The sequence below is a fragment of the Aquimarina agarilytica ZC1 genome (assembly GCF_000255455.1).
Classification (GTDB): domain Bacteria; phylum Bacteroidota; class Bacteroidia; order Flavobacteriales; family Flavobacteriaceae; genus Aquimarina; species Aquimarina agarilytica.
The window spans coordinates 1-57,671 of the sequence record NZ_JH621251.1 but is presented as its reverse complement, the minus strand read 5'-3'; the positions used below and the strand labels follow the sequence as shown (position 1 = coordinate 57,671).

The window sequence follows — 57,671 nt, the reverse complement described above, 5'->3', positions numbered from 1 at the left end:
AACATGCTACAAAACATTTTGAAGGACATGGTATCGAGGTTTCGGGTGAAATTAAAGCGAATCTTGAAAAAATGATAGCGCGTAAGCAAACTGTAGTGGATCAAACATGTGCTGGTGTAGAGTTTTTAATGAAGAAAAATAAAATTGAAGTATTTCAAGGAACAGGTAGTTTTAAGGATGCTACTCATATTAATATCGCTACTGCAGAAGGGGAGACCATTGAAATTGAAGCTAAAAATACAATTATTGCAACAGGTTCAAAGCCTTCAGAATTATCATTTGCATCAATTGATAAAACAAGAATTATAACATCAACCGAAGCCTTGAAGCTGAAAGAAATTCCAAAGCATTTACTAATTATAGGTGGTGGAGTTATAGGGTTGGAACTTGGTCAAGTTTATCGTCGTTTAGGAGCGCAGGTATCTGTGGTAGAATATGCAGATCGCATTATACCTACTATGGATGCGGCATTATCAAAAGAATTAATGAAGGCGATGAAAAAGCAAGGCGTTAAATTCTATTTAAAGCATTGTGTTAAAAATGTTGAGAATACAGGTGATGAAGTAGTGATTACTGCTACAGATAAAAAAGAACAAACAGTAACTTTTAATGCAGATTATTGTTTAGTTTCTGTAGGAAGGAGTCCATATACTAAAGGCTTAAATCTAGAAGGTATTGGTGTTAAAACAACCGAAAAGGGACAAATAGAAACTAATGGTCATTTGCAAACTAATGTGTCAAACATATATGCGATCGGTGATGTGGTTAAAGGAGCTATGCTAGCACACAAAGCGGAAGAAGAAGGTGTACTAGTAGCAGAAGTTTTAGCAGGACAAAAACCGCATATTGATTACAATTTAATACCGGGTGTAGTATACACATGGCCAGAAGTTGCAGCTGTTGGGAAAACAGAAGAGCAATTAAAGGAAGCAGGTATTGCATATAAATCTGGTCAATTTCCATTTAGAGCTTTGGGTAGAGCTAGAGCAAGTAATGATTTAGATGGTTTTGTGAAGATTTTAGCTGATAAAACAACCGATGAAATTTTAGGAGTACATATGGTAGGTGCACGTTGTGCTGATTTAATTGCCGAAGCCGTAACAGCTATGGAATTTAGAGCAAGTGCCGAAGATGTAGCACGAATGAGTCATGCGCACCCTACATTTACAGAGGCTATTAAAGAAGCAGCTTTGGCAGCTACTGAAGATAGAGCCTTGCATGTGTAAAGGATTCTAATATTAGGTAATAAAAAGGCTTCATTTAAAATTTTAAATGAAGCCTTTTTTAAGATAGAATTTTAATAATTGATCAAAGAAATCGCCCAACAAATTAAATTTGTTGGGCGATTTTTTAATGCTATCAAGATAGTGTTCTATTGGAAATTATCTGTTAAAATATTGATAAGGTCAATAACAGCCCATATAAATAAACCTCCAAGTGTAACAATAAAAAGGATATTCCAACCAGCTGGTTTTTTAGCATACCATCTGTGAGCAGCAAAACCACCTAAAAAGAACCAAAAAGCTACAGCTACCCATTTATCGTACCCAGCTGATGCAGCAGGTGATGATAATTCAACTTCATCTTCAATGGTTGATACTTGTGTAGTTGCATTTGCTGTTACTGGAAAACTAGCATAAGAAGCTGTAATCGAAGCAAGAGCAACAAATAAAACGGATAAAAATAATTTAATTTTCATAATAGTTAATTGGTGTTTAATAGTTTAAATTTGGAATCTAAATTAAATTAATTAAATGAAATTCCTACAACTATTTTTGTTTGTTTTTAATTTTTATTTTATTTACGGCCAGTCGATTCCAAAAGAATTTTCTGGTGTAGTTAAAATAAATGATTCGTTATTTATACCTTATAATTTGTCACTTAATCGGATAAATGATACGGAAATTCTAGGGTATTCAATTACTGATAAAGGAGGAGTACATGAAACTAAATCAAATGTAACAGGCTATTTTGATGAAGAAAAAGGAGTGTTGAAATTTAATGAGTTTGATATAGTGTATACCAAATCACCTTATGACCAATTTGATTTTTGTTTTGTGCATTTTGAGGGTAGTATGAAAAAGTTTAAGAGTGCTAAAGCGCTTAAAGGAGCATTTTTTGGGAAGTATGTTAATGGGGCTAAATGTATAGATGGAGAATTACTTTTAGTAGATGAACAAAAAATTGAGAAAATAAAGAAGCGGTTTGATAAACCAAAAGTTAGAAAGTTACTAGAAAAAAGTAAAAAAATAGATACAGTTTCATTAGCACCAATCACAAAGAATGAAACGGTTAATGTATTTGTAAAATCATCAATATTAATGGTATCAATATATGATTCGGGTAAAGAAGACAACGATCAAATAGATTTGTATCTAGATGACAAACTTATTTTAAATGATTACGTAATAACCAGAGAAAAAAAGCAAATTCCAATTCAAATAACTCAAAAGTTTGCACGTCTTAAGGTTGTGGCATTAAATGAAGGAACTTCGCCTCCAAATACGGTTAAAATAGAAGTGCATAGTCCAAATGATTATATTTCTACTAAGACTTCACTGAATAAAGGAGAAATGGCGGTATTATCTTTTGTGAAAAAAGGAAAGAGAGCAAATAAATAAAGAGTTTATTATAAATAATTTTAGTATAACTTGTAATTTTTACGAAAATCATAAATACACATTTAACAAAAAAAATCATCAACTTATAAGTTCAAATTAACATTTGTTGGTGTAATATTAGTTAAATTGTTTACATGAATAATCGTTCGCAAGCATACACAGGTTTTGTATTCAAAAAATATGAAGCTCCGGAGCAAAGTATTTTTGATATTTTATTAGATATTTTCAAGGAATTGATCACGCATACCTCTGGTGATGTGGACGAAGCCTTAGATTGGTTGGCAGAATTGGATGCTGAATATGGAATTACAACTTCAGAATATACATTAAAAGATTTTGAAGAAGACTTGAAAAAGAAAGGTTTTATACGAGAAGAGATAAAACCAAACGGAAAAGGAGGAAAGGCTATAACTGCAAAAACAGAGCGTGCCATCCGACAGCGTGCCTTAAATCAAATTTTTGGGAAGCTTCGCAAGTCTGGAGCAGGAAATCACAAAACCAATAAAATTGGTATGGGTGATGAAACTACTGGTGAATTTAGAAATTATATTTTTGGCGATAGTGTGGAACGTGTTTCAATAACTGAAAGTTTACGAAATGCCCAGATTAATCATGGTATTGAAAATGGGTTTCAGTTAACCGAAGATGATTTGGTGGTACACGAAACTAATCACAAAGCCCAAATGAGTACTGTACTTATGATTGATATTAGTCATAGTATGATATTATATGGAGAAGATCGTATAACACCTGCCAAAAAAGTAGCCATGGCCTTGGCAGAATTAATAACGACAAGATACCCAAAGGATACGTTAGAAATAATAGTTTTTGGAAATGACTCTTGGCGTATTTCTATTCAGGATTTACCTTACTTACAAGTAGGTCCTTATCATACCAATACCGTAGCGGGTTTAGAGTTAGCACTTGATTTACTTCGGCGCAAGCGAAATACAAACAAGCAAATTTTTATGATTACCGACGGAAAGCCAAGTTGTTTACGTTTACCCGATGGGAGGTATTATAAAAATAGTAATGGCTTGGATGAATATATTGTAGGGAGATGTTATGGAATGGCACAGCAGGCTAGGAAGCTGCATATACCTATTACTACTTTTATGATTGCTCAAGACCCTTATTTAATGAAGTTTGTAGAAGGATTTACAAAGGCGAACCAAGGAAAGGCTTTTTATACCGGTTTAAAAGGTTTAGGTGAAATGATTTTCGAAGATTACGAACAAAATAGAAAGAAAAGAATAAAAGGATAGTATTATCTTTTACATATAATAATAGTATATGTTTTTTAAAAATAGCTTATGGAATATACTCAACTAAAAACATTAGGAGATTTAAAGTCTGCAGGATATCAATACAAAACCATAAAAGATGAATTACGTGATAATTTGTCATTTAAAATTCAAAATAATGAAACTATTTTTGAAGGCGTTCATGGGTATGAGCATACAGTAATTCCAGAATTACAACGTGCTATATTATCCAAACATAATATAAATTTATTAGGATTACGTGGACAAGCTAAAACAAGATTAGCCAGACAAATGATTTATTTGTTAGATGAGTATGTGCCTGTAGTTTTTGGTTCTGAAATTAATGATGATCCATTACAACCTATTTCACGCTATGCAAAGGAATTAATTGCAGAAAAAGGGGATGATACACCCATTACTTGGATGCACAGAGATGAGCGTTTTTCCGAAAAATTAGCCACACCAGATGTTACTGTAGCAGATATTATTGGCGATGTGGATCCGATAAAGGCTGCAAATTTGAAATTATCTTATGCCGATGACCGTGTGATCCATTATGGAATGATTCCAAGAGCTAATCGATGCATATTCGTTATTAATGAATTGCCAGATTTACAAGCACGAATTCAAGTAGCGCTGTTTAATATTTTACAAGAGGGAGATGTGCAAATTCGTGGTTTTAAATTGCGTTTTAATTTAGATATGCAGTTTGTATTTACTGCGAATCCAGAAGATTATACAAATAGAGGAAGTATCATAACCCCTTTAAAAGATCGTATTGGCTCACAGATATTAACGCATTATCCAGATAGTATTGAAATTGCTAAAAAAATAACAAAACAAGAGGCACAATCTGACTTACGTCAAAAGGAAACAATTTATGTTCCAGAACTCGCTTTTGAGCTTTTAGAGCAAATTGGTTTTGAAGCCCGAAATAGTGAATATGTTGATGCCAAAAGTGGCGTAAGTGCTCGTATGAGTATTACGGCCTATGAAAATTTGTTAAGTGCAGCGGAACTTAGAATGTTAACCTCCGGGGAAAGCCAAACTAGTGTGCGTTTAGGTGATTTTATGGGAATTATACCTGCAATAAACGGAAAAATAGAATTGGTTTATGAAGGAGAGCAGGAGGGAGCCGCTTCGGTGGCTCAATTGTTAATCCATAGGGCTATTCAGACGTTATTTTCAAATTATTTTCCTAAAATTGAAAAACTTGAGCACAAGGATAAAGCAAGCCCGTATGATAAGTTAGTCGATTGGTTTTATGATGGGACTGGTTTTGAATTAGCAAATGATTTATTAACACCTGAATATGAACAACAATTAGATATGGTACCTCCGTTGGAGGCTTTAATTAAAGAATATTTACCAGAAATTTCAAAAAAAGATAGTTACTTTTTTAAAGAATTTTTACTGTGGGGATTGGTCGAATTTAAAAAGTTGAGCAAGCTTCAAATGGAAAAAGGTTTCGAATTTAAAGATGCTTTTGGAAGTTATATTAGCGGTATATAGTTTAGCAAAAAAACGAAGGTGAAATTTTTTCACCTTCGTTTTTTAACTTTTTAGGTTAAGCTACTACCTCACTTTAAAAGTAATAGGCAATGTATAGGCCATTTTTACTTTAGTGTTTCCATGGCGTGCAGGTTTCATTTTTGGTAATAAACGAGCAACTCTTTTTGCCTCGTTAGCCAATTCTTTATTTTTTGAACGCGCTTTAATATTACTTACCAAACCATTTTCATTAATTTCAAAATAAAGAAAAATAGTTTGTTTTCCAGATAAACCTAAATCTTGGCCTAAACCGTTATTAAATTTTCGTAATACCATACGTTGCACTTTTTCCTGAAAACAAATAGCACGTTCATTATTTGTGCTATATCGATCACATCCAGGGAAAATTGGTAAAAATTCAACTGTATTTGGACGGTAAACACTAGGAGCTTTTACTCCTGTTGTTCCTTTTTTTGTTTGGGTTACTTTAGTTTCAACCCCGGTAGTAGCTAGAGTAGAATTTTTCGGATTAGTATTTTTAGTAGTTTCTTTAATTTTGGATTCTTCCGTTGGTTTTTCTTCTGTGATTATATCAACAACTTTAGGAATTACATACGAAATCGTTTTCGCTTTAGGTACTAATTTAGGTGTCTTTGGACGTGTACTAGCTTCGGCAATAGGATTGTTCGGAACAGCTATTACTGGCCCCATAGTAACAAATGTTTCAGTAGGTGTAGCAGTCGGAACCATAATGTTGGTTACCTTTTTAGAAGGTTCCTTGTAATTAAAAACACCATACATAATATAGCTAAAACTTAATAATGCAATTAATCCAATTTGGAAATCGATAGTCTTGTCTTTTTTAACGTTTACTTCATGCTTTTTATTCATAATTAACAGAATTTATAGTTAGTTGTTAATTGGTAACAAGGAACATACCATAAATAAGAGTTTACGATTTAGTAACATTAACAATTGATATTATTTTGTGAGATTATTAAGAGTTTGTTTTTTTAATATGTTGATTATTTGTGAACTATATGTTTTATGAAGTCATTTAAATTTTTTCAAAAAATTAAAATAAAGATTATTAATATATTTTTAAGTTGCAGTGCTTCTTATTGAAGTATTAATAAAAAATTAAGTTTTAAATAAGATTTTCTCTTTTTATTTATGATATAATGAATATATGGCACTTCTTTTTTTAAGTTAGCACTCTTTAAATTAATTGTTTATACAATTAATAATAGACTTCATCTGTTATTAAGTGTGAATAACATACAAGGGGTAGTCATAATTGATATTAAAATCTTTGAAAAATAGAATAAAGACGCTTTATTACTAAGTGTTAGTTTAACATAATTTAGGGTAGTATCTTATTATTAAAAGTAAGCCTATGCGAATTTCTAACTAAAGTAGGAGTAGAATTGATATCAATATTGAAAATAAAAGATTAATGAAACAAAATTTAATTATAGTAGATGATCATAAAATGTTTTCAGATGGTTTACTAAGTATTTTTGATAGTAAAAAAGAATATAACATTCTATTAACGGCTAAAGATGGAAAGCATATTATAAAATATTTAGAAATCAATACTAATGAAAAAATTGATCTAGTAATCACAGATATTGCCATGCCCGAAGTGGATGGAATTGAGCTGACTAAATACATAAAGAAAAAAGATAGAAATATAAAAATCTTAATTGTTAGTATGCATAATAACGTGGAAATGATTGATACTTTGACTAAGCTTGAAGTTGATGGTTATATTCCAAAAAATGCTGAAAAAAAAGAGTTGCTTAGGGCTGTGGAGTCTATTTTAAAAGGAGAAAAATATTTTTCTAAAGAAATTACTAATGCCTATATAGAGAATAAATTTTTAGAAAGTAAAAAAGAGAAAATAAAATTAACTAAGCGTGAAATTGATGTAATAACACTTATAGCGCAAGAGTTTACTACAAAGGAAATTGCTGATAAGTTGTGTTTGAGCAAACATACTATTGAAAGTTATCGAAAAAATTTAATAGCAAAGTTAAGTGTGAAAAACTTAGCAGGATTAACAAGATATGCTATGAAAATGAAATATATAAAGTAAATTACCCCAATATTTGGATAAAGTCTATTATTTAAATCTATCATTAAAGATTTATTTCCCCCTAGGGCTTGCCTATTTATGTGATAATTTTGAAAAACATTGTGCCTAAATTATTCTCAAGACTATTCTTTTATTACATATCAACCAGATAAGGCATTGATTAATTTTAACCAATTACTGATTTGAATTTTATTATAAAATATCTAGTTCTTTTTCTATTAGTTAGTAGTAGTACTAAAGTGATTTGTCAACATACTGATTTTAAATATGCTGAAATAGAGCATAAATTACGGAATTTTAAAGATCTTGATTCTGTAGATTTTTACAAATTAATATCCCCTATTTTAAAAAGTAAAAAGCACCATATAAAAGCTTTAAACTATTTAGGACGGTATTTTATGGAAAAAGAAGTTTCGGATTCTATAATTTATTATGGTCATAAGATTCAAGAATTAGCTTCAAATAATACAGATTCGACGTCTTATAAAATGCTGAGTGACTCATATAATATGTTAGCAGTAGGCTACGGGGTTAAGGGATTAATAGGCTTAAGAGGGCGTTATCATTTAAAAGGACTTAAACTTTACGAAAAAAAGCTTATCAATGAAAAAATAGCAGTTCATCATATTAGAGGAATGGCTGATTATTACCTAGATATTAAAGAATATGATAAGGCAATTTCTTTATACGAACAAAGTATTAAAATAGATAAGGACAACCATACCGTATTTTTTTCTTATAACAATTTAGGGGTAATATATACGCGAAAGAAACAGTATGAAACAGCATTGAGTTATTTGCGAAAAGCTTGCGAATCCCCTGTGTCACATAAAGCACATGCGTATTGTTATGAGAGTACTAGTGCTTGTTTTTATGAAATGGGGAAAATAGATGAAGCTATTACCTATGGACTAAAAGCTAAAAATATTTTTGGAAGTAATAGTGAGTATTCCAAATTTATGCTTTTAATAAATAATACCTTAGGGAAGTCATATTATAAAAAAGGACAATTTAACGAAGCAATATTGATTGGTGAAAGCACACTCCAAAAAGTTAAGGCAAAAGGCTTTCTTGATATTGAAATTCGAGTTTTGGAAAATTTAAGTAATGTATTTGCATCCCAATCTAATTATGAAGAAGCTCACAAATATATTAATCAGGCATATAAGCTTAAGGATTCATTAAAACAAATACAAAAAAATAGAGTAGACGCAGAGTTGGAAGTAAAGTTTCAAATTTTACAAAAGGAAAATGAAATAGCATTACTTAAAAAAGATAAACAATTAAAGGAAAGTCAACTTATATCGGAACAGAAAAATAAAAGGCTAATGCTAATTGCATTTTTAGTTGTTTTAGTGCCTTGTATTTTTCTTTTAATAATGTATTATCAAAAGTTAAATGCTAAAAATAAATTAAGTAAAAAGCAAGAAGAAATAAATATAGAAAAGGTTAATTCGTTGATCAAAGAACAAGAATTAAAGTTGATAAAAGCATCTTTGGATGTGCAAAATAAAGAGAGAAAACGAATAACTCAGGAATTGCATGATAGTATTGGAGGAAATTTAGCAGCTATTAAATTACAATTTGATTCTAAACAAAGAAGGGGAGATAAATTTGAAATTGCAAAAGCTCAAATTGATGAGACTTATCATTTAATAAGGGAAATTTCTCAGGACTTAATGCCTAAGGAGTGTAATGAAAATAAGTTTACTGATTTGATTGAGGATTATATTAAAAATATTGGGAATAAGCATGATATTGATGTTGTTTTTAATGTGTTTCCCGAAGAGCAAGTGAATAGTATTTCGAAAAAATTGAAGCTTGAAATTTTTAGAATTATTCAAGAATTATTTAGTAATACGCTTAAATATGCGAATGCCACCACGGTAGATTTACAAATTAATAGATTAGATAATGACCTTCAACTTTTATTTGAAGATGATGGAGTAGGGTTTGAACTTCATACAATCAAAGAAGGACTTGGTTTGCAGAGTGTGAGAGACAGATTAAAAAAGATCAATGGAGATCTTAAAATTGATTCTGTTAAAAATAGAGGGACTATATTAAATATTGAAATAAAAGGAATTTAAGTGGTATGAAATTGACTAATGACGTTAAAAAATATATAGATAAAAGTGTGTTGTGTTGGTTAGCAACGGTATCCAGTGAGGGAATTCCCAATGTGTCTCCTAAAGAAGTTTTTCAGTATTATGGAAATGATAAAATTATTATAGCCAATATTGCTTCACCTCAGTCTAAAAAGAATATAAAATATAATGAAAATGTATGTGTAAGTTTTATTGATATTTTAATTCAAAAAGGCTTTCAATTAAAAGGGAAGGCAAGAGTAATTGATAAAATGTCTACTGAATTTGAAGAAATGAAGACTATACTATTAAAAATAACTAATGGAGACTTTCCTTTTTCTACCATATTTGAAGTTACTGCAATTTCTGTAAAACCGATTATTGCTCCAAAATATATTTTGTACCCCGAAACAACCGAAAAAGAACAAGTTAAAAGTGCGAAGCAAGCTTATGGATTTAATGAATAGTATGTAATGACTTTTTCATAAACAACATATTAATACCTACCTTTGTATTCAATGAATAAAAAGGTCAATTATATAAATTTAGGGACAAAAGATTATAAGGAATCTTGGGATCAACAGGAAACAATTTTTAATGAAATTGTAGCATTAAAATTGAAAAAGTCGCGAGAAAATTTAGCTATAGATACGCCTAATTATTTGTTGTTTGTTGAGCATCCACATGTGTTTACATTAGGAAAAAGTGGTGAAATTTCTAATTTATTAACTCCAGCAGAAACTTTAAAAAAACAAGGAGTTTCATTTTATAAAATTAATAGAGGAGGAGATATTACTTACCATGGCCCAGGACAAATTGTTGGGTACCCCATTTTAGATCTAGATAATTTTTTTACAGATATTCATAAATATTTACGTTTTTTAGAGGAAACGGTGATTTTGACTTTAGCCGAATATGGAATTAAAGCCACACGTAGTGATGGAGAAACAGGAGTATGGTTAGATGTAGGAACGCCATTTGCCCGTAAAATTTGTGCTATGGGTGTACGTGCAAGTCGTTGGGTAACCATGCACGGCTTTGCATTTAATATAAATACAGATTTGGGCTATTTTGATCATATCATTCCTTGCGGAATAAGAGGAAAAGGAGTAACCTCCTTACAAGCCGAGTTAGGAAAAGCAATCCCAATAACTGAAGTTCAAGAAAAACTATTGAAACACTTCAAAACATTATTTGAAGTAATATATGTAGAAGAAAGGCAGTATCTACTAAAGAAAAAGGCCGACTAAATACTTTTAGACGGCCTTTTTTGAATTATAGTTATTGTGGATTGATTGTTCAATAGGAACAATCAGTTTGTATAAAACAATTAATATCTATCTCTACGTTTTCTGCGGTCTCTTCCGCCTCCACTATTTTCATTTCGGTCTTTACGATCTTTATTATCACGATTTCCTTTATAGTTGTCTTTGCGATCTCCTCCGCTATTTCTACGATCACCACGGAATCCACCACGACCACCGCCGCCGTTTCTACGCCCGCCGCCTCTACGATCACCGCGACCTCTTCCGCCACCGCGACCTTCAGAAATTTCAATATTTACTTTTCTGCCATCAATAACAATGTTTTCAAAAGCAGCTAAAACAGCATCTTTTTGCTCGTTAGGGGTGTTAAAGAAAGAGAATTTTTCTTTAACATCAACACGACTTATGGTATCACCACCTAGATTTAAAGTTTCCTTTAATAGGTCTTTTAAGTTCATCCAGTTATAGCCATCTTTTTCTCCGATGTTAATAAAGAAACGAGTGCTCTTGCCATCACCATAATCGCCTCCTTTGCTATTTGGATCAACAGCTTGAATATCCCTTGATTTTTTATAGTAGTTATGGAAGCGAGTAAATTCAACAGTTACCAATTTTTTGATTAATTCTTCTTTAGATAAGTGTTCTAAATGTGAATTAATTTCTGGTAAATATTCATCAACTTCGTCATTGATTTCTGTAGTTTCAATTTTCTCCGCAAGGTTAAATAATTGAATTTTACAAATTTCTTTTCCAGTAGGAACCGTTTTTTGCTCAAATGTAGTTTGTAAAGTACGTTCTAAGCTTTTAATTTTTCGAACATCACTTTTTGTTGTAATTACAATCGAAACCCCTTCTTTACCAGCTCTACCTGTACGTCCACTTCGGTGATTGTAAGTTTCATTTTCATCAGGTAATTGATAATTAATTACGTGAGTAATATCATTTACATCAATACCACGAGCAGCTACATCGGTTGCAACTAGCATTTGTATTTGACGATTACGGAAACTTTTCATTACCAAGTCACGTTGATTTTGACTTAAATCTCCATGTAAGGCAGCAGCGCTATAGCCATCTTCAATTAGTTTTTCGGCAATAGATTGTGTGTCTCTTTTGGTTCTGCAAAAAATAACTGCAAATATGGAAGGATTAGCATCGGCCAATCGTTTTAAAGCAGGGTAACGGTCACGTGCACTAACAACGTAGTATTCATGCGTTACGTTTTTGTTTGATGAGTTTTTTGAACCTACAGTTATTTCAACTGGGTTGCTCATAAACTTTTTGGCAATTGTAGCAACTTCTCTAGGCATAGTTGCAGAAAACAACCAAGTAGATTTTTCATCGGGAGTATGAGATAAAATTTTTGTGATATCTTCATAAAATCCCATGTTAAGCATTTCATCAGCTTCATCAAGTACACAGTACCCAATTTGAGAAATATCAACTAGCCCACGGTTAATCATATCTTGCATACGACCTGGTGTAGCAACAATAATTTGTGCTCCACGTTTAATATCGCGTGCTTGGTCATGGATACTAGCTCCACCATAAACAGCTACAGAATTTAATTTAGAAATAAATTTACTGTAGTTTTTAATTTCTTGTGCAATTTGTAAACACAATTCACGTGTTGGTGATAAAATTAAACCTTGAGTTTTTTTACTACTAGGGTCAATTTTTTCAATTAGAGGAAAACCAAATGCTGCGGTTTTTCCGGTACCTGTTTGTGCTAATGCCACAATATCGGTATCCTGCTCCAAAAGAATTGGGATTGCTTTTGCTTGAACTTCACTGGGTTCTACGAAGCCCATGGCATCAATAGCCTGTAGCAATGCTTCTCCTAACCCTAATGTTTTAAATGTACTCATATATTATTTTAAATAAGCTGCAAAAGTACGATTATTATTTGGGTTAATGTAGGAATAAGATTTTTTAGTGTAATAAGTTGTTTTTTAGTCTGTTGATGTGGTGTTTTATAGTGTTTTGAATAGGGTTTTTTAAGTATATCGTTTTCGGGTGGAGCTGCTTTTTTACAGTTTAAGGAAAAAAATGTTTTATAACCCCCGCCGTTCCATAGCGAAAAGTAACGCTACAGCTAGGCTTAGGCTAGTAGTAACAGTATTGCAGGCAAAGAGAATAAAATAAAACAAAAGCTATCTAAGGAATTGGGTTAGCTTTTGTAGTTGTAAACATAAATTTACTCAACAATTTCAATTTCAAACAAGCTATTCCAAAATTTACCCGTAACATACAATTGATTTGTTTCCGGTTTAAATGCAATACCGTTTAGTACATAATCAGCATCATTTGGATCCACATTCACTTCTTTTAACAAGCCTTTTAAATTAATAATCCCTTCAATAGCACCATTTTTGGGATTAATAATAGCAATACTAGGTTTTTGGTAAGTATTGGCATATATTTTTCCGTTAACCCATTCCAATTCATTAAACTTAGATTTTATTGCCGTGTTAGTGGCTACTTCAATAAAACCTTCTTCGGCAAGTGTTTCTTTATTTAGTTTCCAAATTTTAGTAGTACCATCACTCTTATAAATATATTGATCACTATGACATAAACCCCAACCTTGCTTACTCTTATTATAAGCAAATGAACCTAATTCTTTAAAGGTTTCAATATCATAGGTAAAACCAATATCCTCGCGCCAGGTAAGTTGGTGTATTTTATTACCAATAATAGTTAGACCTTCGGCAAAATAATTGTCTTTTAAGGCGTGCTCTTTAATAGTTTTTCCTGTTTTTAAGTTTTTTTGCAATAGTTTGGAATGCTTGTAATGTCCAGCACTTTCATATAAATTATCTCCTTTAAATTCCAAGCCTTGTGTGTAATGCTCTTTATTATGAGGATAGGTATTTATAATATTATACCCGTATATTTTAGGTGCTTTATTATTTAAAATAATTACTTTTTGTGTGTGTTTTTCTTCACTTCCGTTAGAAAAAACTGATGCACTAACTTTATGATTACCGAGTAGGTGTGTGCTTAATTTTATTTCAAAGGGAGCATTTCCTTTTAAAGTAATTGAGTTATGTTGGAATTTATATTTTACAGAATCAATAGTGGTATTAGCTTTACTTTTAGGGATTATTTTTAGGGTCTCACCAAGTTTAAAAGTACCTTTTTGAGTAGCCTCTAGTGAAAATTTAGGGGCATTTGCTTTTTTATCGCTTCCGCAAGAAGTAATAAATAAAGTCAATAAACTAATTTTGAATATATTGAAAGTGTTCATTTGTTCTATTTTATATCAAACGAATATATTTATTTTAATTCACATTATTAGGTATTAATAGATTTAGCTTAACTCGTGTTTTTAGATATAAAGTGATCACGAATCTTTATGGGATACTAATAATTATAAATCTATTTTACCTTCTAATTTAAAGAACGATAATAGTAGCTTAGTATATCATTATTGGCATAAAAAAAATAAAAATCAATGATTTTATTCTTTAGGTATACTGGTTAGGAGGGTATTAAATTATTCTGTAAAACTTTTTATAATAATAGTTTTAAAATCTAAAAAGCATCGTATATTTGCACCCGGCAAGTCCTACACAACTAGCTCCTGTTGAATCCCCCAGGGTGGGAACGCAGCAAGGGTAGACGGTCGTAGCAGTGTGATGTAGGTAGCTTGCCTTTTTTTGTGCCTTTTTCTCAGGTGTTTTCTTATCAAGTAAAAGGTTAAAGGCTAGTTTTTTACGTGTTTTTTAGTATAATAACCAACTTTATAAATCACTTATAAAAATCAAAATTTCAATAAAAGTCTAAATTTATTTAATGCTGAAGATTGGAATGTTTGTGAATTGTAAAAATCAAATTATCTTTCGTTTAAATCATTTTATTTATGTCATTGGCTAAAAAAGTAGTTTTAATTACTGGAGGGTCTTCGGGTATTGGTAAGGCTATAGGAATTCATTTAACAAAAAAAGGCTATACTGTTTATGGAACTACACGTAATGTGTCTAAATATCCAGATTTTACTCATTTCCCATTATTAGAATTGGATGTAACCAAAGCAGGGACTATTAAAAAAGCTGTTCAAGAATTACTGAGTAAAGAAGACGGTATAGATGTATTGGTAAATAATGCAGGAGTTGGAATAACAGGACCTGTAGAAGAAATCCCCGAACAAGAAATTAGTTCTCATTTTGAAACTAATTATTTTGGAGCTATCAAGGTAATGAAAGGCGTACTGCCACAAATGAGAAAGCAACAATCGGGATTAATTATTAACGTAACATCCATTGCAGGTTATATGGGCTTACCTTTTAGAGGAGTATATAGTGCATCCAAAGCTGCTTTGGAGGTAACCACCGAAGCAATGCGTATGGAAACTAAAGCCTTTGGTATAAAAATTACCAATTTGGCACCGGGGGATTTTGCTACAAATATTGCGGGTGGTAGGTATCATGCACCGGTAATAAAAGGTTCGGATTATCAAAAAAACTATCAATTATCCTTAGATTTAATGGACGCGCATGTGGATGAGGGTGGGGATCCCAAAGCAGTAGGTATAATGGTCGAAAAGATTATTTTAACACCAAATCCACGGATACATTATAAAGTAGGGGCTTTTATGCAGAAATTTTCGGTTTTTTTAAAACGAATTTTACCAGATAAAACCTATGAAAAATTACTACTAAACCATTATAAATTGTAATTTTGTGTCACTTCGCGAAAGCGTAGTAATTACCTTATTAATAACATTCAAATAGATAATAATGAAATTTTTTATTGATACAGCAAATCTTGATCAAATTAAAGAAGCACAAGATTTAGGAGTTTTAGACGGTGTGACAACAAATCCATCATTAATGGCTAAAGAAGGCATTACTGGTGAAGCTAATATTTTGAATCACTATAAAAAAATCTGTGAGATTGTTGATGGAGATGTTTCTGCTGAAGTAATTGCTACAGATTACGAAGGAATGATTAAACAAGGGGAGGAGCTAGCTGCTTTAAACCCACAGATTGTAGTTAAATTGCCATTAATTGAAGATGGAATTAAGGCATGTAAATATTTTTCAGACAAAGGAATCAAAACTAATGTAACTTTAGTGTTTTCTGTAGGACAAGCTATTTTAGCGGCAAAAGCTGGAGCAACTTACGTATCTCCATTTTTAGGTCGTTTAGATGATATTTCAACCGATGGAATGAATTTAATTGACGAAATTAGATTAGTGTATGATAACTATGGTTTTGGAACTGAAATTTTAGCAGCTTCGGTACGTAATACAATGCATATTGTAAACTGTGCTAAGTTAGGATCAGATGTAATGACAGGTCCATTAAGTGCTATCAAAGGTTTATTAAAGCACCCATTAACTGATATTGGTTTGGCTAAATTTTTAGAAGATTACGCTAAAGGAAACTAATATAAATAGATACAATTTATATACAAAAGACCGTCCAGTTCTAGGACGGTCTTTTTGTTTATAAAAAAAGCCAACAAATAGATGTTGGCTTTCGGTGTAATTAGGTAAGTAACTTGTCTAATTTTTACTCTTCATCCTAATTCCATTTTCATCAATTTGTAGGTTAAATTCCTCATCATCACTATTAAAATTGATGTCAATTCTTCCGTCACCATGATCATCATCATGATCCTCTTCTCCCCAATGCTGTTCATCACAATCTAGGCAGTTGATACGATTTGTGTCAATTTTTAAATATTGATTTTCTTTATTTTTAATAGGGATATTATTATTATGACTATTCCAAGTATTAAAATCATAGGTATTTCCATCGGCATATAAGGTTATGCCTACCGGTAATAACAAGGTGACGTTTACTTTTTGATTTCGAAATTGATTTTTTATTTCCGACAAGGCAAAAGAGTCTAAAAATAAGGTGTTACCCGAAAGTTGATAATTGTATTGTAGTTTTTCGGCACGTTGTCTGGCGTTTTCATAACTATTCCCTTGTGCTTTTTTAGTAATTTTTAAGCTAGCAGTTTTCTCAGGAGTAGACTTTATGTTAATTTTTATGTCTTGAAATACAAGTACCTGTTCATTATTGTCATTGGTGCGAATGCTAAATCCGTTGGAGTGATCAAATTCATTCACATACCTGTCATCACCTAACATTTTTATAGTTAGGGTATCACTACTATTTAAATATAAATTTTCGGTATTAGTAACGCGAGCATCGAAAGCACGTTCGGTAGCTTGTTTTACTCCTAAAAAGATAAGTCCCCCTAGCGAAATAAACCATAAGGCAACTAAGCTTATTTTGGCAGGCTTACCAATTGATTTTAAATTTTTTACTATTATTTTAAGTCCAAGGATAAATAGAAAAAAGAAAGGAATACCAACAGCAAATAGACTAAGTACTGAAATTAACCAAAAGGGAGCTCCAATATTTACTACATCCACATAATCAATCCAAGGGGCATCAAAAACATTAAAAGTAGTTAGTCCAAACAGCGCTAAAAATAAACTGATGATGACCACACCAGATAAAAAGAGTAAAAATAACCCAATACCTTTGCCAAAGAGTTTTACACAAAATCTTAAAATTTCGGATAAGCCTTCAAAAAAATTTGAAGAAGTGGATTTAACTTTGTTTCCATATTTTTTATAGTCGGCATTTTTTACATGATCGGATACGTTTTCAAAGCCTTCTTTAATTTTTTTTTCAATGTTACTTATATTCACGGCCTCTCCTCGCATAGCTAATTGATCGGCGGTACTGTTGGCTTTTGGAACAAAAATCCAAAGAGCTATATAAATCAAAATAAAAGTACCACTAGAACCAAGAGTTAAAAGTACCCATATAAGTCTAATCCATATATGATCTATACCAAAATAATAGCCTAAACCAGATGATACCCCACCTGCGTATGCATTTAGCGGATCTCTAAAAAGTTGTTTATTACTTTTTTGATGTGTGTTGGTTTGTTGATTTTCTTCGTATGATTCTTCACCCACATTATAATCTTCAGGCTGACCCATAATTTCGATGATTTCATCTACTTCGGTAGTACCAATGACTTGTCTTTCGTTTTGAATGCGCTCATTAAAAAGTTCGGCTATTCGTGCCTCAATGTCCGATAGGATTTCGTCACTACCTTGCTCGCTGGCAAAAGAACGCTTAACAGCCTCCAAATAGTTTTGAAGTTTTAGATAAGCATCTTCGTCAATATGAAAGAATATACCAGCAAGATTGATGTTTATAGTCTTGTTCATTTTAGTCGTTTTTTGTTGAGTTGGTTACTAGGTTAACAGCTTGTTGTAGTTCGTTCCAAGTGGAATTTAATTCGTTTAAAAATAATTTACCAGTTTCGGTAAGTTCATAATATTTACGAGGTGGCCCCGAGGTAGATTCTTCCCAACGGTAATTGAGTAATCCTGCATTTTTAAGTCGAGTAAGTAGGGGGTATATAGTACCTTCTACTACTAACATTTTAGCATCTTTTAGTGTTTCCAGAATTTCTGCAACATAGGCATCCTTATTGTTTAATATGGATAAAATACAGTATTCCAACACTCCTTTACGCATTTGCGCTTTTGTGTTTTCAATCTTCATATGAAGGTTTTATGATCAATATTAATTTTAAACAACAGGAAATAGAGTATAACCTATTATTTTCTTATGCAAATATATATCTAAAAGAAGGTACTATGCAAAACAAAGTACTATATTTTTAATTTTTTTAACATTTATTATATTAAAAATAGGAGTGATTTTTTTTAAAATTTGAGCTTGAAATAGGTGTAGGTTTTTGTTTTTAATCGTTTGTTAGTTAGTGTTTTATGTTTTTATTTTGATAGAAAAAAGATGAAGTGTTTTTGTAGTTGAATTAAATAAAAAGGCTTTTTTTTAACTTTTTCTTCTTTTTATTGGAAGACAAACGAGTAAGTTTGGTCTGATTTTTGAAAAAAAAGATGTTGAACTAATTAACAAGTTCGATTAATAAAACTAAATAACTTTAATTATTATGAGAAAAGCAATACTAGGTTTAGTGACAATTTTTGCAATTAATGTGTCATATGCTCAAGAACAACCTATTGAAACAAAAGCTTTAGATACAGTTAAATCCGTTGGAACTTTGAGGCAAATCCCATTAAAAGTGGACGAAAAAATCATCGAAGAAATTAAAAATATTGAATTAGAAAGTGGAGTTGAACAACTTGAAAATGTTAAGAATGAGGAGTTAAAAGCGGCTAAATTAAAAGAAGAAGAGTTAAAAGCAAAAAAAATAGAAGAAGAAGAAAAAGTAAGGCTAGCGAAGGAGAAAGAGGAGCTGGAAGTTGAAAAAAAAGCTGCGGAAAAACTTGAAGTTGAAAAAATAGAAGAAAAGAAGCTTAAGGAAGAAGAAAATTTAAAAAAGAAATATGAGAAAGCAGAAAAGAAAAAGGCGAAAGAGCTAGCTAAAGCAGAAAAACTTAAGAAAAAAAGGGAGGCTATAGCAAAATCAATTGCAGCTAAAGAAAATGTAGGCGCTAAATTAGAGGCTAAATTAAAAAAAGTTCAATCAAAATTAAAAAGCCAAAAACATAAATTATCAGACCTTAAAATAAAAAAGCAAGAATTAAAAATAGAGCAGATAAAAGAGAGTATAAGAAAGAATGAATTGAAATTAAATAAGTTGATGAAAAAAAATTAGTATTTCAAATACAACTTTGTTTAAAATGAAAAAGTGGGATTAATTTAATTAGTCTCACTTTTTTTATTTGAGATAGTGTTTAATAAAATTAGATTTATTAAATATCACTAATTATCACATGTTTGTTTATTTTTGCAGCAAATTAAAAAAGTACTCTATGTTATCAGTTTCAAATTTATCCGTACAGTTCGGGAAACGCGTATTGTTTGATGAAGTTAATACACAATTTTCGCAAGGAAATTGTTACGGAATTATTGGTGCCAACGGAGCAGGAAAATCTACATTTTTAAAAATTTTAACGGGTAAGTTAGAAGCTACATCTGGACATGTTCACTTAGAACCAGGTAAACGTATGTCTGTGCTAGAGCAAAATCATTATGCCTATGATGAATATACTGTTTTAGAAACTGTAGTAATGGGAAATAAAGATTTGTATAAAGTAAAATCTGAAATGGACGCCCTTTATGCCGATTATGATGATAAAAATGCTGATCGAATAGGGGAGTTGCAAGTGCAATTTGAAGAAATGAATGGTTGGAATGCCGATAGTGATGCGGCGCAGATGTTATCAAATCTTGGAATAAAGGATGACTTACATTATACCATGATGGCTGATTTGGATGGTAAACAACGTGTTCGTGTTTTGATAGCCCAATGTTTGTTTGGAAATCCAGATGTGCTTATAATGGATGAGCCGACCAATGATTTGGATTATGAAACTATCACCTGGTTAGAAAACTTTTTAGCAAATTTTGAAAATACGGTGATTGTAGTATCTCACGACCGTCACTTTTTAGATGCTGTATGTACACATATTTCTGATATTGATTTTGGAAAAATAAATCACTACAGCGGGAACTATACTTTTTGGTATGAGTCTTCACAATTAGCTGCAAAGCAGCGTGCACAACAGAATAAAAAAGCAGAAGAGAAAAAGAAAGAATTACAAGAGTTTATTGCACGTTTTAGTGCCAATGTTGCTAAGTCTAAACAAGCAACATCTCGTAAAAAAATGATTGAAAAGTTAAATGTAGCTGATATTAAACCTTCGAGTAGACGATATCCTGCTATTATTTTTGATCGTGAACGCGAAGCAGGAGATCAAATTTTAAATATTGAAGGTTTAGCAGCAAGCCAAGATGGGGAGGTGTTATTTAAAAATATCGATCTTAATTTGGCAAAAGGAGATAAAGTTGTTATTTATTCAAAAGATTCAAGAGCGGCTACCGCTTTTTACGAAATTATTAATGGAAAACTAAAAGCTGATGCTGGTGAGTTTGCTTGGGGAGTTACTACCACACAAGCCTATTTACCACTAGATAATAGTGAATATTTTGATAATGAATTAACACTTGTAGATTGGTTGCGCCAATGGGCTAAAACGGAAGAAGAACGTGAAGAGGTTCATATCCGTGGATTCCTTGGAAAAATGATTTTTAGTGGAGAGGATGCTTTTAAAACATCAAATGTATTATCTGGAGGGGAAAAAGTACGTTGTATGCTTTCGCGAATGATGATGACCAGAGCTAATGTATTAATGTTAGATGAACCAACAAATCACTTAGATTTGGAATCTATTACAGCATTCAACAATTCATTAACAAATTTTAAAGGAACGGTGCTTTTAACAACACATGATCATGAATTTGCTCAAACTGTTGGTACTAGAGTAGTGGAACTAACACCTAATGGAGTAATCGATCGTTATGCTACTTTTGATGAGTATATGAATGATCCAAAAATAAAAGAGATGAGACAGAAAATGTATAATTAATAAAATCAGTTATACATACTCAATAAGTATTAAAAGGTTATAATTTGATTTTATAACCTTTTTTTGTGCTTAAATTCAAGTATAAAGTTATACGATTTTTGGATAAATATTTCGCATATATCTTGTTTCTTTTTTACAATTCATACGTTAAAAAATTGAAACAATAACTAAGGCTATTTTTCTCTCCCTTCAAGCATCAACGGGCTCATCACTATAGTGCAGTCCTGTCTTTAACTAGTAAAAAATAATTCAACATATGCATACGAAATATTTATCCGCAAATCGTAAAACATTTTTAGTAGGAATGCTAACGTTAAAAACTGTGTAAATAAAAAAGACTGCCTTTTCAGACAGCCTCTTTTTCTTTTTTTATATTAAAGTTTTACTCTTTTAGTGTGGTAAGGTAACTATTTGAATATTTTTAGACCAACCAGCTCCATTTACTATTAAGAAATAGTTTTCGGAAACTTTAAAATTACAATGTTCTCCTAAGTTTATAGAAATTTCATTACAGCCTTTGTTAAGAAGTATTTCTTTTAAAGGTCCAATTATATTACCATCCATTTTATAAAAGGCATAACTAACAGTTTGTGTTTCTTGGATAGAAATATTTACAGTTAAATCACCTGTAGCCGAAATTGGATTAGGGAATGCAGTAACCTGGTATACCTCTTTAGTACAAGGATCAATTTTTTCACTTACGTTTACAGTAATATCATAATTAGCAGAACAATTTCCTTTAGTTATAGTAACAGTGTAGGTAGTTGTTTCGGTAGGAGTAACTATTTTAGTACTATTAGTATCCCCGTCATTCCATAAATATGTATCTCCTCCTGTAGCTTCAAGTGTTGTAGATTCTCCTTCTTCAATAGTTGTATTTGGAGTAAGGGTGATATCTTTTAATGAATCTTCAACTAAAATTTCAACTACTTGTCTAATAGCGTCACATCCATTTTTAGTGGCATTAAGGAATATCCAAGCATCTTTGGTAGGACTAACAGTAATAGATTGGGTAGTTTCTCCAGTAGACCAAGCATAGGTGTCAGCTTCCGTAGCTGTAATAACTACTTCTTCACCCAAGCAAATAATAATATCTATAGGACCATCAATAGTAACATCTGCTACATTTACGTTAACAGTAGCTTCTGCAGTAGCAGTACACCCTTGTTGGTTAGTCAATGTTACAGAATAGTTAGTTGTTTTATTAGGGCTTACTTCAATAGAAGGAGTAGTTTCTCCAGTAGACCAAAGTACGCTTCCTTCACCAATAGCAGTTAGTGTAGTAGAGTCTCCTTTACAAATTTCTTGATTTTCAACAGTTACAGTTGGGTTGCTTACTAAAATTTCAACTACTTGTCTAATAGCGTCACATCCATTTTTAGTGGCATTAAGGAATATCCAAGCATCTTTGGTAGGACTAACAGTAATAGATTGCGTAGTTTCTCCAGTAGACCAAGCATAGGTGTCAGCTTCCGTAGCTGTAATAACTACTTCTTCACCCAAACAAATATTAATATCTATAGGACCATCAATAGTAACATCAGCTACATTTACGTTAACAGTAGCTTCAGCAGTAGCAGTACACCCTTGTTGGTTAGTCAATGTTACAGAATAGTTAGTTGTTTTATTAGGGCTTACTTCAATAGAAGGAGTAGTTTCTCCAGTAGACCAAAGTACGCTTCCTTCACCAATAGCAGTTAGTGTAGTAAAGTCTCCTTTACAAATTTCTTGATTTTCAACAGTTACAGTTGGGTTGCTTACTAAAATTTCAACTACTTGTCTAATAGCGTCACATCCATTTTTAGTGGCATTAAGGAATATCCAAGCATCTTTGGTAGGACTAACAGTAATAGATTGGGTAGTTTCTCCAGTAGACCAAGCATAGGTGTCAGCTTCCGTAGCTGTAATAACTACTTCTTCACCCAAGCAAATAGTAATATCTATAGGGCCATCAATAGTAACATCAGCTACATTTACGTTAACAGTAGCTTCTGCAGTAGCAGTACATCCTTGTTGATTAGTCAATGTTACAGAATAGTTAGTTGTTTTATTAGGGTTTACTTCAATAGAAGGAGTAGTTTCTCCAGTGGACCATACTACATTTCCTTCACCAATAGCAGTTAAAGTAGTGGTGTCACCTAAACAAATTTCTTGATTTTCAACAGTTACAGTTGGATTACTTACATCAATAATAACTTCTTCACTAAGGGAGCAATTTCCTTTTGTCGCTGTTACTGAGTAAGTGGTTGTTTGATTAGGGGTCACTTCAATTGTTTTTGTAGTTTCTCCTGTAGACCATAAAATATTTCCTTCACTAATTGCTGTAAGACTTGTAGTTTGACCTAAACAAATGCTTTGATTTTGAACAAAAATGGGATCAAGAGTAATTTTTTCGTTTTTTATAACATATGTTCCTAATGATACAGGACAGTTATTATCTCCCCATTTAGTGATTACTGTGTATTCCCCTTCGGTTAAATTATCAAAAGTATATGAACCTAATTTATCTGATACCGATATAAAATTAGCTCCATTGTCAATTGAAAATTGTAGGTGCGTACGATTTGAAAAACCTTTAAAATTTAATGTTATTTTTCCTTTTTCAGAAATACAATCAATATTTGTTACTTTTACTTCAGCATCTGGAATTTCTCTAGCGTGAATATCGACTACATTTGAATAAAGATATTTATGGCTATTTTTTGCTTTTGCAGCTCTTCGGTACCATTTTGATCCTACATGAGCAAATTCTGGTAAATAATGAATGTTATTAGCACCATGAATATTTTGCCACTGCCCTTCCATATCAGTTTTTACTTGCCATTGATAAATTGGAGTATTACCCTTTTTTGTTTGTGCAGTTGTTCCAATAAATTTATTAGGTTGAAAGGCTCCACAAAAGGCTTGGGTGCTTTTTATTTTTCCAGCATTAGTAATAACATCAAATGAGGTATATGGGGTTTGTATTATTTTAATTGAGAACTTTTCCCATGGACCAATATGTTTACGATTACAGGTCAAAGGTTTTTTTCCATTTTCAGAAGAAACAAATCTTCCATTGGTTCCTTTTAATGCATAATTACCATCTCTTAATTTTATAATACGGAATTTTTCCCACCATCCTATAAATTTTCTGTTGGCAGTCATGAATTTTTTTCCATTTTCGGAGGAAATGTATCGACCATTATTTCCTTTTAGAGCAATCATTCCATTGCCAGCATTTACTATTTTAAATTTTTCCCAATGACCGATTTTGTTTCTATTGCTTGTAATAGGTTTTACTCCATTTTCTGAAGAAATATACCTACTATTGTTAGATTTTAATGCAATAACCGCATGAATTGGTATTTTGTGAAATGTTTTAGAACTTTCGGGGTTTTCACTTTTAGCATTAGCAGAAAAAGAAGTGAAAGAATGAAATAAGAGTAATGTTAGAATTATTCGAACTACTCTGTAGGGCTTAAAAATTGATTTTTTAACGTTGTTTAGTTTCATAAATAAAAAAATATAGTGTATTAAAATTGGTTTTGTAAATGTTTTTTTTGTGATTATTAGTTATTTACGCAAGCGAATTTACTTACAAAAAGCAGTTATTTCTAAAATAAAAGTTAAAAAAACACCAAAAAACGTTAAAGAGTTTAAAAAAATCTTTTAAATGTGCATTTTAGTTTGTATTTTATAAAATTAATCTCTTCTAATTCTACATATTTAAAAATTTTCGATACTTATACTCATCCTTTCAAAAGAAATTGATTTGTTTTTTTGGTCAGTTTCACATGTTTCAAGTGGTATAATTGCTTTAAGGTATTTTTATGTCCACAATAAAAAAAATAGTTCAACTATTTGGTTATAAGTGTAATTTGTTTTTTATTTGCAGTGTACTAGTAATCTAATACACTAAGAAAAATGATCACATTTAAAGATTATCACTTTTATTATAAAAAAGATAAGCCTTTGTTTCGGCAGTTTAATTTTGAATTAGATAAGGGGAAGGTTTATGGTTTGTTTGGCGAGAATGGGAGTGGAAAAACCACTTTGTTAAATGCTATATGCGGACTTAATTTTCCTAAAAAGGGAGCGCTTCTGGTAAATAATTTTAAACCGAAGGAGCGTCGCCCACAATTTTTAAAGGATGTGTTTTTTGTGCCCGATAGTATAAAGCTACCCAAAGTTAAAAAGAATTATTTCTTAGCCATTTATTCCGTGTATTATCCTAATTTTTCTCATGCAGACTTTAATCATTATTTAAAAGCTTTTGCAATTGCCGACAATGAAAAGCCTTATGAGTTATCATTTGGGCAACAAAAAAAGTTTTATTTGGCTTTTGCATTGGCCTGTAATACTAGCTTGATATTAATGGATGAGCCTACAAATGGGTTAGATATTCCTTCTAAAAATCAATTCAGAAAAATTTTAGCTTCGTTTATGAATGATGAAAAAACCATTATTATTTCGACACACCAAGCAAGGGATTTAGAACAAGTAATTGATCATATTTTAGTGCTTACTAAAAATGAATTATTAGTAAATCAAAGTGTATATGAAATTACTGATAAAGTAGCTTTTAATTTTTATTCGAGTAAGCCAGTGTATATGGATCATGTAGTTATGTGTGAAGAAACCATTGGGGGTTATAAAGTAATGGAAAAAAATACCGAGCAAGTTCAGACAGAGTTGGATATTGAGCAGCTAGTCAATGCTTGCTTTTTAGCGCCGGATATGATTAAAAAAAGTTTAAAAAATTAAAAGAAAGAAAATGAACAATATATTTAATTTAAAAAGATTTTTAAATCTTTTTAGGCAACTGTATTACGAAAAAGGGAAAAGTTTGTTATTAGGCTTCGGATTGTTGGTATTGATAAGTTCTTTTATTATGAGTACCGCGGTATTTGAACCTGAAGTTTATTTTGTGTTCAGGTGGGCAGTATTAGGTTTGGTGGTTTTTGGAGGGGTACATTTATTTGCCTATATATTGTTTAAACAAACTTTTAAAGATGATGAAAAAATCGCTTCATTATTAACGCTACCAAACTCAAATTTTGAAAAATGGTTTTTTCAAAGTATTTGTGTAGTTATAGTAAGCTTTAGTGTACTGTTATTAACCTTTAAAGGTTTGGAAATAGCATTATTTTATGTGTTAGAAAATTACAGTATAGATAAGTATTTATTATTACCTGAAACGTATTTACCCATAGAACATTATAAGAATGAAGTGTTAGTTTTTTTAATTATAACATATGTATCCTGCATTTATTATATGTTTGATTTGAGTCAAGGAAGTATAAATAAAAGAATTAAAATTTGGATTTACCCTACTATTTTTTTTGCTTTAAATTTTTTGTTAAAATACCTTTTCTTTAAAGATATTCTAGCAAAAAGTTCATGGTTTCAATATCCGTTTACAGATTTTTTCTTTAAAAATGAGTCTGAAAAGTATGAAGATTATTTAGTGACTACTGGTTTAAGTCCAACAGAAATTGTGACCTATATACTATTGCCAATACTGTTACTATCATTAGCTATTTATTATTTCAAATTAAAAGAGAAAGAGGTATGAGTGCGCCATTCAAAAAAAACACCTCTATTTATTTGCAAATAGCCGAAAGTATTTGTGATAAAATTCTTTTAAAGGAATATTTAGAAGAAGAAAAAATTCCAAGCATACGTGATATGGCTGTTAAATTAGAAGTTAATCCAAATACAGTGCAACGGTCTTATGAATGGTTGCAACAAAATGAAATTATTTTTACTAAAAGGGGATTAGGCTATTTTGTTTCAGAAAAAGCAACAACTAAAGTTATGGAAATAAAAAGAAATCAATTTGTAGAACATGTATTACCTAATGTGTTTAAAAATATGGAATTATTACAAATTGATATGAATCAATTTGAAGAGCGATTTACAAATTATTTAAAGAATAAAGCGAATGAAAATAAGTAACCTATTAATACTGATTTTGACGGCATTTATTTGTGCTGCTTTGCTATATGAAAAAGTAGTATTGAAATCTGCATACGAAAAAATAGACAAGAGTTCTCGTTTTGGACAATATGACTATACAAATGAATATGACCATTTTTCACACGTAGTAGTTAATGGGAATAATCAAGGCTTGGTAAGTTTTTATCAAAAAGGAACTAGCTTAATGAAATATAAAGATAACATGAAAGGGAAGTTTATATCAAGAATAACTAATGATACGCTTTATTTAGATTTTGATAAAAGTCTGACTGCAAATTTAATAAAACTTAATCGTTATAAGCGAATAGTTGTTTTTTATGATACACTTAAGTCAATAAAATTTACAAATTCTAATATTTATATTCATGCAAATGAATTAAAAACATTAAAGGCTAATGGCAAGGGGGTAAGTGATTTTTGTTTACACGGAAATAAAGTAGATAGTTTAATTTACCATACTTCGGATAAAAACACATCGCATTTTAATTATGGAGAGCCTTCGCATATTGACAATCTAATAATTAAGGCAAGTGGTGATAGTAGAACTTTTTTGAAAAATATTATAAGCAAAAAAGATGTTATCACTAAATCAGGTAATGCCTTTGTTAATTACAATAAATAATTTAAAAACTCACAAATCATGAAAAAACTCATTTTAACATCAATTACATTTTTAAGTCTTATAGTTTCTGGTCATGCGCAAAGCCATGTTTGGGAAGTAAGTAAGGGGGACAATAAATTATATTTGGGAGGAACGATTCATGCGTTACGATCGACAGACTTTCCGCTTCCTAAAGCCTATGATCAAGCTTTTGAAAAAGCAGACGCTTTGGTTTTTGAAACGGATATGGATGCGCTAAAAGATCCAGAGGTTGTTCAAAAAATGATGACCCAGGGTGTTTATGCAGACGGAAGTACACTTGAAACTAAATTAAAACCCGAAACTTATGCCGAGTTCAAAAAAGTTTGTGAAACCATGAACATACCCGTAGGCATGGTGCATACATTTAAGCCCTTTATGGCTGTAACTATGATTAGCATGCAAAAGTTAATGCAATTAGGTTTCCAACCCGGAGGAATTGATCAATTTTATTTTGATAAAGCAACTACAGCTCAAAAGAAAAAATTATATTTTGAAACTCCAGATGAGCAAATTACAGCATTATTAACTTCTGGCGAAGGTAATGAAGATGCTTTGATATTGAAATCATGTGACGATTTAAAAAATCTAGAAACCATGATTAATGGAATGATTGAAGCATTAAAGAGTGGAAATACAACAGTTTTAACAAAAGAAGCTTTAAGAACTCAAAAAGAATATCCAAGCGTATACAAAACCTTGTTAAAAGATCGTAATGACAAGTGGTTGGCAAAAATTCCAAGCTATGTAGATTCAAAAGAAGTGGAACTTATATTGGTCGGCGCGTTACATTTATATGGTAACGATGGATTATTGGAACAATTAAAAAAACAAGGCTACCAAGTAACAGCGCTTAATTAAAGCTTTTTTATTTTTCTTATTTACAGAAGGAGCAAAAACAATAAAAAAAACATTCTTAACTAAATTGTAAATCAATATATTATGAAAAAAGTAATTATTGGACTGGGATTGCTATGTGTATTTCAAGTAGGGAATGCTCAGGAAACAACGAAAGAATTACCGGGTAAACCAGCATTAGTTTCTTCAGAAGAAACTTTAGCAAAATTAGCTGCTGCCGAAAAAGGAGATTACAAGTATACAGTAGAAGATTATTTTAAAAAACCAGCGCAAAGTGAATTTCAACTTTCTCCAAATGGAAATTATTTGTCATACCGTCAACGTGATACTAATGGAAAAAGACATGTGTTTATAAAAGACATTAATACCAAAAAGACAACTTTAGTACTAAAGGAAACCGAAGATTTGATTCGTTACTATGGTTGGGCAAATAATAATCGTTTGTTATACATTAAAGATAATGCAGGGGATGAGAATCATCATTTGTATGCTGTAGATATTAATGGGGAGAATGATAAAGAATTAACACCATTTAAAGGTGTGAAAGTGTTATTTCAAAATGAATTACCAGATCAGGAGGATTATGTGATCATTTTAATGAATAAAACGAATCCACAAATATTTGAACCTTTTAAAATTAATATAAAAACTGGCGCATTAGAAAAATTGTTCGAAAATACGGATATGTTTAACCCCGTTGATGAATATTATTTTGATAAAAATGGAGATTTAAAAGCCTATTCCCGAAAAGAACAAGTAACAGAAAAAGTATTGTATTATCGTAGTTCAAAAGATGAAGCATTCGAAAAAGTAATTCAAACTAATTGGAATCAAAACTTTTATATGCTTGATTTTGATCATACAGGGAAGTATCCTAATGGTGCTTATATGATTTCGACATTGGAAACTGATACCAATGAGGTGGTGTTATATGATTTAAAAGAAAAAAAGGTAATCAAAAAAATGTTTCATAATGCAACTTTTGATGTAAGCTCTTGGAGGTATTCTAAAAAAAGAAACTATGAAATTGATTTTTTTTATTATAATGGTGAAAAACAAGTGTATGTTCCGGTAAGTGAGACCTATAAAAAAATGCATCAACGTTTTACTTTGGAATTTCCAGATAAAGAATATCAAATTACAAGTGTTACTAAAAATGAAGATAAATACTTGCTTTATATAACAAGTGATAAGTTATATGGCACGTATTATTTTTACGATCAACAAAAAGACACTATTGAAGAATTGTTCAATTTAATGCCACAGCTAAAACCAGTTGAGATGGCAGAAATGAGACCTATAAAATTTAAAAGTCGTGATGGTCTGGATATATATGGATACCTAACCATACCAAAAGAGATTGAGAATAAAAAAGTTCCTCTAATAATAAACCCACATGGAGGACCATATGGTCCAAGAGATTTATGGCGATTTAATCCAGAGACTCAATTATTTGCAAGTAGAGGATATGCAACACTTCAAATTAATTATCGCGGTTCTGGAGGTTATGGTAAAAAGTTTTTTACGGCAGGTTTTAAACAAATTGGAAGGAAAATGTTGGATGATTTGGAGGATGGAGTTGCCTATGCTAAAAGTTTAGGGTTTATTGATGAAACCAAAGTCGCTATTTATGGAGGAAGTTATGGTGGTTGGGCAGCACTTGGTGGTTTGGTAAAAACACCAGATTTATATACATGCGCTGTGGACTATGTAGGGGTTTCAAATTTGTTCACAGTTTTTAAATCGTTTCCAGTGTATTGGAAACCCTATTTAAAACAGATGTATGAAATGATGTATGATCCAGAAAACCCAGAAGAAGTTGAAATAATGAAAGCAATATCACCGGCCTTAAATGCAGATAAAATAACAAAACCTTTATTTGTAGTACAGGGGTCAAATGACCCAAGAGTGAATATAGATGAATCGGATCAAATAGTTGAAAATTTACGAAAACGAAATTTTGATGTGCCCTATATGGTAAAATATAACGAAGGACATGGCTTTAGTCATGAGGAGAATCAAATTCATTTTTATAAGACCATGATGGGTTTTTTTGCGCAGAATTTGAAGTAATATAGGTGTCATTTCTATTTAAAAAATAAAACCAAGATTTACTCTTGGTTTTATTTTTAGTAATGTAGGTAAGCGCACTTGTAGTTATTCGTTGTTGATTATAAATACATATAGGATTTTGTTTTAGTTCTTAATAATTTGTAGGAAAAAATAGGTGGATTATAGTATACTATTAAAAAAAATAAGATGTTATTTTGTATAGTTATTGGTTGTAAGTGATTATTTGATAAATGGAGTTTAAAATCTTTTTTTATTAAGAAAGGTTAATTAAAAAACTTGAAACGTAATTTTAAATAGAATTTTTAGTTTATAATCATTTAGTTTAATTAACATAATGCCAAAAACTACTGTAGTTTTTTTGTTTTGAGATTGTTGATATATGTTGAATAATAGAGTCCTTTTTGTAATAGTTATTTTTTTTAACCTTTTATTAGATCAAGGGGAAATAATTGCGCAGAATGAGGATCAAAATGAGGTGAGTTTAGAGTCTGATGATGCGTTTATATTTGGAGCTGTTCAAAAAGTAAACTATAACCCAGTAAATTCGGGTACTTGGGAATTAACATCTAATGGAGATAGAATTTGGAGATTTGAGGTAAAACGTGATGGAGCTACCTCATTAAATTTAGTATTTGATAAATTGTATATACCCAAAGGAGGGATACTTACTTTGAGTACTCCTAATCAAAAAGAGATAATTACATATACACATAAGGAAAGTCCAAGGTTAGAAAAGTTGGGTACATGGCTTTTAAAAGGAGATCAAATACTACTTGAATATTTTGAGCCCAAAGCTATAAAGGGTGGCACTAAAATTAATATATGTCAAGTTGTTAATGGTTTTAAAAAGTTAGCTTCAACAAGTTCAAAGGCAAAAGCAGTCAGAGTAGATGAGTGCGATATTGATGCCATGTGTGATAGTGATAGTGAGGAAATTAATACGTTAAAAGAAAGACTAATTCATTCTGTGGTATTAATTAATACGGGATTTAGCTTTTGTACGGGTACTTTAATAAATAATACACGTGGAGATCGTAAATTATACTTATTAACAGCAAATCATTGCATAGGGAGTACAGATCCAGCTTTTTGGTCATTCAGATTTAATTTTTTTAATGATGCTCAAGTTTGTGCCGATCCAGATTTTGAGACATTTTCAGAGTTTCAGGTTATTAATGGAGCCAAAATTTTAGCTCGAAATGCTAAAACTGATGTTGCTTTATTAGAATTGAATGGTACAGTGGATCCCGATTGGAATTTAGAGTGGGCTGGTTGGAATAATAAAAATGAAATCCCAGAGTTGAGCTTTGGATTGCATCATCCAGCTGGAAACCCTACTAAATTAGCGGTGGATTATCATGACTTAATTTCTGAGGAAATAGAGTTTAGAGAGGAACAAACAAAAGTATGGACATTAGATCCTGATTTTGGTGGATGGGATTTAGGTATTACCACCCAAGGGTCTTCGGGCTCTGCTTTGTTTAATGAGAAAGGAGAAATCATAGGTCAATTGCTTGGAGGGAATGCCAGGTGTTTGGAAAGTTTTGATAATGATAGACAGGATCATTACGGCAGGCTTACTGAATCCTGGGACATTAGTTCAAATCCTGCAGAATCCTTAAAGACATGGTTAGATCCAGATAATACCAATGCAGAAACATTAGGAATGCTTTCAAAGGAAAAACCATTCAATAGTGATTCTATTAAAATATTCCCCAATCCAATAGCTGATAAAACATTGTTTTTAGATCAGTTTATTCAAGGCGGATTTAAAATATATAATATGCAAGGAGTTAATCTTCTTCAAAAAGAACACATTTTTTTTACAAGTATTGATATATCTTCATTAGCAATAGGGCATTATTTAATAGAATTTTTTGACGAGAAAGGACAGAAAGCGGTAAAGCGTTTTGTGAAAATAAATTAGTTCTTTTTTTACTACATCACATTTAATGTCCAAAAAATATCCAACTAGATTTTAACACATCAAGTTGGTATCAATTCAAGGATAAATTTTAGTTTACTTTTCCTCCCACTATGCAGGTTCTATAATGAATACTGTCAGCCTTAGTCTAGCCCAATTAGCGTTGACGTAAGTTGCTATAACTACAAAAAACCACTTTTTTGGATAAAGTGCAATGCTTGTAAGTATTGAAAAATTGACAATTTTTTTTGTATTGGGTTAAATTTAAAAAAAATCTCGATGAACACCTCTTTTTCTGTTTTATAGAGGTTTCATTTTTTTGTGTGTACTAACAATCTTACATCACAAAAAAAACGTATGCCTAATACCTATTTTAGCAACATTGAAAACTAATTATACAAGTTAATTAAGCTCATATATGAAAAAGACTAAACACATTAACAAAATTAAATTCTTATCCATTGCAGTAATGGGTGTAGGCTTTGTGGGTTCTGCCCAAAAAGATTGGGATAATATTCCAGTACCTGCAAATGCTGGCGAAGGTCAGCAGTGGGAATTACAAGAGGATACCTCAGATGATTTCAATTATAAATTTGATGCGGTTAACCGAAGAACAAATTTCGGAGATGGAAAGTGGTATAATTTTTATCACAATCAATGGGATGGTCCAGGGACAACTTATTGGAAAAACAACCATGTTTCTGTAGAAGATGGAAGTCTTAAATTAACTGCATCGAGATGGAACAAGAATAATCAATCAAATCCTCAATATCCTTATCCTGGAGCTCCAGAAGCTCACAAAATGGGATTACCAAATAATGGGGTAAATTCAGGATGTGTAACATCAAACAGTAAAGTTAAATTTCCTGTATTTGTTGAGTCTGCAATCAGTGTTGCTAATATTGAATTAGCATCGTGTTTTTGGTTGTTAAGTCCAGATGATACACAAGAAATTGATATTATAGAAAATTATGGAGGAGTACCAGGCTTTAACCATGTAACTCATATTAGTCACCATAGTTTTATTAGAAATCCTTTTCATGATTACCAACCAAGAGATTGGAACAGTTGGTGGCCAGATGCACGTGTAAATCCAAATTACGGATGGGGTGACTGGGCATGGAACAACGGAAATAGACGTTTCTTGCGTTTAGGTGTGAATTGGATTAGTCCAAAGCACTTTGAATATTATGTGGATGGAGAAATAGTGAGAGTGTTATATAATGATGCTCTTGCAACTAGAATGAATGGTACATGGGAATACACATATTACAATCAGCAAAATCCTGCAAATACAAGAGATTCTTTTGGTAATAATGTAGGAGGTATGCCTATAAACTATACTTCTGGTAATCGAAATGGTTACTCGCAAGTTACGTTGCATGCTACTTCAGCTGCATTTGACTTTTCTAAATTAGAAGAAGCAAGTAAGGCTTCTAATGGAATTAATGTTGTTGATCCTGGTAAATATCAGAATGGTAGAGGTTTCCATAAGGAGATGGATATTATAATTAATGTAGAGTCTCAAAGTTGGTTAGTATCTAGAGGGCTTACGCCGAGTGATGCAAATCTTCAGGATAAGGGTAGGAATAGTATGTTGGTGGATTGGGTTAGAGTTTATAAGCCAATTAAAGGAGCTAATCAACCAAAACCGCTTGCAGGTGGAACTTTAACAGGAGGTCCATATACGTTTACAGTTGGTGATGGTATAGCAGATAATGTATCTGGAGTGAGTGTTTCAGGAAACCAAGGTCCAAATTCTGGATGGATAGTAACTGACGAAGCATTAAATATATTAGGAACCCCACCAAGTCCAGATAAAGTTAATTTTGACGAAGCTGGAGCTGGAGTTTGTTTAATATGGCATATTTCATACGAAGATGGATTACAAGGCTTAGCAAAAGATGGAAAAATAGCAGACTTAAAAGGAAACTATAAATTATCAACGAATAGTGTAAGAGTTAATAGAAATGCTTTTGTAGCGCCAGTAGTATTAAGTGGAGGAACCTTAACAGGAGGTCCATATACGTTTACAGTTGGTGATGGTATAGTAGATAATGTATCAGGAGTAAGTGTTTCAGGAAATGAAGGTCCAAATTCTGGATGGGTAGTAACTGACGAAGCATTAAATATATTAGGTACACCACCAAGTCCAGACAAAGTTAATTTTGACGAAGCTGGAGCTGGAGTTTGTCTAATTTGGCATATTTCATATGAAGATGGATTAGAAGGTTTGTCTGCAGGTGGAAAAATTGCAGATTTAAAAGGTAAGTATGACTTATCAGATAATAGTGTGACAGTGAACAGAAATCCTTTTGTAGCGCCAGTAGTATTAAGTGGAGGAACCTTAACAGGAGGTCCATACACGTTTACAGTTGGTGATGGTATAGCAGATAATGTATCAGGAGTAAGTGTTTCAGGAAATGAAGGTCCAAATTCTGGATGGGTAGTAACTGACGAGGCATTAAATATACTAGGTACCCCACCAAGTCCAGATAAGGTTAATTTTGACGAAGCTGGTGAAGGAGTTTGTTTAATCTGGCATATATCATATGAAGATGGATTAGAAGGTTTGTCTGCAGGTGGAAAAATTGCAGATTTAAAAGGTAAGTATGACTTATCGGATAATAGTGTAACAGTGAACAGGAATCCTTTTGTAGCACCAGTTACATTAAATGGAGGAACCTTAACAGGAGGTCCATATACGTTTACAGTTGGTGATGGTATAGCAGATAATGTATCAGGAGTAAGTGTTTCAGGAAACCAAGGTCCAAATTTTGGATGGGTAGTAACTGACGAAGCATTAAATATATTAGGAACACCACCAAGTCCAGATAAAGTTAATTTTGACGAAGCTGGTGAAGGAGTTTGTTTAATCTGGCATATTTCATATGAAGATGGATTAGAAGGCTTAGCACAAGGTGGAAAAATAGCAGACTTAAAAGGGAACTATAAATTATCAACGAATAGTGTAAGAGTTAATAGAAATGCTTTTGTAGCGCCAGTAGTATTAAGTGGAGGAACCTTAACAGGAGGTCCATATACGTTTACAGTTGGTGATGGTATAGCAGATAATGTATCAGGAGTAAGTGTTTCAGGAAATGAAGGTCCAAATTCTGGATGGGTAGTAACTGATGAGGATTTAAATATATTAGGTACCCCACCAAGTCCAGATAAAGTTAATTTTGATGAAGCTGGTGAAGGAGTTTGTTTAATCTGGCATATTTCATATGAAAATGGATTAGAAGGATTAAATACAGGTAGTAACATTGCTGATTTAGAAGGAAACTACGATATTTCTGATAATAATGTGAAAGTGTATAGAAATGCATTTACAGGGCCAGTTGATGAAATTCCAGTTGATGCCACGGTTATTCAGGCAGAAGATTATGTAGCAACTGGAGGTCGTTTTGATGGATGGAGAACATATACAACTCATGCAGGAATAGAAGCTATAAACTTTAATCAAACAGGTGATTGGGCAGAGTATACAGTAACTATAAAAGAAAAAGGCTTGTATGACTTAACTTATTTTGTGGGAACTATATTGGATAATACAGCTATTTCATTATATATTGATGGTATTTTTGTAGCTAAGACTGATGTGTATAACAATAAAGATTGGGATACATTTGTGAAGTTACCATTAGCTTCTCCATTTAATATTGGAGTTGGTGAACATACTGTAAGATTAGTTGGTTCGGGTACAAGTAGTACAAAATACGAATGGAACATGGATTATTTTGTAGTTACTAAAGTTGGTGATTTTGTGGAAGCTGATGTTGTGGATATGGATATTGAAGCTGAGTCATTTGTTAAAACAGGTGGTGATTTCAGAGGTGTTAGAAAATATACTACAATTAGAGGGGTAACAGGAACAAATTTTAATCAGACTGGTGACTGGGCTGAGTATAATGTGACTATCCCTAAAACTGGTGAGTATAATGTTACTTATTATATTAGTACTCCAATTAGAGGTGCAGCAATTGAGTTTATTGTTGATGGTAAGTCAATAATGCGTGATGCCGTACCAAATAACAGAAGCTGGGATAGATTTATACCATTACAAGCTAATCAAAAAGTGTTTTTAACTGCTGGTGCTCATACTATTCGATTATTAGGAGCAGGAACTAGTCCAGTGAAATGGGAATGGAATTTAGATCGTTTCAATTTATCTAATGTTGACACTGCAGGTGCTAAAGAATTGGATACTATTAATGCTGATTTAATTAAAATAACACCTAACCCAGTAGTTGATTTCTTTAATGTTATTGGTTTAGAAACAGGTGTTACATTGAATTATGCTATTGTTGACATGTTAGGAGGTATTGTGAAAACGGGTGTAATTGCAAATGATAATAATGAAATTACAGGTTTAAGTGGATTGGCTCAAGGTGTTTACTTTGTGGAAATTTACAATGAATCTGGATTCAAAAAAGTAATTAAAGTATTGAAAAATTAATTTTCAGCATAGTAGTTTCTATACTACTGTTTTATTTACATAACAATTGAGACCAAGGCTTGAAGAAATTCAGGCCTTGGTTTTTTTATGAGATTTTTTTTACCAATAAATTCATTCGAACAACAGTAGTAATGTCTTTGTGATGTGAATAATCGAAGTTGAGGATGGGGTAAATGTGCTCCTTTTAAATAAATGAAAATGAAATATGCCCTATTGTCAATTATTATAATTACAAATTGGTGTAATTTTCAAAGGAGCTAATTGCTTTAAACACTACGTTTTTCATACATTAGTATAACATAAAAAGAATACATTATTATGAAGAAATTAGCATTGCACTGGCAAATAGTAATAGGAATGATTTTAGGGATATTATTTGGAGTGTTAATGACTACATTTAGCGGCGGAGCACAATTTGTTAAAGATTGGATACAACCTGCAGGAACTATTTTTATTCATTTATTAAAATTAATAGCAGTTCCCCTAATTTTAGCATCCTTAATAAAAGGAATATCGGATTTAAAAGATATTTCAAAGTTTAAACGTATTGGAGGACGTACCATTCTTATATACATTGGTACTACAATAATAGCTATTGTTATTGGTTTAGTGCTGGTTAATATACTTAAACCAGGGAATGGAATAACACAGCAAACCATTAATAAATTGACAGAAACTTATGCGAGTGACGCCAAAATAGCAGAGCGTATTTCGGAGGCATCAAATCAAAAAAATGCAAGCCCTTTACAATTTGTGGTAGATATGGTTCCGCAAAATGCATTAGCAGCAATGAGCAATAATAAATTGATGTTACAAGTAATTTTCTTTTCCATTTTTATGGGAATTTGTATGCTTTTAATTCCTGAAAAGGAAAGTAAACCTTTAAAAAAGTTTTTTGATAGTTTAAATAGTGTTATTCTTAAAATGGTCGATGTAATTATGATAAGCGCGCCATATGCTGTTTTTGCATTATTATCAAAAGTTGTAGTAACTGCAGATGATCCCGATATTTTATTGGCATTATTACGTTATGCAGGTGTAGTAGCTTTAGGCTTGTTTTTAATGATAGCCGTGTATATGTTATTAATAACAATTGTAGCAAAAAAATCACCCTTATGGTTTTTAAAACAGATCAGTCCAGCGCAATTATTAGCGTTTTCGACAAGTTCTAGTGCAGCTACATTGCCAGTTACTATGGAAAGGGTAGAGGAGCATGTGGGAGTAGATCAGGAAGTATCAAGTTTTGTACTTCCGGTGGGTGCGACCATTAATATGGACGGGACAAGTTTATATCAAGCGGTAGCTTCTGTATTTATTATGCAGGTTTTATGGCCCGAAGGTTTAACATTTGGGAATCAAATTAGTATTGTGTTAGCTGCCTTGTTGGCTTCAATAGGTTCGGCTGCGGTACCAGGAGCCGGGATGGTTATGTTGGTTATTGTTTTGGAAACGGTAGGTTTTCCTGCGGATCGTTTACCTGTGGGCTTAGCACTTATTTTTGCTGTTGATAGGCCTTTGGACATGTTAAGAACAACCATTAATGTAACCGGTGATGCTACGGTAGCAACTATTGTTGCAAAAAGTGTAGGGAAATTAGGGGAGCCTAAGGTAAAAAATTGGGATGATGAATTGTAGTTGATTTGTTATTAATTGTCGAAATTTGCACTCATGAATAAGGCGTTAACAGAACAAGAATTACACAATTTGGCAATGAATATTGTGGGTAAAGATTTAGAGTCCAAAGGCTATGAGTTTTTGGCTGTGAATAGTAAGCTAAAAAAAGATCCTCAATTTGTAGCTTTAAAAAATAAAAAACTTCATTTTGTATTAGTGCAAGCTGTGACCTATCCCGATGATCCTAATGAATATGATGTAGTGTTTTTTGAAACAATGAAACAGCACGCATTAAAATTTAAAGCACGAACATTTTACGCTCCTGTGGGTTTAGCAAATGCCGATGATTATAATTTACCAGTAACCAATAATGCTGATTACGTGGTTAATTACCCAGGATTTAAAGAAGTTTAAATAATTAGCATATTTAATAATTTAATGAAGAAGATATTTTTTTTGCTATTAGTAGCCATTGTTTTAGTTTCATGCGGAAGCACAACTAAACAGCCTAAGCTTTATAATGAAATTGGGAAAGCATTAGGAACTACTTATTCTATTTTGTACATCGCTCCTAAAAAAAATGAAACTTTAGAAAAAGGATTGGATAGTATTTTTGAAGTAATTAATAATTCGATGAGTACCTATATAGCTACATCAGATATTTCGAAAATAAATAGAGGAGATACTAATGTTAAGGTGGATGATATGTTTGTAGATGTATTTACACTTTCAAAAAAAATACATAAAGTATCTAAGGGTAACTTTGATCCAACTGTGGGAGTATTAGTTAATGCTTGGGGTTTTGGCCCCCAAATGGGAATAAAACAAATGACTCCAAAAGTAGTCGATTCGTTAATGCAATATGTAGGATTTGATAAAGTGGATTTGAAAAACAATAAAAGTATTCAAAAAACAAATCCAAATGTATATTTGGATTTTAATGCCATTGCTAAAGGCTATTGTTTGGATCGAATTGCAGTGTATTTAGATGGTAAAAGCATTGATAACTATTTAATTGAGTTAGGAGGGGAGTTGGTGGCAAAAGGCAGTAAAATTGATAAAAACACACCATGGACTGTGGGGATTGATGATCCAAACCAAACAACTGAACGCACTTTAGTTACTACATTGAAACTAAAGGATAAAGCCATGGCTACTTCGGGTAATTACAGAAAATTTAGAGTAGACAGTTTAACAGGGAAAAAATATGTACATACCATTGACCCATTTACAGGTTACACTAAACCATCTGATATTTTAAGTGCCTCGGTTATTGCGAATAATTGTGCTACTGCCGATGGATATGCGACCTCGTTTATGGCAATGTCATTAGAACAAACAAAGGCTGTGTTAAAAACACAGCCTTTGGATGCTTATATTATTTATAGTGATATTTCGGGAAACCTAAAAACCTACATTACTAGTGGTTTTCAGGCTTTAATTAATGAATAACTCACTAACTATGTTGTGTGTTGTTATATAATTTCAAATAAATCGTCAATAGATTTACGAATTTTGGGGGCATTTGCCGTAGCATCTTCGCCGGAACGATAACCAACAGCAGTAATCACGGCGGCAGATAAATCTTTGGAATCAAGTGCTAAAATATCATTGTATTTTTCAATATCAAAACCTTCCATAGGGCAAGCATCTATTTTTAATTCAGCGCAAGCGGTAAGTAAATTACCCATGGCAATATAGGTTTGTTTTGCTGTCCATACCTTTTGCATATCTTCGGAAAGAGCGCCAATACTATTTTTCATAAAATCACTATATCCTTCTAAGTCTTTAGTGCCAATATTTAGGGATTTTGATTTAAGATTAATGTAATCATCAATATTTTTATCAATTACTTTAGTGTAATTGCAAAAAATGAATATGTGTGAGGCTTCTGTAATTTGAGTTTGTTCCCATGATGCCGGTTTTAACTTTTCTTTAATTTGATCACTTTCAATAATCAATACTTTGTAAAGTTGTAAACCAAATGAAGAAGCTGATAGTTGAATGGCTTCTTTTAGTTTTTTTAAATCGGATTCATTAACTTTTTTGGATGAATCAAATTTTTTAGTAGCATAACGCCACTTTAAGTTTTCGAGTAAATTCATGATTAGTCTATATTTATAAGTCCAAAGGGACTTCCATAATTAGGATGCGATTATCGGTCAGCGATTTTATTTTAAAATCATTGCTATCCCAAATACCATATCCATCTCTTTTATTAAGTTGTTGTTCATTAATAACCACACTTCCTTCTAAAATAAAAACATACACTCCGTTAGTATTATTTTTAAGTTGGTAGTTATCGGTAGTATTTGCATCAAAATCACCTAAGTGAAACCAAGCATTTTGGTGTATCCAAACACCTTGGTCATTTTTGTTAGGGGATAAAATCTGATACCATTTATTTTTAGTTTGAATTTCCTTTATTGAAATTTGATCGTAACGGGGTTCAACATTTTGTTTGTTTGGGATCACCCAAATTTGAAGAAATTCAACAGGAGAATCGGAAGCTTCATTAAATTCACTATGAGAAACTCCGGTACCCGCACTCATTACTTGTACATCCCCCTCTTTGATAATTGCACTATTTCCCATACTATCCATGTGTTTTAAATTTCCATTTAAGGGAATGGATATAATTTCCATATTACGATGTGGGTGTGAACCAAAACCTCGACCTCCAGAAACTATATCATCATTTAGCACTCTGAGTACTCCAAAATTCATTCGCTCTGGGTTATGGTAGTTAGCAAAACTAAAAGTGTGATAACTGTTTAACCATCCATGATTAGCATGCCCACGGGTATTTGCTTTGTGTAGTATGGTTTTCATAGTTAATTTTACTTATAATGGTGTAACATCTAAAGTAATCATATTAACAATCATGGCAAACCGAAGGCCTGCCATGTGTTATTAATAAAATGTTAAATTAGTGTTAGGTTAAGCTTTGCTTGCAATCCAGTCATCTACTAGTTTTTCAAGCACATTTAAAGGAACCGCTCCATTGGTAAGTACTACATCATGATATTCTCTAATATCAAATTTGTCACCAAGTTGTTTTTTTGCGTTTTCACGAAGCTCTAAAATCTTATTCATTCCAATTTTATAGGCAGTAGCTTGACTTGGCATAACAATATGTCGTTCAACCATTTTTATAATATCAAACTCTTCGGTTGGTGTATTATCCTTGTAGTATTTGATGCCTTGTTCACGAGTCCATTTTTTGGCATGAATTCCAGTATCAACCACTAAACGACAAGCACGAAATAACTCCATGGAAAGTCGACCAAAGTCTGAATAAGGATCGTTATAAAAGCCCATTTCTTTAGGTATATATTCGGAATATAATCCCCAACCTTCTACATAAGCAGTATATCCACCTAGTTTTCTAAACATTGGAATATCTTTTAACTCTTGAGCAATAGCAATTTGCATGTGGTGACCTGGGATCCCTTCATGATAAGCTAATGCTTCCATTTCAAATTTAGACATGGATTTAATTTTATACATATTGGCATAATAAATCCCAGGTCTAGAACCATCCATAGCAGGTTGTTGGTAAAAAGCTAAACCAGCCGTTTTTTCTCGGAATGGTTCAACCTGTTTTACTTTGATATCTGCTTTGGGTTTGGTTAAAAATAATTCATCCAATCGGCTTTTCATGCTGTCAATAATATGCACCGCTTTCTCCATATATTGTTCACGTCCTTTATCGGAATCTGCATAGTAGAATTGTTTGCTATCCTGCATAAATTTAAAAAAGCTAGTAAGGTCACCTTTAAACTTTACTTTTTCTTTTATGGCTTTCATTTCACCTTGAATTCGAGCTACTTCTTTTAAACCTAACTCGTGTATTTCATTAGCAGTCATGTTAGTGGTAGTTGTTCTAGCTAAAGCATTATCAAAAAAAGCATTACCATTGGGGAGTTTCCAAACACCAGCATCCGTAGTGGCTTTACTTTCTTGTGATTTTAAAACAGTAATAAGATTTTCATAAGCAGGTTTTACTGATGATAACAAACTTTTTTTAGCATCATCAATAAGTGTGTTTTTTTCATTTTCGGAAAGTTCTAATCCTTTAATTTTATTTGAAAAATCTGCTAAAAGTGTACTTTGTTTATTAGAGGTGTCAAAAGGTTTTCCTTTGGTAATATTTTGACAAGCATCAATAACTTTTGGAAAAATAAACTTTGGAGGAAGTATACCAGCTTTTTCTCTGAGTTGTAATTCAGTAACCAATTGATCAAATAATTTTTTAACTCCTTTTAGTCGTGAAATATAAGCTTCGGCATCTTTTTTTGAGTCTATTAAATGCATGTTGATCAAAAAGGACGGTACTTCGGAATGTGTTCCGAACATTTGATTTACCGGGTAATCATGTAGTCTGTATTTATCATCCGAAATTTCATTTTCAGTTTGTTGTAATGCTAAATTATAGCTTAGAAGTGTGGTTTTATTTAAAGCAGCAGTGTTTACACTATCTTTTAAGTATTGAAGTCTTTTTTTGTTTCTGAGTAGCGCTTCATCTTGAGCTTTTTGAGAAATATCATCCCATTTATCGTTATTTTTCTTTTCACCTAAATAGGTAGATAACATAGGGGATAATTCTTTTTCTATTTCAAACTGTTTTTGAAACCAATTGTTTAATGAGGCCGAAGTTTGAGTAATTTGCTCTTGTGTAATTTCGGGTTCAATAGTTTCTGGACTGTTAGTATTGTTTTTACAGCTAAAAAAAGAAAGTAAAAAAACTACCGATACTAATGAAATGCTACTACTAGTTTTCATAATATAAATAAAGTTATAAATGTTAGTGTTGTATACTATTTTAATACCAAAATTTGAGGATAAGAAAGGTATTTAAAATTAGTATTGGGGAAAGTTATTTTATATTATTTGATATGTAGTTCTTTTTATAAATAACTTAACATTTTAATAGAGAAAAAACCTTACGGAAGTTTAAATTTATTTTTAAATGAAGAGGAAAGGTTTGTTTTTTTACTTTATTTATAGCAAACAGGTATAATTTCTCCTTTTGACAAACGGAATTGATCTATTTGTTGATCACTTAATGTAGCGGTGTAATCGGCTTCGTTTACTCGAAAACCAATATTTCGAAGTTTATCAAAGTAGTCACGGCCATAGATGCGCACATGGTCATATTGTCCAAAAATACGTGTGCGTTCTTTAGGATCGGTAATACTATCATCCTCAAAAGTAGTTGTTCTATTTAAATCTTGAGGAATTTGTAAAATAGCAGTACCTCCGGGTGCAAGGATTCTAAGTAACTCTTGCATGGCTTTGATGTCATTAGGGATATGTTCTAATACATGATTGCACAAAATGAAATCGAATTCATTATCCTTAAAGGGAAGATTACATATGTCTGCTTTTACATCGGCTAAGGGTGAAATTAAATCGGTAGTAGTATATGTTAAGCTTTTAATTTTTTTAAACCGCTTGTGAAAGGCTTGCTCGGGGGCAAAGTGTAATAAACGCTGTGGTTTTGTAAATAAATCAGTTTCGTTTTTTAAATACAACCAAAGTAATCTATGGCGTTCTAATGATAGGGTGGAAGGGGAAAGTACATTTGGTCTAGGGTTTTCATAGCCATAAGGTAAAAAAGTACGAAAGCTTTTTCCATCAATAGGATCAGTATACTTATTTCCTTTTAAAAGGAAACTAAAAATGGGTCTAATATAATAACTGACTCTAATTAAAAAAGGTCGCGGAAAAAGACTTAGTCCTTTTTTGAAAATATACTTAATCATATTTTTTAATCCACCTTGTTGAGGTGGCTATCTAGTTAGCCGTTTTTTTATAAGGAGCCTCTTCATCAGTTTTAATTCCTAATACATCATGTACATAATCAAATGTAGAAAGAATTTCTGGAGCGCCATTAATAATAGCCACATCGTGTTCAAAATGAGCACTTGGTTTTCCGTCGGCAGTTAAAATAGTCCAGCCATCCTTAAGCTGCTTTATGTTTTTTGTTCCCATATTGGTCATAGGTTCAATGGCAACGACCATTCCTTCGGCAAATTTTTTACCTCGACCTCTACGTCCATAGTTAGGCATTTCGGGTTCTTCATGCATAATACGACCTAAGCCATGTCCCACTAATTCGCGTACAACTCCATAACCAGCGTCTTCAGTAAATTTTTGTATGGCGTAGCCTACATCTCCAACACGGTTATTTACTCTAAATTGTTCTATACCTACATAGAGTGATGCTCGAGTAACATCTAATAAACGTTGTACATCGTCAGTTATTTTGCCAACAGCAAAGGTGTACGCATGATCACCATAAAATCCATTTTTTAAGGCTCCGCAGTCTATTGAAATAATATCACCTTCTTTTAAAGGCTCATTATTAGGAATACCATGAACCACTTGAGCGTTAGGACTCATGCAAAGTGTATTCGGAAAATCATAGAGTCCTAAAAATCCAGGTTCAGCACCTTCGGCTCTAATAAAGTCTTCTGCTAATTTATCTAAATAAAGTGTAGTAACCCCAGGTTTTACTTCTGCGGCAAGCATCCCCAAAGTTTTTGATACAATAAGCGCACTCTCTCTCATTAATTCAATTTCTTCGCGTGTTTTTAAATGTATCATAAATTAGTGATTTTAGAAAAGCGCAAATATACAAATTACTTATTTTCTACTATTCAAAATAGCTTGACTAAAATTAATTTATGATGTTTTTAAGTTTATTTAGATTAGTGTTCTTTAAAGATTCAGGATGACTTTGTTTCAAGAAAGATAAACCAAGATTAGATTTATGAATATTGAAAATAAAACTTTTTCCTTTTTTGAATTTTTAAAGTAACTTTTATCAAAAGAATTTAATCTCAAGCTTTATTTTTCCATTTACCACCACCAATATAAAAACCTAGAGCAAGGTTCAAATAAGAATTTTTTGATTTGCCAATAATATCACCGTTTAAATTATTGAGTTTAGAATCCGGAATTAGATGATAGCTAGCCTCTAAACGTAATTTGTGCCATTCGAAACCGGCACGTAGCATGCCACTAAATTTATCATCTATATTAATTTCATTTTCCTTCTTTTTATCTGACCTTCCTTTTTTTAGATCATAGCTATATTCTGTAACTGTTATGGCATTTATTCCAAAGCCTCCACCTAAATAAGGAGCAAATGAGGAGCCTCCTTTATTAAAATAATAGTCATAGGTAGCAAGTAATGGGATGGTTAAGCCTACAGTAAAAAATCCCTCTTGATTATCGGTAGTTGATTTGGATGTATTAAACAGTAAAACTGCGCCATATCGGATTCCGATATTCATATTTTTTTTTAGGTTATACTTAAATTCAAAGTTGGAACCATACCCAAAGTTTTGATTTTTAAAATCAGTTAAAGTAGCATAGGATACATCCATACCAAATCTAACTTTTCCTTTTTTTTGAGCAAAACAGCTTAATCCCATTATTAGCATTATACTAAGTACTAAAATTTTTTTCATAATTTATTTTCTTAGTAAAACAACTTTATGTGGCCTGACCCTAATTTTTTCTAAGGAAAATTTATAATTGTATATGAGTTAAAATAAAAATGGTACCTGAAAACTCAGGTACCATTTTTTTAATTATAAAATTAATTCGTTTTATACTAGCGGAAAGCGGGTCATAGCTTCGGGTTGTTCCACGCCAATTAGTTTTAAGATTGTTGGCGCCATATCACCTAAAACTCCATCCTTAATTTCTTTTAATTCGTTATCAATTAAAATTACAGGGACCGGATTGGTTGTATGAGCTGTATGTGGGCTTCCATCTGGATTCATCATAGTTTCGCAGTTACCGTGATCGGCAATAAGTAAGGTCGTATATCCATTTTCTAAGCCAGTTTCAATAACTTGCTTAGCACACTCATCAACAGCTTCACAAGCTTTAATGGCAGCTTCCATTATACCAGTATGTCCTACCATATCACCATTGGCAAAGTTTAAGCACACAAAATCAGCCTCTCCTTTTTTTAAGTCTTCAACTAGAGCGTCTGTTAACTCATAAGCACTCATTTCTGGCTTTAAGTCGTAGGTAGCTACTTTTGGCGAATTTTTAAGAATACGGCTTTCTCCTTCAAAAGGAGCTTCCTGTCCACCCGAGAAAAAGAAAGTTACGTGAGGGTATTTTTCTGTTTCTGCAATACGGATTTGCTTTTTTCCAGCATTCGCTAAAACCTCTCCTAGGGTTTCAGTAATATTATCTTTATTAAAAATGACTTTAATTCCATTAAAACTATCATCATAGTTGGTCATGGTTACGTAATACAAGTCTAATTTTTTAGTTTCTTGTTCTGGGAAATCATTTTGCGATAACATATTAGTTAATTCGCGTCCACGATCGGTTCTGAAGTTAAAAAAGATCACAACATCACCTTCTTCAACTTTAGCTATAGGATTTCCATTTTTTGTAGCAACCAATGGTTTTGTAAACTCATCAGTGATATCGTTAGCATAGTTTTCGTTTAATGAAGCAACTACATCATTAGTTTCGATCCCCTTATTATTCACAATAACATCATATGCTAGTTTAACACGCTCCCAACGATTATCTCGGTCCATGGCATAATAGCGTCCAGTAAGGGTTGCAATTTCGCCAGTAGTAGCCTGCATATGGTTTTGTAAATCGGAAACAAATCCAGCACCTGCTTTTGGGTCAACATCACGTCCATCGGTAAACCCATGTACAAAAACATCGGTTAAACCTTTGTTATTCGCAGCAGTTAATAAACCTTTTAAGTGATTAATATGGGAGTGTACTCCGCCATCACTTAATAAACCTAATAAATGTACTTTTTTGTTGTTTGCTTTCGCGAAGTCAAACGCATCGTTAAGTACAACTTCGTCTTTTAAAGTATTATTTTTAATTGCTAAATTGATACGTGTCAATTCTTGATAAACGATACGACCAGCACCAAGATTCATGTGTCCAACCTCACTGTTTCCCATTTGTCCTTCGGGAAGCCCAACATTTAAACCATCGGTACGTAAAGCAGCATTTGGGTATTTGTTGTAAAGTGAATCAATATAAGGAGTTTTTGCATTATCAATAGCAGAAACTTTAGGATCGGGAGATGTTCCCCAACCGTCAAGAATCATTAAAATAACTTTCTTATTCATGTCTTGGTTTATTTGTTTTGAGTTGCAAATATAGCATAAATGCACTCAAAATAACTAAGTATTTTTAGGCTAGAATATTATGAAAAGTATAGGTTTACATTAAATGAAACTATAGTGATTACTTAGGATGTAAATGATTTTTAATATATAAATGGGGTTTAATGCTGTCTGTATTTAGCAATGGCTTCTCTAATATGTTCAATACGATTTTCGGGATCGGGATGTGAGCTTTGAAATTCTGGAGTTCTGTTGGGACCCGCAGCTGCTTTTAAAATTTTCATAACACCAATCATTTCTTCGGGGTTATAACCTGCATTAATCATGAAAAGTACCCCTAGTTCGTCACTTTCTAATTCATCGCCACGCCCATTTTTTAATAATGTGGATTGCCCATATTGATTCACTAGACCTCCTGCATCTACACCAACGGATGCTCCCGCAGAAACGGTTTTCCAAAATTCACTATCGGCAATACGTTCGGCAGAGTGGCGACCTAACACATGACCAATTTCGTGCCCTAGTACACCAGCTACTTGATCTTCATTTTCTAAACGAGAGAGTAGGCCATAGGTCATAAATATTTGACCACCCGGTAACGCAAATGCGTTTATCGATCGATCATCTCTTAGTAAATGAAATTCATATTTATAGGGAGTGTCCCTAGCCATACTTGAATTAACTAGTTTATCACCAACGGCGTCAATAAGTGATTGTAATTTAGTATCGGGATGTAAACCACCATGTTGTTGCGCCATTTGAGGAGCACTTTGGATGCCAATAGCAATTTCTTGCTGTGGATCCATGCTGATGTTTTGGACTCTATTAGTATAAGGATTTACTGTTTTGTTACTGCATTTTTTTATAAAAGCAAATGCAACGATAACTACCCCTATGAGCAACCTAAACTTAAGTCCGCCTCTACGCATGATTGTTTATTTAAATAATATATGTGTAAAATACAAAACTCCTTGATCGTTTGCAATTGTTCCAATACCAGATTTAGTGAAATCTCCTTCTAAATTTTTGCGATGTCCTTCACTGCCAATCCAACCATCTACAACAGCTTTAGCGGTTCTGTAGCCAAAGGCTACGTTTTCGGCATAGGAAGTAACATTTTCATTATTGAATAATATATTAGATCTTTCACTACCATTATCATGGTTTATATCATTAAGGTTTACTTGATATTGTGAATGATTTAAGGCTTCAATTTTTGCGGTATTGTTATCAATTAAGGGACCTAAGTTTTTTGTAGAGCGGTATTGGTTAACTAATACTAAAATTTGATCACTAATACTTTTTTGGTCTTTATTTAATAATGCAGTTATTTCATTTTGGGCTACGGGAGTAACATTTGTTGAGGTGACAGTATTAATAGTAAGTGGCATGTCATTAATTTGACCTTCGTCCTTTAATTCATTAAGCACATCATCTAAACTTTTATCTGTAATTTCTTCTTTTTCGCATGAAGTAAATAATAAACAAGTGGTAATTATACCAACTAGGCTGATAGATTTAAATAAATTCATAATGTAGGTTATTTTGGGTGCTACAATATATGAATTTACTGTGATATTAAAGTAGGATTAATCTCTAAAATATTACAATTAATATAGTTAATAATGAATTTTGACGATAAATAAGTGCTTCCTAGCGTTTTTTTATGGTCTAATTTGCTAATGGTATTATAGGTCAAATATTCCGATAACATTTTTTTTGATGTTGCGACATAGCTGTAATGCCAAGGTTCGTATTTAAAACCTTTTCTACCGGCTGTATTGGTGTAAACTAATTCAAAACCATAGTTATGGGCATGTGCGTCCATCCATTTTTTTAAAGGATAAAAAGGCTGATGCTGTTCAAAGTTACGAGCATTTAATAATGATGAAGGAGGATTGGGAATATCCAACACAATATCAATATCCGTTCCCCAATGATGGCGAGAAGTTCCTGGTAGGGTTGAGTATTCTATGATTTTGTTTATAGCTTCTTCTGGCGAAAGCCCTTTAGCTGTGTATTTTTTGTATTTTCTATTCCAAATTTGTTGCTGCCTTTCAAAACTTCTAAAACTTGAAACAATTTTAAGTTGAATTCCTTCTAGAGCAGCAGCTTTTTGCATTTTAATGAATGCGTCAAAGACTTCTTCTCTTAATGAAAAAGGATTGTTGGCATTGGCTGGTTTTTGTATACCTGCCAATTCGTTATGCGTAAAAGGTATTTGTTGTCCAAATATAGATATGACTAAAAAAAATAGTATAGTTGAAAATACCGTTTTAATATGTGGATTTTTATCTGTTAACATATAAATAGCCAGATTTACATTTACGTCCACCTTGTGGGCCAACTTCGTAATCTAATATATAATAATATGTACCCACAGGGAGTAGTTCGTTGGGTTTAATAGTAGCTCGGCCATTTGATTTTCCTGTAAATACATCAAAACTACCAAATTCACTATTGCCAGTTCCTTGAGGGTCAGGATCATTGTAGCCATCCTTTGAATAAACAACAACTCCCCAACGATTAAATATTTTTAAGGTATTGTTTGGGTATTTGTTAATTCCTTGAATTTTAAAGTAATCGTTTTCTCCGTTTTCATCACTAGAAACCGCATTAAAAAAGACAAGTTCTTCATTAGAATCAAGTATTTCTGTCCCGGCAATGGTGAGTACCTCATAATCATCGGGATTAAAAAAGCCAGAAGTGATTTTACCATTTAAAATATCACCACTGGTATTGGCATTACCTAAGTTGACCCATTGTTCTTCTTCTTTACTCCATCCTACAACAATGAGTTCAGTGATGTCATTATCAACAACAAGGTCACTAATATTACTCATAGGGTCCCAGGTTAATGTAGCTCTGGTAGTTTTGTTTCCATCTAAATCCCAAAACTCCACAGGACTTACAAAGGCAATCTCATTTTCTTTTTGACTACGATCAAAATTTGTAGGAAATGTTGAAGGCGTATCTGGGTTTTCGAAAAAATAGCCAGCCTTTGAGGTGTTTTCAGCAGCAGTGGCTTGTACCGAAATTGGGCGAAGTCTAAAAGCATCCCCAACAGGGAATAAGTATTGATCATTACCTGTGTAACTGGTATAACCATCAACATGAGTGTCATCACCTTCGTTTACATAAAGGTCAGTATTTACTAAATCAAGTGATGTTTCAGGGGAACTTCTTGGTGTAACCACATTTCCATTAACAAAAAATACACCGGTGGTTACTATAGTATTTATTTCAAGGTTGATATTTTGATTAACATCAACAATTAAGTTGGCAAATTCTGGAGCGTTATTACCTGAAATTGTTAGCGGGTTATCATTGTTGTAAAAACCTACCTCGCTAGTGTCTCCATTTTCGGTAAATTCACCGTCATTGATTAAGTTGCCATAAATTCCTATCTGGTTATCTGAATGTGAGCGTATAGAACTATTCTCGTGATTTTTAATATCACAGGTGACTTGAGCTATTCCGCTTAACGCAGAAAACAGCACTAACAAAAAAGGAAAGTAAATTGTTTTCATAGTTAATTATTTTAAATATTCCAGAGGGTCATTTGATTTCCCTTTGTTTCTGTTAGTTAATACTTGTTTAAAATGGATTACCCATTTACTTACAAAATTATTTTTAAGTGATACATTTAATGTTACTATTATTAATAGTCACAAGTATAATGCCATTTTAATTTGGTCTGACCCTATAGGTAATTCTTCTGTTTGTAATCACACTTGCAGCTGCTAATACTTTTTTTCTGGAAAATTCAGAAGTAGTATTAGCTACAGTAGCTGTTGCTGTAATTAAGTTTCCAGTAACGGGAAGGTTTGCACTTAAAGTTACTGTGATGTTAAATCTGTTGGTTGTATCTGTATTTCCATCGGCATCAATATAATTGGATGTTGTTGAGTCTATATCTAAAGTGCTGCCTTCGGTAACAGATGTTAAATATAGTTGTCCTTCGCCATAGTCATCCGAAAATCCAGGGAGTTGGTTATCCCCTTGAGTTGCCGTTCCTAGTTGAACATCTGTAAGGAAAATTTCTAATATAGCACCGGGTCTTGACCAGCCCGAGACTTTTAAGATGTTTCCACTGATTGTTGCCGTTTCAAATATTGGAAAGTTTAGGAGTCCATTAGGACCATTATCACTATCATTTGTGTCATTAATTGTTATGCTATCACCAGCGCGTCCCGTATTAACATCTAAGTCAATACCCAAGGCTTGTCCACTAGTTCCATTGGCAAAAATAGAGTTTTGACTAATCAAATTACCCGATGTATTACCACCTCCTAAAACAATTCCAGCTCCACCGTTGTTATTTATGATATTGTTTCGAATTATAGAGTTGCTTCCATTTAAAACGATACCAGCATTTTCGACCACACCATTACATATTCCTCCATTTTGTCCGGATTCTCTTATGGTGTTTTCTTCAATGATTATGTTTCCTGTAGTCAAACCAGCAGCATCAATTCCTAAGGCGGCAGATTTTTCGATGAGGTTGTTTCGAATAATAACTCCAGAGGAGCTTCCTTGTATTCGTATATTATCCCAGCAACTGGCATTACCATTTTCGGTAATATGATTGTTTTGAATTAGAGTTGAATTTCCTCCATTAATAAAAACCCCTCTATTTGTGTTAGTTGCTATGTAATTATTAGAAACTATTGTACTGGTATTAGTCCCTTCGATTTCAACACCGCGATCTATATTTCCAGCATTATTACCAAGAGCATTTACTCCTATTAGATTTTCTGTAATAGTTATTTCTCCCGAAAGGGGCATAATACCACTATTATCATCTGCATAAATAGCTAAATTACGAATAACGACGCCTGTACTTTGCGATCTGAATACATCACCATTATTTTGGTGGACTTGGATTTCAGGTAGATTATAGTTTGGGAGTAATGTCCCCAAGCGACCTACAGTAGTTCCGCCTGCACCTACAGTTCCTGTATTGGTGTTTCCAGAATATGCAGTTTGAGTCCTTCCATCAATATGGGTGTTGGTTCCAGTTATAATGGGTAAATCTGTACTATCTGTAATAAAAATATCAAAATAGCCACTAGCATTAAAATTTGGATCAGTAGGCCTATTAAAAGGGTCAGTAGATGTTGGAATCATAAAAATAGAAGTATCCACGCCAGCAGATGGGTTCAGTGATGAATCATTAGGGTGTGCTTCAATATCTAAACCTGTTTCACCTAATTCATTTGAATGTATAATGAATTGAGCCAATGATCCTTGACCACTTTCATTGGTGTTTACGATAGTGTTGAAATTAAAACCGAAGTCAAGTCCAATAACTCCTTCATTTTCTATGGATACATTGGATATAGTCTGAGATCCAGGAAGGGTTACTGTGGCTGTCGGATCAGTTAGCGAAGGATTAGTTCCTCCTATTTCATCTGTGATGTTCGCAAATTGATTGGTAGTTGTGCTATAATTTTTTCTAAAGGTTTGTATGGGTATACAAGTTGTACAGGTACTTCCTCCGGGTCTTGTTGATCTAACAGAATTATTATTAACTTTTATTTGATAATTTCCATTTGGCATTCCTCCAAATGAGTATTCTCCCGATGCATCTGTTGTGGTTGCCTCTTCTAAAACAAATGTTCCAGAATCTAAAGGAAATTCTCTAAAAAGTTCAACGGTAGCATTTTCGATTTCTGCCCCATTTGCAGTGGCTATATCTCTACCATTTCCACCTCCATAATTTATATCCTCAAATACAGTACCTACAATTAAGTTACTAGGTACTTTTAGCAGTACGGCATTAAGTAGTACAAAATCATCACCTACAGTAACATTAGTAGTAGCTGTTGTTTCTCCTTGATTTATAAAAGATGAAATATCAAATGTATCTAAGTCAATTCCATAGGTGTTACTTGAGTTAACAATAGGGGAGTCGGTATTGTCATATATAGTAGCATTAAAAGGATTGTTTGTAGTTCCTGTATTACTTCCGTCTCCATTTAAAATATTGGTTCCAGTAGTAGTTGTAAGACTAAGTAATTCACCAGTTCCTAACCCATCATCACCTTCCCAAGATAAAATAGATGTTTTGGCTTCAGTAGAACCAATTGCAAAAAAACCATCTAAGGTAAAGCTTTGAGTATTATTAATCTCTCCATCAAAACCTTGATAAAAATTAATACTTGATGATATCAGGTTTGGGTCTTCGTATATTATAAACAATGACCAACCACCTAATGTCGTATTAAAGGTACAATGGTTTCCTGTGTTGTCAATGTTCAAATCGGTGACATCAAATGTATTGGTATTTATATTAGCTAAAGGAATACTATTAATAATATCAGTCACGTCGGCAAGCATGGAATGGAATTCTCGTCCAGCATCAAATGTTGCTCTGTTGATAAAATCTGCTGTAACTTGTTGGTTTTCAAAAGTTACAATATCGTCTGGAGTGGATCCTGAATGAGTCCAAATTAAAAAAGCACTTTCAATGGTAGCTGTAGCAGTTATATCTGAGGTTAGTTGATTTGAAGAAGTATTTGTTATAGAGCATGTATCGGTTCCACTATTTCTAAAAGTTCCTCCAGTAGAGGTGTAATCAAAATTACCATTAAATTCTTGAAACAGTGTTAAGGGGACATCAGTAGGTAATGCAGGATCAGTATCGGTTATAGTAACTGTTCCGTTAACTAAAGCAATAGAGGTGTTACTAATATTACTAAGATTAACAAAAAATGTTTCATCAGCTTCACCGTATGAATTGTCAATTATAGGGACAGAAATAGTTAGTGTTTCTGGATTTCCTGAAAAATTAAGAGTTCCCGAGGTAGCGGTATAATCCGATAATTCTAAAGCTGTATTTTCAAAAGTAGTATAATCCACAGAAAAAGGACCTGGAGCATTACTTGCAATAGAAATATCAATCAAAGCATTACCTACACTTTCATCTACTGAAATGTTCTGAACACTTAAAATTAGAGGATCATTAGCACTTATTGTACCTTGCCCTTGATTGTCTATTATTGTTATAGAAGGATCACTGGCACTAATAAGATTTACAAAAAAGTTTTCAATTCCTTCTGGTATGGTATCATCAATAATAGGAATAGAAATAGTTCTAGTTTGTGGTCCAATTATACCATCAAAATTTATAGAGCCTCCAGTTGTAGCGTCATAATCATCGGGGCTTATAGCAGAGCCATTACTGGTATTATAAGTAACATTAAAACCACCAGTTATTGCAGGACCTGTATACGTCACTGTAAAATCTATGGTGCCTGCATCTTCATTTACGGTTGCAGGATCGTTAATTGTTATTTCTGGAATTAATGGAATATCTGTTGTTATTACCAAATTATCAATAATTGCAAATTCACCAAATTCAAAACCAGTCCCAAATCCGTCTAAAGATTGGAATCTAATAATAGTATTGGCAGATATAAAAGGGGATATATCTATATTTTCGGTACCCGTATTGGTGCCTATTATTGTACCTGGATTTAGTATGGTAAATGAAGCTCCATTATTATTAGAGATAGCAATTTCTAATTCTTCAGCAGGAGTAGTACCATCAAAAAAAAATCCTAGATTATTAGATTGCCAGTTAAATGATAAAGTAGCCGTAGTTGCTCCAGTAAGATCAACAGTTCGTTGTATTCCTTCGTTTGGATCACCAACAAATGCTAGGTTATTTGGTCCTAAGCCTACATCTCCGATAAAAATAAACACTTCTCCTGTTGTCGGACTTCCATCATCATTAAATTCAATCCAGTTAGTTGACCATGTACCTACTAGGCCATCATTTCGATTATATTCTTGAGTTGTAAAGTTATCGGCAAAGGTAACTTGACTATAAGATTTTTTGAACATACTAATGAATAGTATGCCTATGAAAAAAATCTGTATAGTTTTTAATAGTTTCATGCACAATAGTTATTTTACAACAAATACGACATTAATCAACGAATTAAAATCGGTAGGTTGTCCAACAATAGTGTAAGTCATTATTCCAGTATCACCATCAATACTAATATTTGAAAAAACTGAAGGATCTGCAAAAGTAACGTAATAGTATAACTCATCAACATTATAAATGGGTATGTCTGGAGCAGCTACGCCAGCAATGGTTGAACGGATAATACCTGCTCCTGAATGTTGGGCTACGTATTGATCGTATAAATTCAGGGTAAAGGTTCCATTTATAGATGCATCTATTTGTACGGAAGGAGGATAAAATACTCTTCCGTTTTTAGAAGTGATAGGAGTAATGGCTTGAATTACTTCTTGTATATCAGTTTCATTTGAGGCATTAGGGTCAGTAGGTAAATTGTTAACATCAATAGGTGTTCGTAATTCTACTTCATCATCAAATTGATCATCTGTTCCTGTATCAGCAATCCAATTTGTTCCATCAAATCTATAAATACGATCATCGGAAGTAACATAAACAATATTACCTTCATTAGGAGTACCAGTTATATCAGTAAGATTTGTAACAGTGGGTAAGCCCATTGTAGCATTCGCATCAAGGGTTTGAGATATCAAACTTGATGTAAATAATGAAGTGATTAATATATACAGTAAAACTCTCATTTGTATTGGGGTATTGTAAATAATTTCAGCTAACTATATTTTTTAGCTAATTTAAGGTAAAAGATAATAAGTTACACATCCACATCCTGGGCCAGATCCTAATCCACCTGTAGGGGTAGGAGCAGGAGGGTCAGCTGTTATTTGTCTAAACCCTGCATTTCCTGAGATAGGGCTTGTACTTGTGAACAAATAATCAAAAGTACCATCACCGTTATCGGATTCAACAACAGTATGATCACCTAAATTTAAGTTGTTTAAAGTATAAGGAACATTATCAAGTAGTATTTCATAATTCTGTCCTACTGCTGGATCAGGCCCATTAAATCCAAGCCTCCATGGTTCAGTCGCTCCAGTATCTTGTAATTGAGTTCCAGTAAAAGATGTTGTTACTGTTCCTGTAGGTGCGGCTGGGTTTGAAGCAGGCATTGATGGCAAAGGTAATTTTGTGACAGTAAACATGAATTCTAAATCAATATCTGTTTTTGGATTAGTACCATTATCGCTGTCTCCAATATTAACTTTAAAACCTCCATCTTGAATATCGTAATAACTAATTCCAGGATCATCATAGTTTGAACCTCCAACAGGTGGGCAATTTCCTCCGCAATCCATAGGTGTTAATTGTACTATGTAGTTGCTCGAAGGGATAGAAGTATCAAAAGTGATTTGATAGTCACCAGTTGAATTCGGATCAGTAGATACTTTTTCAACTGTAGCACCATATATTGTAATAGGAGTACCATCACCATTAACTCTACCTAAAGCACAAACAACAGGTATGTTTAAGAAGGCACCACCATCACTACCCACTGAAATATTATTTTGCGTATCAGTACTAACTACGTTTGCAGTTTGATCTGTTCCTTCTTCGTTTGTATATGTGATTATTCCTGTAGTATTATTTTGATTTAGGTTTGTAGTTGTTTCTAAATCGCCATCTATACCGCTAGCACCAGTAGGACCCGTTGCTCCCGTTAATCCAGTAACACCTGTTAATCCAGTCACACCGGTAAGTCCAGTAACGCCTGTTAATCCAGTAACACCAGTAAGCCCAGTCACACCTGTTAATCCAGTAACACCAGTAAGCCCAGTAACGCCTGTTAATCCAGTAACACCAGTAAGTCCAGTAACACCTGTTAATCCAGTAACACCTGTTAATCCAGTAACACCAGTAAGCCCAGTAACACCTGTTAATCCAGTT

General features: G+C 32.6%; 44 protein-coding genes and 1 other RNA gene (1 of these 45 running past the window's edge). 24 read left to right on the top strand and 21 right to left on the bottom strand.

The features are described 5' to 3' along the window. A protein-coding gene (gene lpdA, locus KQA_RS0204805) for a dihydrolipoyl dehydrogenase (RefSeq protein WP_010178656.1) crosses the window boundary here: on the top strand, positions 1-1,226 show its 3' portion. 181 nt of this gene lie to the left of the window's left edge; only the last 1,226 of its 1,407 coding nucleotides appear in the window; the start codon falls outside the window, past its left edge; its stop codon occupies positions 1,224-1,226. A gap of 146 nt (positions 1,227-1,372) precedes the next feature. Here lpdA and KQA_RS0204800 read toward each other — a convergent pair whose 3' ends face one another. Continuing rightward, positions 1,373-1,699, bottom strand: coding sequence for a TM2 domain-containing protein (locus KQA_RS0204800; RefSeq protein ID WP_010178654.1), 327 nt, complete (start codon positions 1,697-1,699; stop codon positions 1,373-1,375). Positions 1,700-1,754: 55 nt separating this feature from the next. On the opposite strand from KQA_RS0204800, the gene KQA_RS0204795 reads away from it, so the two are divergent. From KQA_RS0204795 to KQA_RS0204785, 3 genes are all read left to right on the top strand, one after another. Further along, positions 1,755-2,621 (top strand): hypothetical protein, encoded by an 867-nt coding sequence (locus tag KQA_RS0204795; RefSeq protein ID WP_010178652.1) that lies wholly within the window; start codon positions 1,755-1,757, stop codon positions 2,619-2,621. Between the two features lie 134 nt (positions 2,622-2,755). Beyond that, on the top strand, positions 2,756-3,886 hold the full coding sequence (locus KQA_RS0204790) for a vWA domain-containing protein (protein WP_010178650.1): 1,131 nt from the start codon (positions 2,756-2,758) through the stop codon (positions 3,884-3,886). A gap of 48 nt (positions 3,887-3,934) precedes the next feature. Beyond that, a complete protein-coding gene (locus tag KQA_RS0204785) occupies positions 3,935-5,398 on the top strand; it encodes a hypothetical protein (RefSeq protein WP_010178648.1) in 1,464 nt (487 codons plus the stop codon). Between the two features lie 63 nt (positions 5,399-5,461). Here KQA_RS0204785 and KQA_RS19490 read toward each other — a convergent pair whose 3' ends face one another. Then, positions 5,462-6,268 (bottom strand): energy transducer TonB family protein, encoded by an 807-nt coding sequence (locus KQA_RS19490; RefSeq protein WP_010178646.1) that lies wholly within the window; start codon positions 6,266-6,268, stop codon positions 5,462-5,464. A gap of 565 nt (positions 6,269-6,833) precedes the next feature. Here KQA_RS19490 and KQA_RS0204775 point away from each other — a divergent pair. The 4 genes from KQA_RS0204775 to lipB all read left to right on the top strand — a co-directional run bounded on the left by KQA_RS0204775 (position 6,834) and on the right by lipB (position 10,812). Then, positions 6,834-7,475, top strand: a complete 642-nt coding sequence (locus tag KQA_RS0204775) for a response regulator transcription factor (RefSeq protein ID WP_010178644.1) — start codon at positions 6,834-6,836, stop codon at positions 7,473-7,475. A 182-nt stretch (positions 7,476-7,657) separates the two neighbouring features. Beyond that, a complete protein-coding gene (locus KQA_RS0204770) occupies positions 7,658-9,565 on the top strand; it encodes a tetratricopeptide repeat protein (protein ID WP_010178642.1) in 1,908 nt (635 codons plus the stop codon). 5 nt (positions 9,566-9,570) lie between these two features. After that, entirely contained in the window at positions 9,571-10,029 is a 459-nt protein-coding gene (locus tag KQA_RS0204765; protein ID WP_010178639.1) for a pyridoxamine 5'-phosphate oxidase family protein, read from the top strand. Positions 10,030-10,080: 51 nt separating this feature from the next. After that, positions 10,081-10,812 (top strand): lipoyl(octanoyl) transferase LipB, encoded by a 732-nt coding sequence (gene lipB / locus KQA_RS0204760; protein WP_010178637.1) that lies wholly within the window; start codon positions 10,081-10,083, stop codon positions 10,810-10,812. A gap of 80 nt (positions 10,813-10,892) precedes the next feature. Here lipB and KQA_RS0204755 read toward each other — a convergent pair whose 3' ends face one another. Next, positions 10,893-12,695: a DEAD/DEAH box helicase gene (locus KQA_RS0204755; protein WP_010178635.1), complete on the bottom strand. Its 1,803-nt coding sequence runs from the start codon at positions 12,693-12,695 to the stop codon at positions 10,893-10,895. Between the two features lie 329 nt (positions 12,696-13,024). Next, on the bottom strand, positions 13,025-14,077 hold the full coding sequence (locus tag KQA_RS0204750) for a glutaminyl-peptide cyclotransferase (protein WP_010178634.1): 1,053 nt from the start codon (positions 14,075-14,077) through the stop codon (positions 13,025-13,027). A gap of 312 nt (positions 14,078-14,389) precedes the next feature. Here KQA_RS0204750 and ffs point away from each other — a divergent pair. The 3 genes from ffs to fsa all read left to right on the top strand — a co-directional run bounded on the left by ffs (position 14,390) and on the right by fsa (position 16,223). Next, positions 14,390-14,488, top strand: an RNA gene (gene ffs / locus KQA_RS19835) — signal recognition particle sRNA small type. 204 nt (positions 14,489-14,692) lie between these two features. Continuing rightward, positions 14,693-15,508 (top strand): SDR family oxidoreductase, encoded by an 816-nt coding sequence (locus KQA_RS0204745; RefSeq protein ID WP_040396092.1) that lies wholly within the window; start codon positions 14,693-14,695, stop codon positions 15,506-15,508. 61 nt (positions 15,509-15,569) lie between these two features. Next, positions 15,570-16,223: a fructose-6-phosphate aldolase gene (fsa, locus tag KQA_RS0204740; RefSeq protein ID WP_010178630.1), complete on the top strand. Its 654-nt coding sequence runs from the start codon at positions 15,570-15,572 to the stop codon at positions 16,221-16,223. Positions 16,224-16,340: 117 nt separating this feature from the next. Here fsa and KQA_RS0204735 read toward each other — a convergent pair whose 3' ends face one another. Together KQA_RS0204735 and KQA_RS0204730 are read right to left on the bottom strand one after the other, a co-directional pair. Beyond that, positions 16,341-18,035, bottom strand: coding sequence for a PspC domain-containing protein (locus KQA_RS0204735; RefSeq protein WP_010178628.1), 1,695 nt, complete (start codon positions 18,033-18,035; stop codon positions 16,341-16,343). Between the two features lies 1 nt (position 18,036). Next, a complete protein-coding gene (locus tag KQA_RS0204730; RefSeq protein WP_010178625.1) occupies positions 18,037-18,375 on the bottom strand; it encodes a PadR family transcriptional regulator in 339 nt (112 codons plus the stop codon). Between the two features lie 412 nt (positions 18,376-18,787). On the opposite strand from KQA_RS0204730, the gene KQA_RS0204725 reads away from it, so the two are divergent. After that, complete coding sequence (locus KQA_RS0204725) at positions 18,788-19,456, top strand: hypothetical protein (protein ID WP_010178623.1); 669 nt, start codon at positions 18,788-18,790, stop codon at positions 19,454-19,456. 157 nt (positions 19,457-19,613) lie between these two features. Beyond that, positions 19,614-21,230, top strand: coding sequence for an ABC-F family ATP-binding cassette domain-containing protein (locus KQA_RS0204720; RefSeq protein ID WP_010178621.1), 1,617 nt, complete (start codon positions 19,614-19,616; stop codon positions 21,228-21,230). 390 nt (positions 21,231-21,620) lie between these two features. On the opposite strand, the gene KQA_RS0204715 is transcribed toward KQA_RS0204720, so the two are convergent. Further along, entirely contained in the window at positions 21,621-24,725 is a 3,105-nt protein-coding gene (locus tag KQA_RS0204715; protein ID WP_010178619.1) for a peptidase, read from the bottom strand. Between the two features lie 411 nt (positions 24,726-25,136). Here KQA_RS0204715 and KQA_RS0204710 point away from each other — a divergent pair, with 411 nt between their 5' ends. The 11 genes from KQA_RS0204710 (at position 25,137) to KQA_RS0204655 (ending at position 40,214) form a co-directional block, all read left to right on the top strand. Next, the gene (locus tag KQA_RS0204710) at positions 25,137-25,976 is read left to right on the top strand and encodes an ABC transporter ATP-binding protein (protein ID WP_010178617.1); all 840 of its coding nucleotides are present in this window, start codon (positions 25,137-25,139) and stop codon (positions 25,974-25,976) included. Positions 25,977-25,986: 10 nt separating this feature from the next. Then, positions 25,987-26,787, top strand: a complete 801-nt coding sequence (locus KQA_RS0204705; RefSeq protein WP_010178615.1) for a hypothetical protein — start codon at positions 25,987-25,989, stop codon at positions 26,785-26,787. Next, positions 26,784-27,170 (top strand): GntR family transcriptional regulator, encoded by a 387-nt coding sequence (locus tag KQA_RS0204700; protein ID WP_010178612.1) that lies wholly within the window; start codon positions 26,784-26,786, stop codon positions 27,168-27,170. Before KQA_RS0204705 ends, KQA_RS0204700 begins: the two co-directional genes overlap by 4 nt. Further along, the gene (locus KQA_RS0204695; protein WP_010178611.1) at positions 27,157-27,813 is read left to right on the top strand and encodes a hypothetical protein; all 657 of its coding nucleotides are present in this window, start codon (positions 27,157-27,159) and stop codon (positions 27,811-27,813) included. Before KQA_RS0204700 ends, KQA_RS0204695 begins: the two co-directional genes overlap by 14 nt. A gap of 18 nt (positions 27,814-27,831) precedes the next feature. Continuing rightward, positions 27,832-28,692 carry a TraB/GumN family protein gene (locus KQA_RS0204690; RefSeq protein ID WP_010178609.1) on the top strand — a complete coding sequence of 287 codons (861 nt, stop codon included), beginning with the start codon at positions 27,832-27,834 and terminating at the stop codon, positions 28,690-28,692. A gap of 81 nt (positions 28,693-28,773) precedes the next feature. Continuing rightward, positions 28,774-30,762 carry an alpha/beta hydrolase family protein gene (locus KQA_RS0204685; protein ID WP_010178607.1) on the top strand — a complete coding sequence of 663 codons (1,989 nt, stop codon included), beginning with the start codon at positions 28,774-28,776 and terminating at the stop codon, positions 30,760-30,762. 379 nt (positions 30,763-31,141) lie between these two features. Beyond that, complete coding sequence (locus KQA_RS0204680) at positions 31,142-32,689, top strand: trypsin-like peptidase domain-containing protein (protein WP_010178605.1); 1,548 nt, start codon at positions 31,142-31,144, stop codon at positions 32,687-32,689. Between the two features lie 415 nt (positions 32,690-33,104). Then, positions 33,105-37,148 carry a carbohydrate-binding protein gene (locus tag KQA_RS19485; RefSeq protein WP_010178603.1) on the top strand — a complete coding sequence of 1,348 codons (4,044 nt, stop codon included), beginning with the start codon at positions 33,105-33,107 and terminating at the stop codon, positions 37,146-37,148. Positions 37,149-37,466: 318 nt separating this feature from the next. Beyond that, complete coding sequence (locus KQA_RS0204665) at positions 37,467-38,783, top strand: dicarboxylate/amino acid:cation symporter (protein WP_010178601.1); 1,317 nt, start codon at positions 37,467-37,469, stop codon at positions 38,781-38,783. A 33-nt stretch (positions 38,784-38,816) separates the two neighbouring features. Next, positions 38,817-39,176, top strand: coding sequence for a hypothetical protein (locus tag KQA_RS0204660; RefSeq protein ID WP_010178599.1), 360 nt, complete (start codon positions 38,817-38,819; stop codon positions 39,174-39,176). 24 nt (positions 39,177-39,200) lie between these two features. After that, the gene (locus KQA_RS0204655; RefSeq protein ID WP_010178598.1) at positions 39,201-40,214 is read left to right on the top strand and encodes an FAD:protein FMN transferase; all 1,014 of its coding nucleotides are present in this window, start codon (positions 39,201-39,203) and stop codon (positions 40,212-40,214) included. Between the two features lie 23 nt (positions 40,215-40,237). On the opposite strand, the gene KQA_RS0204650 is transcribed toward KQA_RS0204655, so the two are convergent. The 14 genes from KQA_RS0204650 to KQA_RS19480 form a co-directional block, all read right to left on the bottom strand. After that, on the bottom strand, positions 40,238-40,867 hold the full coding sequence (locus KQA_RS0204650; protein ID WP_010178596.1) for an NAD(P)H-dependent oxidoreductase: 630 nt from the start codon (positions 40,865-40,867) through the stop codon (positions 40,238-40,240). A gap of 13 nt (positions 40,868-40,880) precedes the next feature. Beyond that, positions 40,881-41,594, bottom strand: a complete 714-nt coding sequence (locus tag KQA_RS0204645) for a pirin family protein (protein ID WP_010178594.1) — start codon at positions 41,592-41,594, stop codon at positions 40,881-40,883. A 108-nt stretch (positions 41,595-41,702) separates the two neighbouring features. Continuing rightward, positions 41,703-43,547: a DUF885 domain-containing protein gene (locus tag KQA_RS0204640; protein ID WP_010178592.1), complete on the bottom strand. Its 1,845-nt coding sequence runs from the start codon at positions 43,545-43,547 to the stop codon at positions 41,703-41,705. A gap of 215 nt (positions 43,548-43,762) precedes the next feature. After that, positions 43,763-44,530: a class I SAM-dependent methyltransferase gene (locus KQA_RS0204635; RefSeq protein ID WP_010178590.1), complete on the bottom strand. Its 768-nt coding sequence runs from the start codon at positions 44,528-44,530 to the stop codon at positions 43,763-43,765. A gap of 31 nt (positions 44,531-44,561) precedes the next feature. Continuing rightward, positions 44,562-45,374, bottom strand: a complete 813-nt coding sequence (gene map, locus KQA_RS0204630) for a type I methionyl aminopeptidase (RefSeq protein ID WP_010178588.1) — start codon at positions 45,372-45,374, stop codon at positions 44,562-44,564. Positions 45,375-45,610: 236 nt separating this feature from the next. Then, the gene (locus KQA_RS0204625; protein WP_010178586.1) at positions 45,611-46,243 is read right to left on the bottom strand and encodes an outer membrane beta-barrel protein; all 633 of its coding nucleotides are present in this window, start codon (positions 46,241-46,243) and stop codon (positions 45,611-45,613) included. A gap of 141 nt (positions 46,244-46,384) precedes the next feature. Beyond that, positions 46,385-47,899 carry a 2,3-bisphosphoglycerate-independent phosphoglycerate mutase gene (gpmI, locus tag KQA_RS0204620; RefSeq protein ID WP_010178584.1) on the bottom strand — a complete coding sequence of 505 codons (1,515 nt, stop codon included), beginning with the start codon at positions 47,897-47,899 and terminating at the stop codon, positions 46,385-46,387. Between the two features lie 158 nt (positions 47,900-48,057). Next, complete coding sequence (locus KQA_RS0204615) at positions 48,058-48,825, bottom strand: M48 family metalloprotease (RefSeq protein ID WP_010178582.1); 768 nt, start codon at positions 48,823-48,825, stop codon at positions 48,058-48,060. Positions 48,826-48,831: 6 nt separating this feature from the next. Next, entirely contained in the window at positions 48,832-49,428 is a 597-nt protein-coding gene (locus KQA_RS0204610) for a CAP domain-containing protein (RefSeq protein WP_010178581.1), read from the bottom strand. Positions 49,429-49,463: 35 nt separating this feature from the next. Next, the gene (locus KQA_RS0204605; protein ID WP_010178579.1) at positions 49,464-50,201 is read right to left on the bottom strand and encodes a M15 family metallopeptidase; all 738 of its coding nucleotides are present in this window, start codon (positions 50,199-50,201) and stop codon (positions 49,464-49,466) included. Beyond that, the gene (locus tag KQA_RS0204600; RefSeq protein ID WP_010178577.1) at positions 50,188-51,426 is read right to left on the bottom strand and encodes a gliding motility-associated C-terminal domain-containing protein; all 1,239 of its coding nucleotides are present in this window, start codon (positions 51,424-51,426) and stop codon (positions 50,188-50,190) included. The genes KQA_RS0204605 and KQA_RS0204600 overlap by 14 nt, the downstream gene beginning before the upstream one ends. Positions 51,427-51,583: 157 nt before the next feature. Then, the gene (locus tag KQA_RS0204595; protein WP_232285854.1) at positions 51,584-55,747 is read right to left on the bottom strand and encodes a beta strand repeat-containing protein; all 4,164 of its coding nucleotides are present in this window, start codon (positions 55,745-55,747) and stop codon (positions 51,584-51,586) included. Between the two features lie 63 nt (positions 55,748-55,810). After that, positions 55,811-56,470 (bottom strand): hypothetical protein, encoded by a 660-nt coding sequence (locus tag KQA_RS0204590; RefSeq protein WP_040396091.1) that lies wholly within the window; start codon positions 56,468-56,470, stop codon positions 55,811-55,813. Positions 56,471-56,521: 51 nt separating this feature from the next. Continuing rightward, positions 56,522-57,671: hypothetical protein (locus KQA_RS19480; protein ID WP_010178571.1), on the bottom strand; the 1,150-nt coding region annotated here is incomplete at its 5' end.

Excerpts from the sequence above, each read along its gene's own strand:
- KQA_RS0204625 (WP_010178586.1), bottom strand. The coding sequence starts at position 46,243 with ATGAAAAAAATTTTAGTACTTAGTATAATGCTAATAATGGGATTAAGC.
- KQA_RS0204645 (WP_010178594.1), bottom strand. The coding sequence starts at position 41,594 with ATGAAAACCATACTACACAAAGCAAATACCCGTGGGCATGCTAATCAT.
- fsa (WP_010178630.1), top strand. The coding sequence starts at position 15,570 with ATGAAATTTTTTATTGATACAGCAAATCTTGATCAAATTAAAGAAGCA.
- KQA_RS0204605 (WP_010178579.1), bottom strand. The coding sequence starts at position 50,201 with ATGTTAACAGATAAAAATCCACATATTAAAACGGTATTTTCAACTATA.
- KQA_RS0204745 (WP_040396092.1), top strand. The coding sequence starts at position 14,693 with ATGTCATTGGCTAAAAAAGTAGTTTTAATTACTGGAGGGTCTTCGGGT.
- KQA_RS0204685 (WP_010178607.1), top strand. The coding sequence starts at position 28,774 with ATGAAAAAAGTAATTATTGGACTGGGATTGCTATGTGTATTTCAAGTA.
- KQA_RS0204730 (WP_010178625.1), bottom strand. The coding sequence starts at position 18,375 with ATGAAGATTGAAAACACAAAAGCGCAAATGCGTAAAGGAGTGTTGGAA.
- map (WP_010178588.1), bottom strand. The coding sequence starts at position 45,374 with ATGATACATTTAAAAACACGCGAAGAAATTGAATTAATGAGAGAGAGT.
- KQA_RS0204790 (WP_010178650.1), top strand. The coding sequence starts at position 2,756 with ATGAATAATCGTTCGCAAGCATACACAGGTTTTGTATTCAAAAAATAT.
- KQA_RS0204755 (WP_010178635.1), bottom strand. The coding sequence starts at position 12,695 with ATGAGTACATTTAAAACATTAGGGTTAGGAGAAGCATTGCTACAGGCT.
- KQA_RS0204775 (WP_010178644.1), top strand. The coding sequence starts at position 6,834 with ATGAAACAAAATTTAATTATAGTAGATGATCATAAAATGTTTTCAGAT.
- KQA_RS0204720 (WP_010178621.1), top strand. The coding sequence starts at position 19,614 with ATGTTATCAGTTTCAAATTTATCCGTACAGTTCGGGAAACGCGTATTG.
- KQA_RS0204800 (WP_010178654.1), bottom strand. The coding sequence starts at position 1,699 with ATGAAAATTAAATTATTTTTATCCGTTTTATTTGTTGCTCTTGCTTCG.
- KQA_RS0204615 (WP_010178582.1), bottom strand. The coding sequence starts at position 48,825 with ATGCGTAGAGGCGGACTTAAGTTTAGGTTGCTCATAGGGGTAGTTATC.
- KQA_RS0204690 (WP_010178609.1), top strand. The coding sequence starts at position 27,832 with ATGAAAAAACTCATTTTAACATCAATTACATTTTTAAGTCTTATAGTT.
- KQA_RS0204710 (WP_010178617.1), top strand. The coding sequence starts at position 25,137 with ATGATCACATTTAAAGATTATCACTTTTATTATAAAAAAGATAAGCCT.
- KQA_RS0204785 (WP_010178648.1), top strand. The coding sequence starts at position 3,935 with ATGGAATATACTCAACTAAAAACATTAGGAGATTTAAAGTCTGCAGGA.
- KQA_RS0204650 (WP_010178596.1), bottom strand. The coding sequence starts at position 40,867 with ATGAATTTACTCGAAAACTTAAAGTGGCGTTATGCTACTAAAAAATTT.
- KQA_RS0204695 (WP_010178611.1), top strand. The coding sequence starts at position 27,157 with ATGAAAATAAGTAACCTATTAATACTGATTTTGACGGCATTTATTTGT.
- KQA_RS0204735 (WP_010178628.1), bottom strand. The coding sequence starts at position 18,035 with ATGAACAAGACTATAAACATCAATCTTGCTGGTATATTCTTTCATATT.
- KQA_RS0204640 (WP_010178592.1), bottom strand. The coding sequence starts at position 43,547 with ATGAAAACTAGTAGTAGCATTTCATTAGTATCGGTAGTTTTTTTACTT.
- KQA_RS0204590 (WP_040396091.1), bottom strand. The coding sequence starts at position 56,470 with ATGAGAGTTTTACTGTATATATTAATCACTTCATTATTTACATCAAGT.
- KQA_RS0204655 (WP_010178598.1), top strand. The coding sequence starts at position 39,201 with ATGAAGAAGATATTTTTTTTGCTATTAGTAGCCATTGTTTTAGTTTCA.
- KQA_RS0204660 (WP_010178599.1), top strand. The coding sequence starts at position 38,817 with ATGAATAAGGCGTTAACAGAACAAGAATTACACAATTTGGCAATGAAT.
- KQA_RS19490 (WP_010178646.1), bottom strand. The coding sequence starts at position 6,268 with ATGAATAAAAAGCATGAAGTAAACGTTAAAAAAGACAAGACTATCGAT.
- KQA_RS0204715 (WP_010178619.1), bottom strand. The coding sequence starts at position 24,725 with ATGAAACTAAACAACGTTAAAAAATCAATTTTTAAGCCCTACAGAGTA.
- KQA_RS0204610 (WP_010178581.1), bottom strand. The coding sequence starts at position 49,428 with ATGAATTTATTTAAATCTATCAGCCTAGTTGGTATAATTACCACTTGT.
- lipB (WP_010178637.1), top strand. The coding sequence starts at position 10,081 with ATGAATAAAAAGGTCAATTATATAAATTTAGGGACAAAAGATTATAAG.
- KQA_RS0204600 (WP_010178577.1), bottom strand. The coding sequence starts at position 51,426 with ATGAAAACAATTTACTTTCCTTTTTTGTTAGTGCTGTTTTCTGCGTTA.
- gpmI (WP_010178584.1), bottom strand. The coding sequence starts at position 47,899 with ATGAATAAGAAAGTTATTTTAATGATTCTTGACGGTTGGGGAACATCT.
- KQA_RS0204595 (WP_232285854.1), bottom strand. The coding sequence starts at position 55,747 with ATGTTCAAAAAATCTTATAGTCAAGTTACCTTTGCCGATAACTTTACA.
- KQA_RS0204635 (WP_010178590.1), bottom strand. The coding sequence starts at position 44,530 with ATGATTAAGTATATTTTCAAAAAAGGACTAAGTCTTTTTCCGCGACCT.
- KQA_RS0204680 (WP_010178605.1), top strand. The coding sequence starts at position 31,142 with ATGTTGAATAATAGAGTCCTTTTTGTAATAGTTATTTTTTTTAACCTT.
- KQA_RS0204705 (WP_010178615.1), top strand. The coding sequence starts at position 25,987 with ATGAACAATATATTTAATTTAAAAAGATTTTTAAATCTTTTTAGGCAA.
- KQA_RS0204700 (WP_010178612.1), top strand. The coding sequence starts at position 26,784 with ATGAGTGCGCCATTCAAAAAAAACACCTCTATTTATTTGCAAATAGCC.
- KQA_RS0204795 (WP_010178652.1), top strand. The coding sequence starts at position 1,755 with ATGAAATTCCTACAACTATTTTTGTTTGTTTTTAATTTTTATTTTATT.
- KQA_RS0204765 (WP_010178639.1), top strand. The coding sequence starts at position 9,571 with ATGAAATTGACTAATGACGTTAAAAAATATATAGATAAAAGTGTGTTG.
- KQA_RS0204725 (WP_010178623.1), top strand. The coding sequence starts at position 18,788 with ATGAGAAAAGCAATACTAGGTTTAGTGACAATTTTTGCAATTAATGTG.
- KQA_RS19485 (WP_010178603.1), top strand. The coding sequence starts at position 33,105 with ATGAAAAAGACTAAACACATTAACAAAATTAAATTCTTATCCATTGCA.
- KQA_RS0204750 (WP_010178634.1), bottom strand. The coding sequence starts at position 14,077 with ATGAACACTTTCAATATATTCAAAATTAGTTTATTGACTTTATTTATT.
- KQA_RS0204665 (WP_010178601.1), top strand. The coding sequence starts at position 37,467 with ATGAAGAAATTAGCATTGCACTGGCAAATAGTAATAGGAATGATTTTA.